Annotated in this window: 55 protein-coding genes and 3 riboswitches (1 of these 58 running past the window's edge); of the genes, 22 read left to right on the top strand and 33 right to left on the bottom strand. The window is 48.1% G+C overall.

Going from position 1 to position 57,671, the window contains the following annotated elements:
• Window positions 1-45 precede the first annotated feature (45 nt).
• On the top strand, window positions 46-456 hold the full coding sequence (locus tag HPY31_RS05740) for a 2Fe-2S iron-sulfur cluster-binding protein (RefSeq protein ID WP_172139265.1): 411 nt from the start codon (window positions 46-48) through the stop codon (window positions 454-456).
• A 34-nt stretch (window positions 457-490) separates the two neighbouring features.
• Window positions 491-1,132: a thiamine diphosphokinase gene (locus HPY31_RS05745; RefSeq protein ID WP_172139267.1), complete on the top strand. Its 642-nt coding sequence runs from the start codon at window positions 491-493 to the stop codon at window positions 1,130-1,132.
• 79 nt (window positions 1,133-1,211) lie between these two features.
• Here the strand turns inward: HPY31_RS05745 and HPY31_RS05750 are convergent, their stop codons facing one another.
• A complete protein-coding gene (locus HPY31_RS05750; RefSeq protein ID WP_172139269.1) occupies window positions 1,212-1,901 on the bottom strand; it encodes a uracil-DNA glycosylase in 690 nt (229 codons plus the stop codon).
• 223 nt (window positions 1,902-2,124) lie between these two features.
• On the opposite strand from HPY31_RS05750, the gene HPY31_RS05755 reads away from it, so the two are divergent.
• The 3 genes from HPY31_RS05755 to HPY31_RS05765 all read left to right on the top strand — a co-directional run bounded on the left by HPY31_RS05755 (window position 2,125) and on the right by HPY31_RS05765 (window position 4,137).
• Window positions 2,125-2,640 carry a stalk domain-containing protein gene (locus HPY31_RS05755; protein ID WP_015893706.1) on the top strand — a complete coding sequence of 172 codons (516 nt, stop codon included), beginning with the start codon at window positions 2,125-2,127 and terminating at the stop codon, window positions 2,638-2,640.
• Between the two features lie 203 nt (window positions 2,641-2,843).
• On the top strand, window positions 2,844-3,737 hold the full coding sequence (locus HPY31_RS05760; protein ID WP_172139271.1) for an arylamine N-acetyltransferase: 894 nt from the start codon (window positions 2,844-2,846) through the stop codon (window positions 3,735-3,737).
• 76 nt (window positions 3,738-3,813) lie between these two features.
• Window positions 3,814-4,137 carry an antibiotic biosynthesis monooxygenase family protein gene (locus HPY31_RS05765; RefSeq protein ID WP_015893708.1) on the top strand — a complete coding sequence of 108 codons (324 nt, stop codon included), beginning with the start codon at window positions 3,814-3,816 and terminating at the stop codon, window positions 4,135-4,137.
• A gap of 64 nt (window positions 4,138-4,201) precedes the next feature.
• Here HPY31_RS05765 and HPY31_RS05770 read toward each other — a convergent pair whose 3' ends face one another.
• The 4 genes from HPY31_RS05770 to HPY31_RS05785 all read right to left on the bottom strand — a co-directional run bounded on the left by HPY31_RS05770 (window position 4,202) and on the right by HPY31_RS05785 (window position 9,588).
• Window positions 4,202-5,656, bottom strand: coding sequence for a sigma-54 interaction domain-containing protein (locus HPY31_RS05770; RefSeq protein WP_172139273.1), 1,455 nt, complete (start codon window positions 5,654-5,656; stop codon window positions 4,202-4,204).
• 26 nt (window positions 5,657-5,682) lie between these two features.
• A complete protein-coding gene (locus HPY31_RS05775; protein ID WP_172139275.1) occupies window positions 5,683-6,891 on the bottom strand; it encodes a trans-sulfuration enzyme family protein in 1,209 nt (402 codons plus the stop codon).
• Window positions 6,892-7,111: 220 nt separating this feature from the next.
• A complete protein-coding gene (locus HPY31_RS05780; RefSeq protein WP_172139277.1) occupies window positions 7,112-8,833 on the bottom strand; it encodes a GMC family oxidoreductase in 1,722 nt (573 codons plus the stop codon).
• A 14-nt stretch (window positions 8,834-8,847) separates the two neighbouring features.
• Window positions 8,848-9,588, bottom strand: coding sequence for a gluconate 2-dehydrogenase subunit 3 family protein (locus HPY31_RS05785; protein WP_026134000.1), 741 nt, complete (start codon window positions 9,586-9,588; stop codon window positions 8,848-8,850).
• A gap of 155 nt (window positions 9,589-9,743) precedes the next feature.
• On the opposite strand from HPY31_RS05785, the gene HPY31_RS05790 reads away from it, so the two are divergent.
• The gene (locus HPY31_RS05790) at window positions 9,744-10,439 is read left to right on the top strand and encodes a hypothetical protein (protein WP_172139279.1); all 696 of its coding nucleotides are present in this window, start codon (window positions 9,744-9,746) and stop codon (window positions 10,437-10,439) included.
• A gap of 40 nt (window positions 10,440-10,479) precedes the next feature.
• Here HPY31_RS05790 and HPY31_RS05795 read toward each other — a convergent pair whose 3' ends face one another.
• A complete protein-coding gene (locus HPY31_RS05795; RefSeq protein WP_172139281.1) occupies window positions 10,480-11,328 on the bottom strand; it encodes an alpha/beta fold hydrolase in 849 nt (282 codons plus the stop codon).
• Between the two features lie 477 nt (window positions 11,329-11,805).
• Between HPY31_RS05795 and HPY31_RS05800 the strand changes: the two genes are divergently transcribed.
• Window positions 11,806-12,234, top strand: a complete 429-nt coding sequence (locus tag HPY31_RS05800; RefSeq protein ID WP_172139283.1) for a GNAT family N-acetyltransferase — start codon at window positions 11,806-11,808, stop codon at window positions 12,232-12,234.
• Window positions 12,235-12,303: 69 nt separating this feature from the next.
• On the opposite strand, the gene HPY31_RS05805 is transcribed toward HPY31_RS05800, so the two are convergent.
• The 3 genes from HPY31_RS05805 to HPY31_RS05815 form a co-directional block, all read right to left on the bottom strand.
• Entirely contained in the window at window positions 12,304-13,638 is a 1,335-nt protein-coding gene (locus tag HPY31_RS05805) for an APC family permease (protein ID WP_172139285.1), read from the bottom strand.
• A gap of 121 nt (window positions 13,639-13,759) precedes the next feature.
• Window positions 13,760-15,427: a glutamine--tRNA ligase/YqeY domain fusion protein gene (locus HPY31_RS05810; RefSeq protein ID WP_216675492.1), complete on the bottom strand. Its 1,668-nt coding sequence runs from the start codon at window positions 15,425-15,427 to the stop codon at window positions 13,760-13,762.
• A 79-nt stretch (window positions 15,428-15,506) separates the two neighbouring features.
• Window positions 15,507-16,124, bottom strand: a complete 618-nt coding sequence (locus HPY31_RS05815) for an SET domain-containing protein (RefSeq protein ID WP_172139289.1) — start codon at window positions 16,122-16,124, stop codon at window positions 15,507-15,509.
• Window positions 16,125-16,364: 240 nt separating this feature from the next.
• Window positions 16,365-16,453, top strand: a riboswitch (cyclic di-GMP riboswitch).
• A 182-nt stretch (window positions 16,454-16,635) separates the two neighbouring features.
• Between HPY31_RS05815 and ggt the strand changes: the two genes are divergently transcribed.
• Both ggt and HPY31_RS05825 read left to right on the top strand, forming a co-directional pair.
• Window positions 16,636-18,354 carry a gamma-glutamyltransferase gene (ggt, locus tag HPY31_RS05820; protein WP_172139291.1) on the top strand — a complete coding sequence of 573 codons (1,719 nt, stop codon included), beginning with the start codon at window positions 16,636-16,638 and terminating at the stop codon, window positions 18,352-18,354.
• An 80-nt stretch (window positions 18,355-18,434) separates the two neighbouring features.
• On the top strand, window positions 18,435-20,423 hold the full coding sequence (locus tag HPY31_RS05825; RefSeq protein WP_172139293.1) for a methyl-accepting chemotaxis protein: 1,989 nt from the start codon (window positions 18,435-18,437) through the stop codon (window positions 20,421-20,423).
• Between the two features lie 62 nt (window positions 20,424-20,485).
• On the opposite strand, the gene HPY31_RS05830 is transcribed toward HPY31_RS05825, so the two are convergent.
• The 10 genes from HPY31_RS05830 to HPY31_RS05875 form a co-directional block, all read right to left on the bottom strand.
• Window positions 20,486-21,205: a glycerophosphodiester phosphodiesterase gene (locus tag HPY31_RS05830; RefSeq protein WP_016741931.1), complete on the bottom strand. Its 720-nt coding sequence runs from the start codon at window positions 21,203-21,205 to the stop codon at window positions 20,486-20,488.
• Window positions 21,206-21,235: 30 nt separating this feature from the next.
• Window positions 21,236-22,564 (bottom strand): ABC transporter substrate-binding protein, encoded by a 1,329-nt coding sequence (locus HPY31_RS05835; RefSeq protein ID WP_172139295.1) that lies wholly within the window; start codon window positions 22,562-22,564, stop codon window positions 21,236-21,238.
• Window positions 22,565-22,596: 32 nt separating this feature from the next.
• Complete coding sequence (locus HPY31_RS05840; RefSeq protein WP_064200328.1) at window positions 22,597-23,424, bottom strand: carbohydrate ABC transporter permease; 828 nt, start codon at window positions 23,422-23,424, stop codon at window positions 22,597-22,599.
• Window positions 23,425-23,450: 26 nt separating this feature from the next.
• A complete protein-coding gene (locus HPY31_RS05845) occupies window positions 23,451-24,407 on the bottom strand; it encodes a carbohydrate ABC transporter permease (protein ID WP_172139297.1) in 957 nt (318 codons plus the stop codon).
• On the bottom strand, window positions 24,407-25,474 hold the full coding sequence (locus tag HPY31_RS05850; RefSeq protein ID WP_172139299.1) for an ABC transporter ATP-binding protein: 1,068 nt from the start codon (window positions 25,472-25,474) through the stop codon (window positions 24,407-24,409). Before HPY31_RS05850 ends, HPY31_RS05845 begins: the two co-directional genes overlap by 1 nt.
• A gap of 6 nt (window positions 25,475-25,480) precedes the next feature.
• The gene (locus tag HPY31_RS05855) at window positions 25,481-26,143 is read right to left on the bottom strand and encodes an HAD family hydrolase (protein WP_172139301.1); all 663 of its coding nucleotides are present in this window, start codon (window positions 26,141-26,143) and stop codon (window positions 25,481-25,483) included.
• Complete coding sequence (locus HPY31_RS05860; protein WP_015893728.1) at window positions 26,121-26,720, bottom strand: glycerol-3-phosphate responsive antiterminator; 600 nt, start codon at window positions 26,718-26,720, stop codon at window positions 26,121-26,123. Before HPY31_RS05860 ends, HPY31_RS05855 begins: the two co-directional genes overlap by 23 nt.
• A gap of 361 nt (window positions 26,721-27,081) precedes the next feature.
• Complete coding sequence (locus tag HPY31_RS05865; protein WP_172139303.1) at window positions 27,082-28,269, bottom strand: MFS transporter; 1,188 nt, start codon at window positions 28,267-28,269, stop codon at window positions 27,082-27,084.
• Between the two features lie 67 nt (window positions 28,270-28,336).
• Complete coding sequence (locus tag HPY31_RS05870) at window positions 28,337-29,389, bottom strand: Atu2307/SP_0267 family LLM class monooxygenase (RefSeq protein ID WP_253901697.1); 1,053 nt, start codon at window positions 29,387-29,389, stop codon at window positions 28,337-28,339.
• Window positions 29,390-29,449: 60 nt separating this feature from the next.
• Window positions 29,450-29,731, bottom strand: a complete 282-nt coding sequence (locus HPY31_RS05875; protein WP_172139305.1) for an ArsR/SmtB family transcription factor — start codon at window positions 29,729-29,731, stop codon at window positions 29,450-29,452.
• Window positions 29,732-29,899: 168 nt separating this feature from the next.
• On the opposite strand from HPY31_RS05875, the gene HPY31_RS05880 reads away from it, so the two are divergent.
• Window positions 29,900-30,253 (top strand): ASCH domain-containing protein, encoded by a 354-nt coding sequence (locus HPY31_RS05880; protein ID WP_172139307.1) that lies wholly within the window; start codon window positions 29,900-29,902, stop codon window positions 30,251-30,253.
• Between the two features lie 2 nt (window positions 30,254-30,255).
• Window positions 30,256-30,699 (top strand): DUF2269 family protein, encoded by a 444-nt coding sequence (locus HPY31_RS05885; protein ID WP_172139309.1) that lies wholly within the window; start codon window positions 30,256-30,258, stop codon window positions 30,697-30,699.
• 60 nt (window positions 30,700-30,759) lie between these two features.
• Here the strand turns inward: HPY31_RS05885 and HPY31_RS05890 are convergent, their stop codons facing one another.
• The 7 genes from HPY31_RS05890 to HPY31_RS05920 form a co-directional block, all read right to left on the bottom strand.
• On the bottom strand, window positions 30,760-31,482 hold the full coding sequence (locus HPY31_RS05890; RefSeq protein WP_172139311.1) for a nucleoside phosphorylase: 723 nt from the start codon (window positions 31,480-31,482) through the stop codon (window positions 30,760-30,762).
• 1 nt (window position 31,483) lies between these two features.
• Window positions 31,484-32,149, bottom strand: a complete 666-nt coding sequence (locus HPY31_RS05895) for a sulfite oxidase-like oxidoreductase (protein WP_172139313.1) — start codon at window positions 32,147-32,149, stop codon at window positions 31,484-31,486.
• A 41-nt stretch (window positions 32,150-32,190) separates the two neighbouring features.
• Window positions 32,191-33,105 (bottom strand): ABC transporter permease, encoded by a 915-nt coding sequence (locus HPY31_RS05900; RefSeq protein WP_015893736.1) that lies wholly within the window; start codon window positions 33,103-33,105, stop codon window positions 32,191-32,193.
• Window positions 33,092-34,162, bottom strand: coding sequence for an ABC transporter permease (locus HPY31_RS05905; RefSeq protein ID WP_172139315.1), 1,071 nt, complete (start codon window positions 34,160-34,162; stop codon window positions 33,092-33,094). The genes HPY31_RS05900 and HPY31_RS05905 overlap by 14 nt, the downstream gene beginning before the upstream one ends.
• Window positions 34,137-35,666, bottom strand: coding sequence for an ABC transporter ATP-binding protein (locus tag HPY31_RS05910; protein ID WP_172139317.1), 1,530 nt, complete (start codon window positions 35,664-35,666; stop codon window positions 34,137-34,139). The genes HPY31_RS05905 and HPY31_RS05910 overlap by 26 nt, the downstream gene beginning before the upstream one ends.
• A 106-nt stretch (window positions 35,667-35,772) precedes the next feature.
• On the bottom strand, window positions 35,773-36,801 hold the full coding sequence (locus tag HPY31_RS05915) for a BMP family lipoprotein (RefSeq protein WP_172139319.1): 1,029 nt from the start codon (window positions 36,799-36,801) through the stop codon (window positions 35,773-35,775).
• A gap of 200 nt (window positions 36,802-37,001) precedes the next feature.
• Window positions 37,002-37,124: riboswitch (SAM riboswitch) on the bottom strand.
• Window positions 37,125-37,275: 151 nt separating this feature from the next.
• A complete protein-coding gene (locus HPY31_RS05920) occupies window positions 37,276-38,751 on the bottom strand; it encodes a methyl-accepting chemotaxis protein (RefSeq protein ID WP_172139320.1) in 1,476 nt (491 codons plus the stop codon).
• A gap of 155 nt (window positions 38,752-38,906) precedes the next feature.
• On the opposite strand from HPY31_RS05920, the gene HPY31_RS05925 reads away from it, so the two are divergent.
• Both HPY31_RS05925 and HPY31_RS05930 read left to right on the top strand, forming a co-directional pair.
• The gene (locus HPY31_RS05925; protein WP_015893741.1) at window positions 38,907-39,524 is read left to right on the top strand and encodes a DUF3298 and DUF4163 domain-containing protein; all 618 of its coding nucleotides are present in this window, start codon (window positions 38,907-38,909) and stop codon (window positions 39,522-39,524) included.
• 205 nt (window positions 39,525-39,729) lie between these two features.
• Entirely contained in the window at window positions 39,730-40,143 is a 414-nt protein-coding gene (locus HPY31_RS05930) for a MarR family winged helix-turn-helix transcriptional regulator (protein ID WP_015893743.1), read from the top strand.
• A 50-nt stretch (window positions 40,144-40,193) separates the two neighbouring features.
• On the opposite strand, the gene HPY31_RS05935 is transcribed toward HPY31_RS05930, so the two are convergent.
• From HPY31_RS05935 to HPY31_RS05945, 3 genes are all read right to left on the bottom strand, one after another.
• The gene (locus tag HPY31_RS05935) at window positions 40,194-40,469 is read right to left on the bottom strand and encodes a hypothetical protein (RefSeq protein WP_016741946.1); all 276 of its coding nucleotides are present in this window, start codon (window positions 40,467-40,469) and stop codon (window positions 40,194-40,196) included.
• Window positions 40,444-40,788, bottom strand: coding sequence for a hypothetical protein (locus HPY31_RS05940; RefSeq protein WP_253901698.1), 345 nt, complete (start codon window positions 40,786-40,788; stop codon window positions 40,444-40,446). The genes HPY31_RS05935 and HPY31_RS05940 overlap by 26 nt, the downstream gene beginning before the upstream one ends.
• Before the next feature lie 170 nt (window positions 40,789-40,958).
• Window positions 40,959-42,392, bottom strand: a complete 1,434-nt coding sequence (locus HPY31_RS05945) for an NAD(P)/FAD-dependent oxidoreductase (protein WP_172139321.1) — start codon at window positions 42,390-42,392, stop codon at window positions 40,959-40,961.
• Between the two features lie 51 nt (window positions 42,393-42,443).
• A riboswitch (purine riboswitch) is annotated at window positions 42,444-42,543 on the bottom strand.
• A 300-nt stretch (window positions 42,544-42,843) separates the two neighbouring features.
• Here HPY31_RS05945 and HPY31_RS05950 point away from each other — a divergent pair.
• The 3 genes from HPY31_RS05950 (at window position 42,844) to HPY31_RS05960 (ending at window position 46,224) form a co-directional block, all read left to right on the top strand.
• Window positions 42,844-44,031, top strand: coding sequence for an amino acid deaminase/aldolase (locus HPY31_RS05950; RefSeq protein WP_172139322.1), 1,188 nt, complete (start codon window positions 42,844-42,846; stop codon window positions 44,029-44,031).
• Window positions 44,019-45,335, top strand: a complete 1,317-nt coding sequence (locus tag HPY31_RS05955) for a D-arabinono-1,4-lactone oxidase (protein WP_172139323.1) — start codon at window positions 44,019-44,021, stop codon at window positions 45,333-45,335. Before HPY31_RS05950 ends, HPY31_RS05955 begins: the two co-directional genes overlap by 13 nt.
• Window positions 45,336-45,759: 424 nt before the next feature.
• Entirely contained in the window at window positions 45,760-46,224 is a 465-nt protein-coding gene (locus HPY31_RS05960) for a hypothetical protein (protein WP_172139324.1), read from the top strand.
• A gap of 60 nt (window positions 46,225-46,284) precedes the next feature.
• Here HPY31_RS05960 and HPY31_RS28600 read toward each other — a convergent pair whose 3' ends face one another.
• On the bottom strand, window positions 46,285-46,437 hold the full coding sequence (locus tag HPY31_RS28600; protein WP_216675493.1) for a hypothetical protein: 153 nt from the start codon (window positions 46,435-46,437) through the stop codon (window positions 46,285-46,287).
• 424 nt (window positions 46,438-46,861) lie between these two features.
• On the opposite strand from HPY31_RS28600, the gene HPY31_RS05965 reads away from it, so the two are divergent.
• Complete coding sequence (locus tag HPY31_RS05965; protein WP_172139325.1) at window positions 46,862-47,329, top strand: DUF5301 domain-containing protein; 468 nt, start codon at window positions 46,862-46,864, stop codon at window positions 47,327-47,329.
• Window positions 47,330-48,106: 777 nt separating this feature from the next.
• Here the strand turns inward: HPY31_RS05965 and HPY31_RS05970 are convergent.
• Window positions 48,107-49,516: an amino acid permease gene (locus HPY31_RS05970; protein WP_172139326.1), complete on the bottom strand. Its 1,410-nt coding sequence runs from the start codon at window positions 49,514-49,516 to the stop codon at window positions 48,107-48,109.
• A 72-nt stretch (window positions 49,517-49,588) separates the two neighbouring features.
• Window positions 49,589-50,353: a dimethylarginine dimethylaminohydrolase family protein gene (locus HPY31_RS05975; RefSeq protein ID WP_172139327.1), complete on the bottom strand. Its 765-nt coding sequence runs from the start codon at window positions 50,351-50,353 to the stop codon at window positions 49,589-49,591.
• Between the two features lie 280 nt (window positions 50,354-50,633).
• Between HPY31_RS05975 and HPY31_RS05980 the strand changes: the two genes are divergently transcribed.
• The 5 genes from HPY31_RS05980 (at window position 50,634) to HPY31_RS06000 (ending at window position 56,233) form a co-directional block, all read left to right on the top strand.
• A complete protein-coding gene (locus HPY31_RS05980) occupies window positions 50,634-51,374 on the top strand; it encodes an IclR family transcriptional regulator (RefSeq protein WP_172139328.1) in 741 nt (246 codons plus the stop codon).
• 58 nt (window positions 51,375-51,432) lie between these two features.
• Entirely contained in the window at window positions 51,433-53,070 is a 1,638-nt protein-coding gene (locus tag HPY31_RS05985; protein ID WP_172139329.1) for a M20/M25/M40 family metallo-hydrolase, read from the top strand.
• 94 nt (window positions 53,071-53,164) lie between these two features.
• Window positions 53,165-53,548 (top strand): OsmC family protein, encoded by a 384-nt coding sequence (locus HPY31_RS05990; protein WP_016741956.1) that lies wholly within the window; start codon window positions 53,165-53,167, stop codon window positions 53,546-53,548.
• The gene (locus HPY31_RS05995) at window positions 53,545-55,191 is read left to right on the top strand and encodes an AraC family transcriptional regulator (protein WP_172139330.1); all 1,647 of its coding nucleotides are present in this window, start codon (window positions 53,545-53,547) and stop codon (window positions 55,189-55,191) included. Before HPY31_RS05990 ends, HPY31_RS05995 begins: the two co-directional genes overlap by 4 nt.
• A gap of 67 nt (window positions 55,192-55,258) precedes the next feature.
• The gene (locus HPY31_RS06000) at window positions 55,259-56,233 is read left to right on the top strand and encodes an ABC transporter substrate-binding protein (protein WP_172139331.1); all 975 of its coding nucleotides are present in this window, start codon (window positions 55,259-55,261) and stop codon (window positions 56,231-56,233) included.
• 376 nt (window positions 56,234-56,609) lie between these two features.
• Here HPY31_RS06000 and cls read toward each other — a convergent pair whose 3' ends face one another.
• Window positions 56,610-57,671, bottom strand: partial view of a cardiolipin synthase gene (gene cls, locus HPY31_RS06005; RefSeq protein WP_172139332.1) — the 3' portion only. Its footprint extends 387 nt past the window's final position; 1,062 of the gene's 1,449 nt are visible here — the last part of the coding sequence; its start codon lies beyond the right edge, outside the window — the gene reads right to left on this strand; it ends in the stop codon at window positions 56,610-56,612.

Consider the following 57,671-nt stretch of genomic DNA (forward strand, 5'->3'; position numbering starts at 1 on the left):
CCTGACATGGTAATATGAAAAAAATCACTTACTCGGGAGGTTCCTATGCGCAAACAGCTTACGGTCGGCTCGCTCATCCCTGGACGATCTGACGTACTGATGTCGAGTCCAGCTCCCGTTCCCGTGCAACCACAAACGTCGGTGAAAAAAACAGAAATAAGCCCGGCTCGCCCCCAATCAGAGCAGAAGCTCGTACAGGTGAAGCAACGCTCACAAACGATGCCAGTCCGGTACACTCCCTCTCAGACGTTATTACAAGCTGCGCTCACGCAAGCTCAACCCATCGCTTACAAATGCCAACAAGGGCATTGCGGCAAGTGCAGTGTACAGATCGTAGCTGGTGCATCCTTACTCGACACCCCAACCGAACAGGAGAAAGCAAAGCTGGGAGAAAAGCTCGCTACAGGCTATCGCCTCGCTTGTCAAAGCACATTTCGCTCTTCGATTCCTACATAGAGGATATTTTTAATAGAAAAAAGGTGGCCGTAGCATGAATCCTACACGCATCCTACTATTCGCTGGTGGCAATCTGGGCAACTGGGCGATCCAAGAGATACGCGAAAATGATTGGCTCGTCGGTGTTGACAGAGGTGCCTTGTTCCTCGTTCGCAACGGTCTCGTACCAAAATTGTCGATCGGTGACTTTGATTCTGTCAGCTCCGAGGAAATGACTGAAATTGAACGCCACAGTATGCACGTCTCCTCCTGCGATCCCGTTATGAAAGATTTGACCGATACAGAGATGGCCCTTACTTGGGCAATCGAGCAACAGCCCGAGGAAATTGTGCTGCTCGGTGTGCTCGGCTCTCGTTTTGATCATATGCTGGCAAACGTACACTTGCTGAACAAAGCTTTGCAGACGGGCTCCAACTGCCGCATCCTCGATGAGACCAATGAAATCCGGCTGATTGACCGCCAGAGTACGATAGAGCAGGATCATTTCGATCATATCTCTCTGCTGCCCTTTACACCAGAAGTCACAGGAATTACCTTAACCGGATTCCTCTATCCGTTGAAGGACGCAACCCTGCGGATCGGCGACACGCTTGGCATCAGCAATCTGTTAACGGAACAGACTGGAACAATCACGATTCAAACGGGCAAGCTGCTCGTTGTCAAAAGCAAAGACTAATCACTAGAAAAAGAAAGGATCTCCTTTGCATGGTGCAAAACAATGGAGATCCTTTTCCTTTTCCCTGCACAAATACAGGCTACTCTTCCTCAACCTGCATCGGCAACTGCCAATCAATCTCTTGAAGCCCGCGTGAACGCAAAAACTCATTCGTCCGCGAAAAAGGACGGCTGCCAAAAAAGCCGCGGTTCGCCGAAAATGGACTCGGATGCGGGGAGGCGATGACGAAATGCTTGTTTCGATCAATGAATGCCGCCTTCTCCTGCGCATGCTTTCCCCACAGGATGAAAACGAGAGGGGTCTCCCGCTCGTTCAACAAATGAATAATGCGATCTGTAAACGTCTCCCACCCAATGTCCTTGTGTGAATTCGGAGTACCGCGACGAACCGTCAGAACGGTGTTCAGCATCATGACGCCTTGCTTCGCCCAATGGTTCAGGTAACCATGCTGAGGGATCTCAAAGCCGACATCGCTTTTCAGCTCTTTATAGATGTTGACCAGAGACGGCGGCGGCTTGATTCCCGGCTTGACCGAAAAGCTCAATCCATGTGCTTGTCCTGGTCCGTGATACGGGTCCTGCCCCAAAATCACTACCTTTGCATTCTGATATTCTGTCAGGTGCAGCGCTGTGAATATATGAAACATATCTGGGTAGATCGTCTGCGTCTGATACTCTTCCTTCAACGTCTGACGAAGCTTTACATAATAGGGCTTCTCGAATTCATCGGCCAATACGGGGGCCCAGTCATTTTGCAATATGGTAGTCATGTTCCTCACCTTGTCCGCTGTTTTTTTCTACCTTACCACAATCCTCCCAATCACTGAACCACTGATTCGAGAACTAGGACTATTCTGATTTAGTCCTATCTTTCCCATGATTCCTAGTCTTTGTTTCCTAGTACCCTCGTTTGATAGCTTTTCTCCTATGATCTTTGACATAATGATTGCTGGGAAGATTTAGAGAAAAGAGAAAGGGAGAGGGTTTCACATCATGAAATGGGACATCAAGTCATTTTTGGGGGGCATTGTTGTAGGTTCGGTGCTCTTTTCCGGAATTGCCATTGCAGCACCCGCTTTTCCAGACGCGGAAGAAGGCATGAAAACACCGTTCACCTATTACTTTGACGGGTTGCCGAAATCACCAAACAGCGACGTACAAGGCATCATGTACAAAAACTCCGTCTATGTGCCAATCCGCTTCGTAGCTGAGAACCTGAACAAACCGGTCATTTACGACGCGAGAACCAAATCGATTTTCATCGGTAAAATTCCATCAGCAAAAATGTACTCCAAAATGGAAGCGATCGAGCTGGTGAAAAAGAAATTCGCTGGCAAACTCTCGCCGACACATGTAGTCGAGTACGCTCACGACGACGAAAAAGGTCACTATGTCATTCAAGTGTACCAAACGGTCGTAAACAACTTCCAATCTGGCGACAGCTACACCAGTACGTATGGCTGGTTCGTAGTGAACCCGAATACCGGGGAAATTAAGTCGTTATTATAATTTCTTCTGCACTTATCTATTCGTACGAAAAAGACAGCGGACTAGGGACCCGCAAGCACCGGAGGCTATCCTTCCGGTGCCTTTTTTGTTTCTTGGAAAAATTTAGATTGATTACCACTTGTCCCATGTGATACGATCTCTCCATCGACACTTAACATACATTTTTATTTACTATTTATTTTATATAAGGAGTGAACTTGTTTATGTCTACCTTCCCGAACTGGGCGAGTTTATACCTTCAACGTCTCCAGCTAGACCGCAAGCCCCCTAGCCTCTCTTATCTCAGTGAGCTCTGTCGCGCGCATCTGCAGACCTTCCCTTATGAAAATGTAAGCAAGCTGCTCTTCTTCCGTGACGGGAACCATGAGATACCGACCCCTGAGGAATATGTGCACAATGCGATCCACTATCATTTTGGCGGCACATGCTATACCAACAATCACAGCTTTCTCTCTCTGCTTCGAGCTCTCGGATTCTACGGTCAGCTCGTCTTGCCAGGCGGTGGGCATGCTGCCATCCTGATCGATGGCCCGAATACAGGAGAGACACCTGTCTATGTGGATGCGGGGGCTACCGCTCCTATCTTTGAACCAATTCATTTTCTCGAAGAGGGGAACCATGTAAGGCCTTTTGGCACTGCCTCGATGGATTTGACCAAAAGTCCCGATCATCCTGAACACTATCGCTTTACGCGGTATGAAAACGGAAAAGTGGCAATTCCTCCGTGGGATTTTCATCCGAATGAACGAAAAGAACTGCCTGACCTGTCGGAAGCCATCCGCTCCTCTTTTTTACCGGAGGCCTTCTTTTTGAATCGACTTCACATCCATCGTTTCCAGCTGGAGAGGGATCGCTTCGTACTCCTCAAAAACAACGCTCTCCACATCGGTTATTCAGATGGCACCAACCAGATAACACCTCTCCACACTATCGCTGATATAGAAGCTGCTGTAGCCGATGAAATGCAACTGCCACTTCTCCCTGTTCGCGAAGCGGTAGAAAGCCTGCTTAAGCGTGGTATTGATATTTTCACTGCTCCCAAAAAAGAAGAAGTCCCACTTGAAAACGAAGCTCTCGATCGCCCTACCATTTCCTAATATCTGGTTGACAATGATAATATTTCTCACTAATATGGAAAAGTAGGGAAATGGTATATAAGGAGTGTCGCACTTCATGATGATGGAGATAAAAACATACGTCGTCCAGGAAGGTCATTCTGACAAAATCGTACAAGGCTTTAGCGAGCCTGGTGCTGTTGAGAAGGCTCCTGGCTTTGTAGATTTGAGCGTGCTGGTACAGAAGCCACACAAAGGTGAAGAAGAAGTGGTCGTCATGATCCGTTGGGAATCAAAAGAGGCGTGGAAGCAGTGGGAGCTGAGTGATGTTCATCTGGCAGGTCACCGCCAAGCACGTGAAGAAGAAACTCCAGAGTGGTACATTAGCGGCAAAACTGGCCATTACGAGCTGAAAGCGAAAAAAGAACCGAACCCTTCGTAAATACAAACAAACCAGCCCGACCTCGGAATAACTCCGATCAAACCAGGCTGGTTTTTATTTTCCTCTATCCTTTTTCCAATCCGTACTTCTCCATCTTCCGGTACAAGGTCGACAAGCTGATCCGTAGCTCATTGGCAATCGCGGCTTTATCCTGTCCATACTTGCCTGCGTTCAAATAGCGCTGGAGAATGGAGCGTTCATATTCTGCCACCAGCTTTTCCAGCCCCAAATCGCTGCCCACTGTCGTCGGTTCATCCTCAAACAGCAGATACTCAGGAAGCTCTTCGTTGCCGATGACATGCCCCTCCGCCATGTTGACCATATACTCGACGGCATTTTCCAGCTGACGAATATTCCCCGGCCATTCGTATGCTTGTAGTCGTTGGACGAGTTGGGCTTCGAGCTCCAGTCTACCTTTTTGCAACAACGTCCCATACCGATACAGGAAGTGCTGCAAGTAAAGCGCGATATCCTCCGTACGTTCACGCAACGGCTTTAACCGCAGGGGGATGACGTTGAGTCGGTAATACAAATCCTCGCGAAACGTTCCTTCCCTGACCATGCTCTCCAAATCCCGATGTGTAGCAGCAATGACACGCACATCGACACCCAACGTTTTTACGCCGCCCACCCGATCTACTGTTTTCTCCTGAAGGACGCGCAACAGCTTGGGCTGGAGGGACAACGGAATATCGCCTACTTCATCCAGAAAAATTGTGCCTTTGTGGGCCAATTCAAATTTCCCCGGCTTCCCTTCACGTCTGGAGCCTGTGAATGCGCCACCTTCGTACCCGAACAATTCGCTTTCCAGCAAGGTCTCGGGAATCGCCGCGCAATTCACTGCTACAAATGGCTGTCTGCTGCGCCCACTCTCGCAATGGATGGCTTTGGCCAACAGCTCCTTGCCCGTTCCGCTCTCGCCCCGGATCAGAACCGTTGAAATGCTGTTCGTCACTTTTTTCGCTTTGGCAATCACATCTCGCAAACCTGTTTCTGCCCCAATCAGCTGGGCGAAATACACCGGATGAACCGTGGCCTGTGGCATTTCCTCTTGGATGTTGCAGCTCTTCTCCCGCTCCGCATCCAGCTCAAGCAGCTTGTGCGCTATCAAGGAACTGGTATGCTGCAAAAACGGCATCCATTTTTCCGAGTGGTGCAGCATTTTTTCCTTTTGTTCAGGGGAAAAGCCGATAATTCCGATGACTCCTACCGTCTTCTCCCGTTTGTGCACCGGAAATCCAATCGTCGCCAGCTCCCGGCATTGCTGCAAAAACTTGCAATTGCCACACTGCGACTCGTTCTTTTTCATGTCAAAAATCATTCCCGGCTGTCCGGTTTGCAGGATCATACGGAAAAACGATCCCTCCGGCGCAGGCAATCCAATCAGCTCCTGATAGTAGCCGGTTCCGCTTACACGTATCCCTTGTTCATCCAGGATGGTGACATCGAGTCCCAGTACCTTGGAAATATTGTCGGCGTACGATTGAATGAATTCCTCGATCCGGGAAAACTCTGTCATGCCCCATCCTCCAGTTTCACGTTCCTTTATCCCCTCGACGCTGCCGCCAATGGCAAGCTAGCTAGCGCCTGCTCCAAATCTGCGATGATATCCTCCACGTCCTCCAAACCAGTCGATAAGCGAATCAGACCGTCCGTAATGTTGAACTTGATCCGCTCGGAAGCAGGGATCGAGGAATGCGTCATCGAGGCAGGATGCTGTACCAGTGTCTCGGGATCTCCTAAACTAAACGATATCATAGCCAAGTGCAGAGCGTTAATGAAAGATTTCGCTGCCTCGTAACCGCCCTTTACTTCAAAAGAAACGATCCCGCCCATTCCCGCCATTTGCCGTTTAGCCAGCTCATGCTGTGGATGCGAAGGCAGACCAGGGTAGTAGACGTGCGAGATTGCAGGGTGCTTCGCCAAAAACTCTGCGACTGCCTGAGCGTTTTGTCCATGCTGTCTGACGCGCAAGCCGAGTGTCTTCAGCCCACGCAGGATTAAGAAAGCATCCCAGGCATTCAAATTTTGTCCCAAGTCACCCATGACGTTTTTGCGCATGAATTGGATATGCTCCTGCTTCCCAACGATGAAGCCCGCGATCACATCACCATGTCCGTTCAAATATTTGGTGGCGCTATGCACGACGACATCCGCCCCTAGCTCAAGCGGTCGCTGCAAATACGGCGTTAAGAAGGTGTTGTCGACGATTACCACAATGCCATGAGCGTGCGCCAAGCGGGACAGCGCCGAGATATCCAAAACAGTCAGGCACGGGTTCGAGGGTGTTTCGATGTACAGGACTTTTGTGTTCGGCAAAAAGGCACTCTCGACTGCCTGCAAATCGGTGCAATCGACGAAGTCCGTCACAATGCCATAACGCGGGGCCATAGTCGTAAGAAACTTGTAGCTGCCTCCGTACACATCCCGCGTACACACGACATGATCACCCTGTTTCAAAAAGGCGAGCAAAGCCCCCGAAATAGCAGCCATCCCACTGCTTACACCCAAGGCGGCTTCGCCATTTTCCAATGCGGCGATTTTTTGCTCTAAAGTGGCGATGGTAGGGTTGCCATACCTTCCGTAGTACGTTCCTTCTCGCTCGCCAGCCACGCACGCCGCTGCGGAATCTGCATCTGGAAAAGCATAGGCTACGGCAGGCACGACTGCGGATACCACTGCTCCTGTTTTTTGGCAAGGCGTTTGTGCGGTATGAATAATGGAGGTGTCCATCTTCCACTTATTTGTCGTCATTGATTGTCTCTCCCTTTGGTTTGTGCTGTTACCAAAGGGTATAGCAAGGTTCATGCCAAGGTGAGAAACCGCATCATACCAGGGCTTTGCACTTTTTTCTGCCATCGACATTCGCAATTATGCAAATCAATTTTCTCAGATGCACGCGGAAAAAGCCGTTAGTTGCCCCAACGACTTTTCGCATAGTTGCAATTTTGTTTTGCATGATTAGAAAAACAGCTTATACAAGCATACCGCCCCCGCTTTTCCTGTACTTCAAAATGCCCTCTGCTGCTCGATAGGAAAGAGCGCCCATCGTTCCTGTCGGATTGTAGCCGCTATTATGCGCAAAGGAGGAAGCTCCTACGACAAATACGTTTTCTGCATCCCACATCTGCAAATAGTTGTTGACGGCCGAAGTGTCTGGTGAAGCACCCATGATGACGCCACCTGTATTATGCGTCGATTGGTATGGCGTGATATCGTAGGGTCCGAGCTTGCGGTTGATTTCGAGCTTATCGTTCGCTCCCATTTCTTTGACAATTTCCGCGCATTTATCTGCACAAAATGCCGCTAGCTCCCTGTCCTGGTCGACGAAATCATACGTAATGCGGATCAACGGATCTCCAAAAGCGTCCTTGTACGTCGGGTCCAGATCAAGGAAATGCTGTTGAAATGGCATGGAAGCTCCTTGGGCACCTACGGATATGAATCGATTTGTGTATTTGATCGAAGCAGCCTTGAAATCCTTGCCCCAGCTAGGCGTTCCCGGCGGTACCTTGTTCGTGCCAATTGGTCGAAAGCCGGTTTGTGTGACAGAGATATTCGCACCATGGATAAATTTCAAATTGGAGTGATCGAAGTTATCACCGTTGTAGTCATCCAAACACATTCCCAGCGATCCTGCGCCTGCATAATTGTTAAACTCCTTGTCGTCGAAGAAGCCCACCGCGCCTCCTCTTAAGACTTGATAGGCGTAGTTTTTACCGATCACGCCTTTTCCGGTTGTTGGATCATACGGTTTTCCCAGCTTGGACATGAGCAGGATGCGCGTGTTGTTGAATACATAGCTGGTCATCACGACAATATCAGCGGGCTGTTCGAATTCCTCCCCTGTCGTGACGTCCGTATACAAGACGCCTGTCGCCTTGTTCCCTGTATGTAAAATTCTGCGGACATGGGAATGCGTGCGAATTTCAAACTTCCCTGTCTTCTTGGCCACCGGGATCACGGTCACCACTGGATCGGCTTTTGCTCCGTACTCACAGCCAAACCTTTCACAGAAGCCGCAGTACTGACATGCAGCCCGCGCCACCCCGTCTGGATTGGTATACGCTTGCGAGAGATTGGCTGATGGAAGGATGTATGGATGCAGGTTTTTCTTTTTCGCCGCATCCGCAAACATTTTCATACTCGGTGTAGTACGCATCGGAGGCGTCGGATAAGGACTGGAGCGTTTCCCCCCCAACGGATTCTCCTCGCCAGCGATTCCCGCCATCTTTTCAAACTTATCGAAGTACGGCTCCAGTTGATCGTAGGTAATGCCCCAATCCTGGATCGTCATTCCCTCTGGAATTTTCTTTGCGCCATACCGTTCAATCGTCTTAGAGCGGATTTCGAAATCATAAGGTAGGAAGCGGAAGGTCTGTCCGTTCCAGTGGACACCAGATCCCCCGAGTCCTGTCCCGAGCAAAAAGGAACCGTATGACCGCATGGGAAGCGCACGAACGTTCATTTTACTGCGGAAAGTGATCGTTTCCTTGGACAAATCTTGCATCAGCTCGTAACGGAGGGCATAACGCAATTCATCGTGTACCATGAAGTAGTCTTCGGTTTTGCGCTCCTTGCCTCGCTCTAGCCCCACTACTGTCAGACCTTGCTTGGTTAGCTCAGAAGCAATAATGCCTCCACCCCAGCCCACCCCCACGATCACGACGTCAACCTTAGGTAACTTTTTGGCCATATGTACAGTCCTCCCTAATGTTGATGATCCCGCAAGCTTAAGGGAGCCATCTTCACAAACTCAGGCTTATCGATCAGCTGTGTATACGCCATCTGATTACCTGGGAAATTCTTCATTTTCCAGCCGTCCATATTTTTATTGCCCCCGTATAGAGGATCTGCATAAACACCTTCGATCGTACTGGCCCGCAGCATATTGAAAAAAGTGCTCGCCGAGATGGTCGTCAATTTTACTTCATCGGATTCAAAAGCCTTTAAAACAGCGTCCTGCTGTTCTGGTGGGAGTTCGTAAAACCGCTTTCCGTGGGTACTGTTGCTATAGTTGTTCATCTCTTGTAGGCCGATATCGAATATTTCCCTGCGTTTTAACCTGCCTTGATAGCCCTGTGTAATCTCACCCGGATAAAAGGGCGCTTGCATGTATTCCCGAGCATTAAAGCCCCAATCCCCCGCTAGCTGGTGGTCAATGAAATAAGCTGCACCAAGTGCCTTCGCGCCCGGACCTAGCTCATCCTCAGGAAAAATGCGCTCGCAAGCGGCATCTGCCACCTTGAATTGCTCAGGTGTAAAAAACATCAGCGCCTGATTGTAATCGGCCGCAGGGGGCGGGGCTGCTGGCTGGGCTTGAGGTTCCGGTTTGCGAAGCAAGCTCCCTGCCACGCCACCCACGACCAAGCTCCCGAGCACCAAGCCAGAGTTTTTCAAGAAGTTCCTTCGGGATACTGGCTGCTCCTTCACGTTGTTTGAATCTGCCAAATCTACCACCTCCAGTGATTTCCTTCCTTTGGTTTGTGCATTTTTTCCTCAAGATAATCGTGGTCACAGAAATTTTTCCAACAAGCTCCACTCATAACTTCATGCAGCGAACAAAAGATAACTTTACATAGGTAGGATGACTTGGAGGGATCTTGATGAAGCACTTCCACAAATGGGTTGGAACCGCAGGTTTAGGGACTGTACTTCTACTGACAGCTTGTATGAATCAAGCCGCTCCGCCTACGAAGCCACATACGCCAGCACGCACACAGTCCACAACGCAAGTCCCAAAAGCCGCAACGGTTATTCCAAGCGTGGATCGCGATAAGAAATTCACGACAAACGCACACGGCCATACGCATAGCGGAATGGGCAATGCTCTCTACAGCTCCATGGGCAGCTCACACCTGCACACAGGTGGTCCTTCCACAAAGCTTGAAGCCCAACTGAAGGCAGCGGGCGTACACGGCGTCCAGGCGTTGATTGTGAACGACGCCATCTACTTGGCTCCTTCTACTGCCAATACACAATCGATCAATCAAATGGACCCGATGCAGTCCCATCTCATCAGTAATTACTCCGGAAGCTCCAGTCGCGGGCATGATGCTGCCCGTACAAAATCAGGGAGCGGAACCCCAGGGACATTGGGTACGAGCGATCATCAGAGCACATTTGCACAAGCACGCGCCCAAATCGAGCGTATCTATGGGACAGATACACCCGTGAAGGTCGTGAGCTCAAAAAAAGGCATCAAAGCGCTAGAAACGGTGAAAAAACAAATGAAGGATCAGAAGAATCAACAAGCCATGGCTGAACAGTTGAACGTGCTTATTCGTGAAGCGAAGCGGTAACCATAGAAAAAGGGACAAGCCTACTCGCTTGTCCCTTCCCTTATTTCGATAAAAAATCATGGATTTCGTTCACGGTCTCTTGCGGATGCGTCACCATCAGCAAATGTTGTGCCTCCAGTATCATTTTCACCTCGGCCTGCTTCACTATTCCTTGATAGGTGGCAACTGCCTGTCGATGAAACTGCTGCTCTTCTTTTGACAATAAGCTGTCGTCAGCCAGCAGTAATAGCACGGGGCATGTTAGCTGTTGGAACAATTCCGGTTGGCTATGGACGCTGTACTCCTGGAAGTAAGCGGAAAACGCCTCCCTCGGCAAACGGTATCCGTAGCTTCCGTCTTCGTTTTTCACAAGCTCCTCTCGCATCCACCCCTCTGGCATCACGCTCTTACCATACCGCTCAGAGAACTGCCTTTCTGCCTCCTCTACGGAAGAAAAACGCGTGGTAGCCAGCCGCTCGACAACCTTCTCCCGATTGAATCCAGGGACTTCTCCCAAGGAATAATAGCCTCCATCCAGCAAAACGAGCGCAGCTACGCGCTTGAGCTCGCGAATCGCAAGCATCTGGGCAGGCACAGCTGAAAAGGAAGCTGCGACAATCGTTACTTGTTCGAGCTGTTCTTTCTCCAAAAGTTGAATCAAATCCGTTACGATCCGCTCAAATGAAAAGGAGCCATGGCTCACAGAATTCCCGTGACCTCGGATATCTACCGCGATCACCCGATATCGCTCTGCCAATGCTGGCAAGATGGGCGCAAACAGTAGCTTGGTGTTGCGAATGCCATGCAAAAGCAGCAGGGCAGGTGCACCTGGCTTTCCTGTTACACCGTACTCCAGTGTGCCCCCTTCTACCTGCAAACGATTGACTTGCGCGAACAATGCTGCGTTCATTTTGCCTGCCTCCTTACTAAATACGTTTGGGGATCAGCACGCCAATATGAGCATGCGAAAGCCTTTGCCAAGTTTACTCTCTCTTTACTTAATCGTCTAGAAGAGGGTTGGTAAATACCTCTTTGTTCAGGCTGTCGTGGTGAGGAGGAAACAGGGCTCAGATTCTAGGGCCACCCCCTGGGGGATTGACTGCACGACTCCATGCAAAAAGCGAAACCGCGTCCAAAGTGGTCCCCTCATGATGTGTTTCAGAGGTGGACGCTTAAAAGCTTGTTTCGCTTTTTGCACTCCGTCTCGGTCGGTGTCCCTAAGATCTTCGCTTATTTCTCCTGTTTCCTCTGCGAGCTGCTTGTTTTTCTCCTACCAAAACCGCGTGATACGGTGTCTTCCATACACCCGTGATATACTAGTAGTCAAACGCTGAACTGGGAGTTTCGTTTAATCAAATATTCAAGATAACGAAATAAAGGAGTTATCATGGGACAATATTTAATCAGAGAAAGCACGAAAGATGACGCGGGTTTTATTGAGCAAAGAATCGTTGAATACAATGAATCGAATGTTCCGTTTGAACTGACTGTTCCTTTTTCAAAAATCAATAAACACGTTCGTGATGAAGATGGCAATATCATTGCAGGAATAAACTGTGTGTACTATTCTTGGAGATGTTTGTACATTGATGCTTTATGGGTCAGAGATGATTTGAGAAAGAACGGATTGGGAAGCAAGCTTCTTCTTGAAATTGAAAACACAGCTAGAGAGTATGGAATTCATTTGATTCATTTAGATACTTTTGATTTTCAAGCAAAGGACTTTTATGTAAAACATGGGTACGAGATACATGGTGTACTCGATGATTGCCCTCTTTCCCATCAAAGATTTTACCTACAAAAGAGAATTGATTAGCAGTCTAATCTTCCGCAAAAAGGTAGCCCTACATCCAATAATGGCGTAGGGCTCTTTGTGTTTCACATGTTACTCCTCAAATTTCACCATTTCCAAATTGGTTTTCTTGACCTTCACCAAATACAACAAGTAGATCAGGCCGACAGAGCTCCATAGCAAGCCCAGCATCATGGACGTTGCTTCTAGGTTGACCCACAAAAAGGCGATGAACGTTGTCCCGATGAGTGGAGACAACACGAAGCCCCACCAATCCTTGATAGACTTGTTCTTTTGTTTGCGGAAATAGTACGCCATTACGCTGATGTTTACAAAGCTAAAGGCGATCAGTGCGCCGAAGTTAATAAAGGACGTGGCGGTTAGCAAATCCATGTACAAAGCAAACAGCATCAACGCTCCTACCAACAAAACGTTAAGCACGGGCGTTCTCAGCTTCGGATGTACATAACCGAACCAGCGCTTCGGCAAAAATCCGTCTCTGCCCATTGCGTACAACAAACGCGTGACACTCGTGACGGATACAAGCCCGGAAGCGAGCGTTGAGGACAAGGCGGCGGCCAAAAACACCAATTGAAAAATGGTTCCGCCGATAAACAACGCAATCTCCGCTGAAGCAGCTTCTGGATCAGATAATACCGAAACATCAGGAAATAATGATTGCATGAAATAAGAAGCCGTAATAAATAGCGCTCCTCCCGCGAGTGCTACGAGCATAATCCCGCGAGGAATCGTCTTTTTCGCATCGACGGTTTCCTCCGTGAGCGTTGTCACGGCATCAAAGCCAAGGAAGGAAAAACAAAGAATCGATGCACCGGAAAGCAGTGCAAGGACAGACATATCCGGTGACAAAAATGGACGCAGGTTGAATACTTGCCCAAGCCCGTCACCTTGCATAAGACCACGGATTGCCAATCCCGCAAACAGCACGACGACGACGACTTGAAACAGCACCAAAATCGAGTTGACGGATGCGGTTACTGTTACGCGAAATACGTTTAACCCCGTCACCAGTACAATGAATCCTATAATCCACCATACAGTCGATACATCAGGAAATACGGATGATAGGTAAACCCCTGTCAACAAAGCGTTAATCATCGGTAAAAACAAATAATCCAGCAAGGACGCCCAGCCTACCAGAAATCCGGCATACGGATGGATCGTTTGCTGCGTATACGTATATGCGGTCCCTGCTGATGGGAATAGCCGTACCATCTTTCCGTAGCTTGCTGCCGTAAACAGGATTGCAAGAAGTGTGACTGCATAAGCAGCAGGAACGTGCCCCCCCGTTTCTCCAGAAACAATGCCAAAGGTGTCAAAAACGGCCATCGGGGCCATGTAGCCCAGTCCAATTACGACAATATGCCGCAACTTCAAACTACGTGTTAGTTCTGCTCTCCCGTTCACTGCCTGTCCCCCTTTTTGTAACAGAATAATTATACACGTCAATTTATAATCACGAAAGAAAAAAGCGCCACTGCACACGGGTTCTCCATGCACAGCAGCGCTTGATTTATATGAGTATTTCCTATGCTTTTGGCAGTTCAAAGGAACTCTTCAATGATACAATCCGGTTGAATACGAGCTTATCATCTGTCGTATGCTTCGGATCGACATTGAAATAGCCATGACGGAAAAATTGATACTTGTCTTGAGGCTTGGTTTCTTTCATATTTGGCTCCACATAGCCTTGCAGCACTTCCAACGAATTCGGGTTAACATTGTCGAGGAATGTGCCCTCTGCATCTTCATCATCCATAATCAGTGGCTCGTACAAACGGAATTCTGCAGGAACTGCTTGAGTCGCATCCACCCAGTGAATCGTACCTTTTACCTTGCGACCTGTAAAACCGCTGCCGCTCTTCGTCTCAGCGTCATACGTGCAATGGATCTCGATCACGTTGCCTTCTGCATCCTTCACAACGTCATTGCATTTTATGAAATACGCGTGCTTCAGACGTACTTCATTTCCTGGGAACAGGCGGAAATACTTGCTCGGCGGGTTTTCCATGAAGTCGTCCTGCTCAATGTAGATTTCGCGGGAGAACGGAATTTCACGATTGCCCATCTCTGGGTTCTCTGGATTGATCTCCGCTTCGAGCATCTCGACCTGTCCTTCCGGATAGTTCGTGATGACGACCTTCAACGGATTCAAAACAGCCATCGTACGTGGTGCCTTTAGCTTCAGGTCCTCACGGATGAAATACTCCAGCATTTTCTCGTCAACAGTGCTGTTCGCGCGCGCTACCCCTACTTCACGAGCGAATGTACGAATCGCTTCCGGTGTATAGCCGCGACGACGGAAGCCTGCGATGGTTGGCATGCGCGGGTCATCCCAGCCGTCTACTACATTCTCATCGACAAGCTGTTTCAGCTTGCGTTTACTCATAACGGTGTTTGTCAGGTTCAAGCGAGCAAATTCGTACTGGTGTGGTACCTTCTCCATCTCGCACTCGCGGACTACCCAGTCGTACAACGGGCGATGATCTTCGAATTCCAGCGAGCACAGGGAGTGTGTCACGCCCTCAATAGCATCCTCCAACGGATGAGCGAAGTCGTACATCGGATAAATACACCATTTGTCGCCCGTGTTGTGATGCGTTGCATGGGAGATTCGATACAGAACCGGATCACGCATGTTGAAGTTCTGCGAAGCCATGTCGATTTTCGCACGCAGCACCTTTTCCCCGTCCTTGAATTCCCCTTGGCGCATACGTGCAAACAGGTCCAGATTTTCCTCCACAGACCGGCTGCGGAACGGACTATCTGTGCCTGGCTCTGTCCATGTTCCACGCATTTTACGCATGTCTTCTGGAGACAGATCGTCTACGTAAGCCAGACCTTTTTTAATCAACAGTACCGCTCGGTTGTACATCTCTTCAAAGTAATCAGATGCAAAAAACAACCCGTCCCATTCGAAGCCAAGCCATTGAACGTCTCTTTTGATAGCCTCTACGTATTCGATATCTTCCTTCACCGGGTTAGTATCGTCAAAACGCAGGTTGGCCTTGCCGGAAAATTCTCGTGCCAACTCAAAGTTGAGGCAGATCGCTTTTGCATGTCCAATATGAAGATACCCGTTCGGTTCTGGGGGAAAGCGGGTAATGATTTCCTTTACTTTGCCCTCTTGCAAGTCATCAATCATGATATTGCGGATAAAATTGGATGCCGCTACCTTGTTTTCCAATGAAATCAACCTTTCACTTCACCTTTACATTCCATAATACTGATTCTCAACCCAGAGTTCAACAAAATCGGGTCGTTGACCGACCCGCTCACGTCTCCCATTGCTGCCCCGTTTGCCATTGTGACCTGCAATACAGGTGAATAACAGAATCAATGGCTAAGCGCTGCTCCGTGATCCCACGAATCGTTTCGAGATGCTTCGGGGGGATCAGATGCAGCAAAGGCTGTTCAACATGATTGAACCGTTGGAATGCTTCCGCTGCAATCCGATCCCACTGCGGGTAATACCGAAGCAAATCATCGGGCATTACACGGGAGCGGTCCGTGTCGGACTCGGGCAAACACTCAAAAGGTTCATCCAAATTTAACGTTCCATAATCATCAGTCAGCTCTTCGCCCGGAAAAACATCCCTTGCAGCCAATTCCATATCATACATGGTCGGCACACAATTCGCATGAAAGCTGTGGTTCACGTACCTTGCCTTATCCCAACAAAGAATGTACTTTCCGAACTGGTTCTTAAACGAATATTTTTGTACGTCCTGTTTTCGTAATGAGTCAAGTCTTTCCACAAATGCAGGGTCCAATACTTGGTCCAAATCATCCTGTGCCCATACAATCGTTCCTTTTGGGATAAACCTTGTCGCAAACACACCGTACCCGATCTCATCGTTGATATAGCGCAATTCTGTATCGGGATGCATCATGGTCTTTGTTTCACTCCTTGGCAAATGTGCCTTTTTATCATCATAAGCAGCTTTGCCCCAGGAGGTGTGTGAATATCTTTCGAAAAATACATAGCATTCCTAACTATTTTTCCGGATTAAAATATTTTTCTTATTTACCACAAATGGTAAATAGTCTATATTATTGGCAAACGGAGTTTTAGGAACATTTTCCCACAACGATTGCATCAGTATATGTGTCATTTTATGCTTCACCCATTGATATCGAAACGGCATACCCGGGGAAATCCGGCGACGCAAAGCTACAGGGGCTACCTCCGCAACAGCGGACACGCTTGCCAGCTACCGAAGTATTGATGTAGGACGCGACCAATGATCCTATATCATTGGTCTTTTTTTGCGCTCATAATGTCTATTTTTGTCTACTTTTGTATGTTTGTGTATTTTTAACTTTTAAAGGAGGTGAGGCAACAGCGGATAGCCGGTTTAATGAATCATTATTCTTTTTCATCATGAAGGAGGTTTCATAGGAATGTCATTCTGGAAGAAACTCTCGACCGTCGCGCTGACTGCTGTCATCGGGGTATCAACATTCTCTGGAGCACAAGCTGCTAACCGTCCAACATCGATGTCACCGAACGCAATGGTGACGACTCCTCACTACCTGGCTACGGCTGCGGCCCTGAAAACCTTGGAAGACGGTGGAAATGCAGTAGATGCTGCTATTACAGCCGCTTCCACCTTAGCTGTTGTCTATCCTCATTACACAACCATTGGCGGAGATAACTTCTGGCTCATTTACAATGCCAAAACAAAAGAGCTGAAAGCGCTGAACGGCAGTGGTCGCGCAGGCGAAAAGGCAACCATCGACTATTACAAAGGCAAAGGCTACGAAAAAATCCCGTCCCGCGGTTATGAGTCCGCAAACACTGTCCCTGGTGTCGTCTCCGGCTGGTGGGAGGCGTACAACTACGCTCATAAAAGCATGGGCAACAGTAAGCTTCAATGGAACAGACTGCTGGAGCCTGCCATTGGATACGCCGAGAACGGATATCCCGTCTCCCCCAACCAAGTATATTGGACAAAATACGCGACAGATCCAACTGACAATGACTTGAAGAATCTTCAACGTTTTGATGGATTCCGCAAAACATTCCTGAAGCCCAACGGCGATCCTTATGCAGCAGGCGAAATTCTCAAACAAAAGGATCTCGCCAATACTTTGCGAATCATTGCGAAAAAAGGCGCTGACGGTTTTTATAAAGGTGAGGTTGCTAAAAAAATCGTTGCAGACATGAAAGCCAACGGCGGATTGCTCACGTTGAAAGATTTTGAAAAGCATACCTCCACTTGGGCAGATCCCATTACGGTAGACTACCGCGGTTACAAAGCGTATAACGTTCCGCCTAACTCCCAAGGGATGGCATCGCTCTCTATTCTTAATGTTTTAAACAACTTTGACCTCAAGAGCATGGGTGAAGGAACACCCGATTACTACCACACGATTGTGGAAGCTACCAAACAAGCTTTTGCTGACCGCGACAAATGGCTGACTGACCCTGCCTTTGCGGATATCCCTGTGGATGAGCTGTTGTCCAAGCAGCACGGAAAAGATTTAGCTGCGCGCATTGATATGAAGCAAGCCGCCAAATCCGTAGAACCGCTTGATCCAAAAGGCGATACAACCTGGTTCGGGATCGTCGACAAAGATGGAAATGCCGTGTCCATCATTCAGAGTCACTACTTTGACTGGGGTTCCGGCATCGTAGCGAAAGATACGGGTGTCCTTTTGCAAAACCGCGGAAGCTATTTCTCTTTGGATTCCAAACACATCAATCACTTGGAACCAGGAAAACGTACCTTCCACACCATTAACCCAGCTATGCTCTTTAAAGGGGACAAGCCTTATCTTCTTTACGGAACACAAGGGGGAGAAGGACAGCCGCAAACGCAAGCCGCTCTCGTCACACGCATCGTCGACTTTGGTTTCAGCGTGCAAGACGCAATCGAAGCGCCAAGATGGCTGCATGGACGCAACTGGGGATCTGCTTCCAACAATCTCAAGGTGGAAAGCCGCATCCCTCAAGAAGTCCTGGACGAGTTAATAAAACGTGGACATCCAGTTGAAAAGCTGGAAGCAGCCTATACCGACGCGATGGGACAGTCCGGCGCAATCCTGATTGACCCGCAAACCAATGTAAAATTTGGCGGTGCTGACCCTCGCGGTGAAGGCGCAGCAATGGGCTATTAATATTTTGTCAGACTGCTGAGTTCATCTCAGCAGTCTGCCTGTTTCTATTTCGCAATCACGGATTAGGAGTGGAAAAACCTATGTTTTTGTTCAACAAGCTCAGGAACAAAATGATCCTTTGGTTTCTCATTGTGGCTGTCATTCCACTTACTGCCGTTTCTTTGTTTATCACGAACAGCTTTTCATCCATTCTGATTGATAAACAAAAATCATCCTATGTTGACCTTACTTCCAGTACAGCCATAGCGATGGATCAATATCTGGACCGGCGTATGACAGAAATACAAGTTTTAGCCCGCACCTCGGATATTCAATCCGATGATGCAGCGGCAAAAAATGAATTTATCCGCAAGTTTACCGAGGAAATGAAACTGTATGACGGAAATACGTTTATCGCAAGCGATGGAAAAGTAACGGCTGATACGTTCCCCAAAAGCGTTGGTATCAATTTAGGCGAGCGCCAATTCTTCAAAGACGGTATGCAGGACAAGCCCAGCTTCTCCGATGTTCTTGTTGCGAAGACAACCGGCAATCGCTCTATTATCGTCGCTTCCCCTGTAAAAGGGAAAAACAACGAGAAGCTTGGTGTCTTGACCGGGCTCGTCAATGTAGATGACTTCACAGCTACCTTTCTCAAAGATTTGAAAGTAGGCAACGATGGTTATCCGATTCTCGTTGATAACAAGAACCAAATTCAGTACCATCCTACCCAGGATCTGATCGGAAAACCGCTTGCGGAATCCGCTCTGCCGCAACCATTGATGGAAATCCTTCAATCAGGAAAAACGGAAAAGGGCTCATACAGCTACTCGGACAATGGCAAGGAATACGTTGTCACCTACTCTCCCATTCCCAAGACCAACTTTGGTTTATATCTGCATATCCCTGTCGAATCCATAACGTCTGCGGTTTCATCCGTTACCACCATGGTTAGGATCATTGTCATCGTTGTAGTTGCTGTCGTGACTGCAATCGCCTACGCTGTTTCCCGGCAAATCTCACGCCCTATTGCGGCAGTTGCCTCTGTGGCTAACCGCATTTCCGAGGGTGAACTGACTGTACAACCCTTGCAAATTCGAACCAAGGATGAGGTTGGACAGTTATCCCAATCAGTAAACACAATGGTACTTAACCTGCGAACGATTATTCAACAAGTAAATGATACAGCTTCAGATCTTGCTTCTTCCGCAGAGGAATTGTCGGTCAACGCTGACCATACGAGCAAGGCTACCGAGCAAATCGCCATAACGATTCAGGAAGTAGCTTACGGTGCGGAAAAGCAAGTGAAGAGTGTAGAGGAAAGTGTCACCGCAATTCAAGGCGTATCGACAGGGGCTCAGCAGGTCGCCACGAATGCACAGCAAGCTGCCGAATCAGCTTTGGGTGCTTCCCAAATTGCAGTGGAAGGCAACCAGGCCCTTCAAGTCGTTATCAGCCAGATGCAATCGATTGAGAACACTGTTGGCAACATTGCTGATATCGTCAAACGATTAGGAAACAGCTCGCAGGAAATCGGACAAATCGTACAAGTCATCACCGCCATAGCTGAACAAACAAATCTGTTAGCGCTTAATGCAGCGATTGAAGCGGCGAGAGCTGGTGAACAAGGGCGCGGATTCGCCGTTGTAGCAGACGAAGTGCGCAAATTGGCTGAGCAGTCCGCGGAATCCGCGCAACAGATTAAACTGTTGATTACGACGATTCAGCTCGAGTCAAACCAGGCCGTTCTATCGATGGAACAGGGTACCAAAGAGGTCGCTACTGGACTTACGGTCGTTAACAATGCAGGCAAGTCCTTCGAACAGATCCAAGATGCTGTCACGCAGGTGGCAAGCCAAATTCAAGAAGTAAAGGCTTATTCTGAGCAAATGTCGTTTGGCACCAAACAGGTGGTAGAATTGGTTAGTGTCATTGAAGAAGTAGCGGAGAATTCTGCTGACGGAACACAAAGCGTATCAGCCGCCACAGAAGAACAGCTCGCAGCTATGGAAGAAGTCAGTTCATCATCTACTTCCCTAGCAAGAATAGCCGAAGAACTGCAATCTCATGTAAGCAAATTCAAAATTTAGTCCAACAACCCAAAAAGGAAAGCCGCCTTGCAAATTGCCCGGCGGCTCTTTCCTGCTTGTGCTTACACAAACTCCCACATCCGGTCAGGATGGTTCGTGCAAATTTGAACCTGAGGATGCCACGAAATGACTTCGCGGATATGTTTCGGATCATCCAGCGTCCACGCGATGACTTTGAAGCCTTTTTCAATCGCAGCTACTGTTAGCTCACGATTCAGAAACGGATATCCCATGGAGAGGATCGTAGCACCTGCTGCCTCCATCTGTTCCAGCATGAGTACAGGGCGACCATATACAATCAGGCCCGTCTGTACTTCTTGATCGAGCGTGCGAACGTGACGGATCAAATCGTGGTCAAAAGAAGTCAGGTGCACCTCTTGCTTCATTCCATGCTTTTCTACAAGCGCGAGCACCTTTTCAGCGATATCCGGGTACATATCACTTGTTGCTTTCAACTCGATATTTAGCGTGCAGCGACCTTTTACTGCGATTAGCACTTCCTCTAGTGTAGGGATTCGCTCGCCCGCAAACTTGTCGCCAAACCAGCTCCCTGCATCCAGCTCACGCAGCTCTGCCAAGGTATGATCCATGACCAGACCGCGACCATTGGTCGTGCGTTCTAGCGTAAAGTCATGAATCAGCACCGGAACACCGTCACGCGTCAGCTGTACATCAATTTCCATTGCTTTGATAGCTGGCTCTGCCAAAGCCAGTCGAATCGCTGTCATTGTATTCTCCGGGGCTTTGCCTGACCACCCGCGATGTGCCATACAAATGTTCATTTCGCCAGCTCCTCTATCATTTCGTTTCTGTTATTTTTTCAAAAGCTTGCTGCCTTTTTCCGTTGCCGTCTGCATCGCTTCATCTACTGTCGCTTGGCCAAGCATCGCACGCTGCAGTTCTTTTTGAATCACATCCTGCAATTCTTTGTAGCCTGGAGCCATTGGACGAGGATAGCCGTATTGCAGCTGATCTACCGCGACCTTGAAGTTTGGATCTTTTTCATAGAATGCCTTCATTTCAGCCGAATCAATTGCTTCTGTCGTAACAGGCATATAACCGGAAGCGATTGACCACGGAACCGTTTGCTCGGTATCGGTCATCCACTTCATGAATTCCCACGCCGCTTTTTTCTCTGCATCAGTCGACTTCGCCAGCATCACGAGATTCGCGCCGCCCGTTGGCGTACCAAAGTTTTTATTGGCCGGAAGGAAGGCTGCACCCATGTCAAATTTGGCATTTTTCTTCAATTCCGTCAAGGAGCCTGTCGATGTAAAAATCATGCCTACCTTTTGATTCAAGAAGTCTTGCTCCGCTACATCCCACGCATTGTAGTTTTCTCCTGGAGGGTTTTTCATGATGCCTTCCTTCACCATTTTGGACCAGAGCTCAAGTGGTGCTTTTCCTGCTTCGTTGTTGATCGTCAGCTCTTTGCCGTTCTCACTCAGGATGTTGCCCCCGCCTTGGAAAACAAGCGCTTCGTAGAACCAGATATCAACTGGTGTAGAGAAGCCGTACCGGGTAATTTTGTCTCCTTCTTTTTTGCTCAGCTTTTGCGAGAAGCTGACCAGTTCATCCCATGTTTTCGGACCGTTCGAATCAAGCCCTGCTTCTTTTAACATATCGCGGTTGATGTACAGCAGTGGAGTGGAGCGGTTAAATGGTACTGCGTACAGTTTGTCATTCCAATAAGAGTTTTTCATGAGACCTGGAATGTACTTCTTTTCATCCCCTTGGGAGTAAGGTGTCAAATCTTCCAAAACCTTTGCATCCGCAAATGCCGCGATCGAAGCGATCTCGACCATCGTGACATCTGGATTGTTACCCGCTGCTACCGATGCCAATACTTTGGAGTGGTTCTCTTGATACGCCCCTTGGTAGGCTGGTTTGACGATAATATCTTTATGTGTTTCATTGAATTTTTTGACCATTTCCTCGATGGTTTTCCCACGAACGCCACCCAACGCATACCAGAAATCAATTTGGACAGGGCCACTGGATGCTGTAGACGCTGCAGGCTGAGAAGTGCTACCTGTACTAGCAGACTGTTCTTTACTAGATGATCCGCATCCAGCCAATACTCCTGACAAGCCGATAGTCAATGCACACAGAATCGTTCCAGTTCTTTTCAATGAAAACATGGTTTGATTTCCTCCCTAAGTGCTCTCTTTTATTATTTGGATTGATAGATGAACGCTTTGATAATATGCCGTTGTGCCACGAAGAAAATCACGAGAATCGGCAGAATGAGGATCATGTTGCCCGCCATCATAACGTTCCACAAGGTTCCACCGTCGGACATGTGCAAGCTCGATATTCCGATCGGCAAGGTGCGTACCTCGTCGCTGTTCGTCATAATCAGCGGCCAGAAATAGTCGTTCCAGTGATAAATAAAGCTAAATAGTCCAAAAGTGACCAGCACCGGTTTCGCCATCGGGACCATGATCGTCCACATGATCTTCCATTCGGACGCGTTATCTAGACGTGCTGCCTCGATCACTTCATCGGGCACCTGCATGAATGCTTGCCTGAGTAGGAAGATTCCGAAAGCACTGGCTGCGTACGGCAGGATGAGCGACCACAGCGTGTTGACGAGTCCCCAACCGCTCAATTGCACGTAGATCGGCAAGAAGATGACTTGTCCGGGAATCATCAAGACAATCAAGACCAGACCAAACAACAGATTGCGACCGGGAAACTTGTAGCGTGCAAAAGCGTAAGCCGCAGGTACCGCTGTTAAAAATTGCAGGATCAATATCCCTACCGCAACCAGAATGCTGTTCCACGTATACATAAGGAACGGACCAGATTCCCAGGCTTGGGCGAAGTTGCTCCACTCCCACGTCTCAGGCAAAAGCGTCGGGGGAAATTGCAGGACCTCTGGCATCGTTTTGAAAGCCGTCGATGCCATCCACAGAAACGGGAACACAAACAGGAACGCCACGAGCAAAAGTCCAATCCATTCTACGGTCTTGCGTGAAGCCAAAACCACTCGATACATGCTGCTCCTCCTTTCTCACGAGTTCATCAGCGATAATGCACGCGCTTGGACATCACCAGGAAATGTATAGCTGTTAAAATCCCTACCAGTATCAGCAAAATGACAGAGGCAGCCGAAGCAATCCCGCCATTGTAGAAGTCCATGCCCTGCTGATAAATGTAATAGACAAGCATGTTCGTACTATTGATTGGACCACCCTGTGTCATAATGGCGATCGTGTCAAACGCTTGGAAGGATGAGATCGTATTAATAATGAGCAAAAAGAAAATAGTCGGCGACAGCATCGGTATCGTAATCCGTCTCAGCGTCCGCCACCACGGCGATTGATCGAGCGCTGCTGCTTCGTATATATCGCCCGGAATGCTTTGCAATCCTGCGATGAAAATGAGCGTGTTATAGCCGACACCTTTCCAAATGCTGACGATAATCAGTGACAGCAAGGAGCTTTTCGGATCAGTCAGCCACGTATACGCAGGCAATCCGACCGCTTCCAGTCCTGCGTTCAACAGGCCAAACTGCGGGTCCATCAGCCACATCCATAGCATCGAGACAGATACCAGCGAGATGATGTGAGGACTGAAAACAGTCGCCTGAATAATGCCGTACACCTTTGCTTTTTTGTTCAGCCACAGGGCGAGCAAGAAGGATAGCGTCAGGCCGATCCCCACTGTCGCAATGGTAAAGACCGCGGTATTTCCCAATACTTGATGAAAATCCCCGTCTACCATCAAGTCCTGATAGTTTTGCAAGCCTACCCATTCCATTTGCTCCAAATTGATCAATGACCAGTCCTGAAAGCTCAAATAAATGATCGAGCCAATCGGATAAAAGAAGAACAGGACAAAGCAAATCAATGCGGGTGCCAGATACAAGTACGGACGCAGCCGGGATGCGAGGTCAGACCATGCAAATGCCGGCGAGTCCACTTCTTTTCTTGACTGGCTTACACCCGGCAACTCCTGTACAGTTGCCGCTTTTCGCATCAGTTATCCCCTCCTGCGCGTGTCGATACAGGCACTCGTCCACTCATGCGACCCACTCGTTTTCCGCTCCCTTTTTCGAACACATAGATGTACTCCCACGGTACAGTGACCGTGACCGAGGAGCCGACCTGCATCGCGACTTCCGAGTCCGCTTTGACGATGACCCTGCCTTTTTCCGTCTCCACGTGAAGGAGCGTGTCTGAGCCGAGAATTTCCCTGGATACGACCTGACCCCGTGCGTTCCACACCTCTTCGCTCGTGATGGCAGAGACAGCAGCGGGCAACAACACTGCTTTTTCCGGGCGGAATCCCCATACGTGCTCACTCTTGCCCTCCGCAGAAACAATGTTCATCGGCGGAGAACCGATAAATTGGGCAACAAACAGATTTTCCGGCTCCTGATACAAATCCATCGGGGTCGCTACTTGCATAATGTGTCCGTCATTCATGACGACGATCTGATCGCCCATGGTCATCGCCTCAACCTGATCATGCGTCACGTAGATGAAGGTGCTGCCGAGCTGCTTGTGCAGGCTCGTCAATTCCACACGCATCTGATTTCGCAGCTTCGCATCGAGATTGGAGAGCGGTTCGTCCATCAGGAAGACCTTTGGCTTTTTCACCATGGCCCGCGCGAGTGCAACACGTTGCCTTTGACCACCGGAGAGCTGAGAAGGCTTGCGCTTGAGATAATCGGTTAGCCCGACGATTTCCGCGATCTCCTCGACCAGCACCTGACATTCCTTTTTCGACGTTCCGCGGTTTCTCAAGCCATAGGCGATATTGTCGTACACGTTCATTGTTGGGTAGAGAGCGTAATTTTGAAAAACCATCGCAATATCACGCTTGCCAGGTGGCAATTGGTTCACCGTTTGATCACCGATTATGATTTTGCCGTCTGTCACTGTTTCCAAGCCAGCAATCATCCTGAGTGTGGTTGATTTCCCACAGCCGGACGGACCTACCAGAACCGTAAAGGAGCCGTCTGGAATGACCAAATCTAATCCTTTGACCACACTTTGATTCTGAAAGGCTTTCGTTACCTTCTCCAACACCACACGTGCCATCTGCTTTTATTTCCCTCCTTGTGCCTTTGCGGCCAGCATCTCCGTAACAAATGTCTCGAAATCGGCGTAGCGGTAATCCGGAGAAGCGTAGGGCCATTTCTCTTGTCCGTACCACTCCAGCACGACAGATTGCACACCCGCTCCTACCGCAGCCAGTACATCATAGCGACTGTCACCGATCATCATGGCTTGCTCGGGACGTTTGCCTATCGCTCCCAGTGCTTTTTGTACAGGCTCAGCCGACGGCTTGCCTCGTGATACATCATCGACCGTGACGATTGCCTCAAACAGATGCTCAATTCCCGCCATCTCCAGACCAGCCAATGTAAACTCCCGTTGCTTGTTCGTAACGATCGCCATCGTAAAGCCCGCCGCCTTTAGCTTTTCCAACCCTTCACGAACAAATGGAAACAGTTTAACGTGTTCTTCATGATGCTCCCGTACATAGGCGAAGTATCTCTGCAGCACTTCCTTTTTGTCAGGAACGCCTGCTGCTGTAGCAACTGCCGCCAAAAAATCATCAAACGATTCTCCAAAACGGGCGAGAAGCTCATCCCTGCTAAAATGTCCCGGTGCGTACTGCTCAGCAGTAAAAGCAACGGCATCCACGACCGCATCCCGACTGTCCAGCAAGGTCCCGTCCAAATCAAATAACAACGCTTGAATCAAGGTTCTTACACTCCTTCCACAGCAGGGGGCTTCCGACTGAAACAGCTGTCGCTCCATGCTTTAATACTTCCTCCATCTGTTCCCGCTTGCGAATTAGCCCGCCAGAAATGATCGGGGTATCGATCACACTTCGAAATTCTTCGATAAACTCCGGCAGCAAACCAGGCATCAGCTCAACCGCATCAGGCTGTGTATCTTGCAGGGAGGTTAGGCCTGATTTAATCGAGTCGCTATCAACCAAAAACAAACGCTGAATCGTCAGCAGGCCTTGCTTTTTCGCCAGCTTGACCAGTGTGTTGCGCGTAGTGACGATCCCGTCTGGCTTGACGTAGTGCCCCAGAAATGCAATGCCTTCCCGGTCATGACTGATTCCGCCAATCCGCTCCAAATGAAGAAATACAGGAATATTTTTCGCCTTAAAATAATCCACGTAGCCTTTAATCACACCAATGTTGCCAATCGAGAGTACCGCAGCACTCAAATTTGCCTCTGCCGCTTTTTCCAGGTGCTTCGCTTCTTTTACAGAAGCGATTAGCTTGTACTGTGCCAGTCTTGCACGAAACTGTTCCCGGTTCACTCGTTACGCCTCCTTATGCCCAAGACAAAAAACCCTGCGACATGACAATGCCAAAGAACTCTCGATGAAAGTGCTTGGAAAGGCTGTCGGGGGTTTCTCCATGGCTCCAACCGAAGGGATGTGTTCACTTGTTACTTTGAATGGTACTGTACGAGCGTTAAGGAAGCTTAAAGGGAATGTTAATTATCAGAAAAGATGTGGTTTACAATTGTTGATCGGACTTTAGTGGAGGAGAGGAAGCTGCCTTTAAACCTGGTATTCTGCAATTGATAATTCTCTTTTATTTAAAGTTATAGACCGGAACCCCTTACAGTACAAGGAGTCCCGGTCTTCTAAATCACCATGTCATTGAAAATTAGTTTTAGTCTATAGTCTCAGACAGTTCTTGTCCTCTAATATCAGATTGGCTCCGCATGGATAAAGATACCACTGCTGGCAGGAGCGCAATCGCTACACCGATTGCACCAATCCAACCGACGGCTTGAAGTGATATGTTTTCTACAACCATGCCCCCAATTACGGCTCCAACGGCCATGCCCAATTGTACGATGGAAGTGTTCAAGCTCAGAATGATTCCCGAGGCTTTAGGTGCCATGCCAATCAGATATACTTGTTGGACCGGACCAGTCGACCAAGCAAAAAAAGACCACAACATCAGTAAAGGCAGCACGAATACGGAAGAATGGGAGAATGCTGTTATTAGTAGCAAGATCCCGGAGTGGAGAAGCAAGCCACCAATCATAGTACGGGGAATCCCCCATTTATCTGCGCCATAGCCGCCAACCTGAGAGCCAAGAAGACTGGCTATACCGAATACAAATAGCCCGATACTGACCATCCGGTCGCTCATCCCAGTAATGGTCAGGAGGAACGGAGAAATATAAGTGTAAATGATCGTATAACCCAGAATCCAGAAAAAGCTAATGGACAAGGCAATAGAGATTCGAGGCGTTTTAAGCAGGGAAAGCTGCTCCCGTATGGGAACTGGAATCTCGCCCTTAGACTTGGGAATGGTCAGCAGAAGGACAAACATAGCGATCAGGCTGAGCACTCCGATACCCATAAAGATGATCTTCCAATCATAGAAGCCAGCAATAACTCTCCCCAGAGGAACACCTAGAATAAGCGCGAGATTAAAGCCTAAGAGAACCGTTGCAATCGCACCGCCTTGCTTGCCCGGCTGAGCAATCTTAGAGGCAACGGTTAGGGCGACCACCATAAATACACCGGTTCCAATCGCCAAAATAATTCTAGCTCCGAACAACATGGCGAAGCCAGTCGTTGTAATCGTGACTAGATTTCCTAAAAGAAATAGCACCAAAGCAGCCAACATGAGCTTTCTTCGGTCCATTTTTGCGGTGATTGCAATCAAAATTGGAGTACCGATCGCGTATGCAAGCGAGTAGACAGTGATGAGCTGCCCGGCTGCTGCTAGCGTCACGCCGACATCACTTGCGACCCTATCTAATATTCCAGCGATAACAAATTCAGATGTCCCTACCAAAAAACTGACGATGGCCAGTATGTAAATTTTCCATGAGTTTAGCATATCGATCCCTCTCATTCTATTTTCGCAATTCTAGAAACGTGCGAATAATACCCAGATAAAAATCCTCTTATTGTTTGGCAAGCTCCTTACGAACAATAGGTGCAACCTTAGTACCGAAAAGCTCGATCGTCCGTAGCAATTCGCGATGCGGCAGTGAGCTGAAATCGACGTACATAAGGAAACGGGTCAAGCTTAAATTCTGCTGTGCAAGCAGAATCTTCTCCGCCACATATTCTGGATCTCCAACATATAAGGCACCACGAAGGTCGCAAGCTTCTTCGAACGAGTTACGAGTGTAATGTAGCCACCCTCGTTCCCGTCCAATCTGGTTCATCTGCTCGGCCATAACGGGAAAGTATCGTTCCGCCGCAGCTTCAAACGAATCCGAAATGAAACCATGGGAATGCGTTGCAATCTGCAAATTGCCGGAATCGTGCCCTGCCTTCTCGGCGGCTTCCTTATATAGTTTCACCAAAGAGGCAAACCGTTCCGGCATCCCACCGATAATCGAGAAGATAACAGGAAGTCCCAGCGTGCCGGCTCGAACTGCTGATTCCGGGCTGCCGCCTGTGCCAATCCATACGGGCAGCTGGACCTGCTGTGCACGGGGGTATACGCCCATATTGTTAATTGCCGGGCGATGCCCTCCACCCCAAGTCACCTTCTCCGTAGTCCGTATTTTTAATAAAAGCTCAAGCTTCTCTTCGAACAACTCCTCGTAATCGTTTAGGTTATATCCGAACAGCGGAAACGACTCAACGAAAGAGCCGCGTCCGGCCATGATCTCGGCCCGCCCTTTTGATAGGCAGTCCAGCGTTGCGAAGTCCTGATATACACGGACCGGATCATCCGAAGAGAGCACCGTTACGGCGCTAGATAGCCGAATTCGCTTGGTTATGCATGCTGCAGCTGCAAGAATGATAGCAGGAGACGAGCTTGTATAGTCGCTCCGATGATGCTCACCAATAGCATACACGTCAAGCCCAACTTGATCAGCCAATTGAATCTCCTCGATCGCTTGACGCAGCCTCTCTGCCGGCGACACACCTCCATGATCAGGCCTTGTGTGGAGAAAAGTGGAGATTCCTAACTCCATGCTCTTTGATTTTTCTTCCAACATAGTTTCCTCCCTTAAACAATTCATCATTTCTAGAAATATAGAAATGTGTTTTAAAAAAATTTACGCCAGCAAATAAGGCGCAAATTTCTCTGCAACTTCTTGATTAACACTATAGTGAATAAACGATCCATTTTTACGCGAATTGATTAAGCCAGAGTCGGTTAATTGCTTCAGATGATGCGACAACGTTGAGCCAGCCACGGTTTCGAGTCTTTCACCAATAGCAGTAAAGCATTGATTACTCTCCTTTGCTAGCATCAAAGCGATTTTTAAACGCGTGGGTTCACCTAAAGCTTTGTATACTTTAACCGCCTGCCCCATTTCTTCTACGTTTTCAGCCATGATGATCTCCTTCCTAAGAGTTACTCTACATTTCTATAAGTGTAGAAATGATATTAGCACTACATTGTTGAAATGTAAAGTTCGGTCCAACTATACAGTCGTGTGCTTGTGCATTCATGGCTCGACTTATGATAAAGTGGTTTTGAAGAAAAAAGGAGGATGGCATGTATGCAAAATCAAATGGGTTCTGACGCTTTGCCGCCAAAAACCTGTACAATCGAGCGTTTAATTACCGTGAAGCCGGATATCGAGAAAGTATTGTCGGGACAAAAAACCGCGACCCGGCGCAATGGACGCTACGCAGATGTTGGTGAAATCATGACCCTCGAAGGCCACGAATTTGTAATCGACAAGGTTTATTCACAGTCGCTCGGGGAATTAACCGATGAAAATGCCAAGCAAGAGGGATATTCGAATGTAGAGGAATATAAGCAATCCATTCTATCCTCTCATCCTGGGATGCCTTGGCTGCCGCATATGCGAGTGTGGGTTCATGAATTTAGCCCGGGCAAGAAAAAATAACGGTGAGCATTTTATTATATAAGACGATTCTTTATCTACATATTCTCAGTGCCATGATGTCCATCGGACCGTTTTTTGTTCTGCTACCCATGATGAAAAGATTGCGAGAGGCTGACCTCACCAAACAACAGGCCTATCTGGATACTTTCAGGTCTACCACACGTTTGGCGAAGCATGCCGGTCATGTTTTGGTCATATCCGGGGTATTGCTAGTCATGGGTGGGAATTGGTCATGGAAGACGTCCTGGATCGTGATGACCGTATTGATCCTGGTAAGCTCCTTGTATTTCCTGGCACGCGCATTTTCGCCGAAGATACGGAAGTTTAATGAAACTGACCAGGACAAGGATAAATTAGTGCAGTCGCTTACTCGCTCGATCTGGATCTATTTGTTTCTTTTGCTGACCATGTTATGGTTCATGGTGGTCAAGCCTGAGGTATGGTAGAGATGATAAAAATAAAACACCCAGAACTACAATCAGTTCCGGGTGTTCCTTTACATGAATTTACGAAACCGCAACAACCGCATCCAGTGCGATCAACGCTTCTGCTTCAATGGCTTTTGCCATCACATCGGTGTGCGGATTATACGATTCGATCAAGTCTGCATCTGCATACCCGTCGATCGCCAAAATTGAGCCTGCCTTCATTCCGCGAAGCGCCGCAATCACGAACAGGGCGGTGTTTTCCATTTCGACTGCCAAAACGCCTGCTTTTTGGTACAGCTTGTGCGGGAATTCCAACACCCCACTGTAAAAGACATCGAGTGTCAGCGTGATTCCTTCGAATACCTTCAAGTCTGATGCATTTGCTCCCGAAGCTTGTACAAGCGCGTCCACGACATGGCGATTGGCAACAGCCGGGAAGCCCGCCGGAACTAACTGACTGGTCAAACCGTCTTGGCGAACCGCCGCGGAGCTGATGACGAGGCTACCTGTCTCGATTTCCTTTTGGTATGACCCGGCAGTTCCTACACGAATGATGACCTGAACGCCGCCCTTCGCCAGCTCCTCGAAGCATACGGCTGCTCCCGGTGCACCTACCCCATGGCTCACTACCGCTACCTCTACGCCTTTCCACGTACCCGCATAGCTGTGATACTCGCGGTTTTCCCCGATTTGACGCTGATCGTCGAGTTTCGATGCAATCAAGGCTGCACGTTTTGGATCACCGCACACGATGACGCGCTTGGGCAGTTGTTCTGGATCCACCTTTAGATTCGTCAACATCTCAATCGAACTCCTTTTTCTCCCACTCATCCTCTGGTATCGGCAACGCTTCACCGGAGAACCGCTCTTCGCGGAACGGGTCTGCGATCAAGTGAAAACCATTTTGCTCCCAGAAGCCGGGCTTGTTTTCCGTCATAAATTCAATTCCTCTGATCCACTTCACACTTTTCCAGAAATACAGATGAGGAACAACCAGGCGAAGCGGCCAGCCGTGCTTGTCCGTCAGTCGCTCTCCGTCAAAGGAGTGAGCCAATAGCACATCATCACGCTCCAGATCAACGAGCGGCACATTGGCGGTATAGTCGTGATCACCGTGCAGCATGACGAAGTTAGCCTGCGGGGTCACGCCAATCGCCTGTAGAAAATCACGAAAACGCACGCCTGTAAATGCATTGTCAAAACGGGACCAACGCGTCACGCAGTGAATGTCGCTTGTCACTGTCACCTGCGGCATCGCCATAATCTCTTCGTAGGAGAGCGTCACTTCCCGATCTACCTCCCCGAAAACACGCAGCGTCCATTCGTTCATGTCATACACCGGCACGTCTCCCTCATGCAAAATGGGAAAACGCTCTGTCAGGATTTGTCCCGGCGGAAGTCGTCTGGCGAGTCCCGGTTCCACTGGGGCGGGTACTTTCATTCTTTTGATCCGATCTGCCTTGTTCATATCGCATTTCCCCCTGTCTCCGCTGTCTATATGGTCTATGGTTAACGGGTGCTCTGCTGATTGTCGCTGCCAATCTGACTCTTGTTCTTTAAAAAGAACATCGCCGCAATCGTCAGCACGTATGGCAGCATAGCCGTAAATTGCGTCGGAAGCGAAAAGCCCTGCAAACGAATACTAAGGGCATCCATCAATCCGAACAAAAGGCTCGAAGCTATAATACCGAGTGGATGCGACTGCCCCATCATCATCGCTACCAATGCGATAAAGCCCCGACCAGCTGTCATCCCTTCTGTAAACATCGTGACTTGCCCCAGTGAAAGCTGTGCCCCTGCAATCCCGCACAAGGCGCCACTCATCACAATCGCCAGCACCTGAAGCCCGGTCACTTTCAGACCGAGGCTGCGCGCCGCAACAGGATTCAGACCAACTGCAAGGACGCGGAAGCCCGTAACCGTCCGATAAAAGAACACATACAGCAGAATGGCAGCCAAAAACGCAAAATATACGAGTGGCGAATGGCCAGAGACAATACCTCCAATGACTGGAATATCGTGAATGAAAGGAATCTCGACGGTTGGCAAGCCAGTCATATCCTTATCATAAAACGCCCCTTTGACACCGAAGATCGCCCGCAGTGCAAATGTCGTCAACCCCAGCGCGAGAAAGTTAATCGCCACACCGACGACGATTTCATTCGCCCTAAGCTTGATCGTCATGTACGCGAATAAGAGCGAAAAGACGATGCTGACCAGCGCTGCTATCAAAACGGCCAGAAAGAGATTCCCGGTAAAATGATTGCCGACAATCGCGGAAAAGGCACCGACCAGTACCAATCCCTCCAAGCCCACATTAAAAATTCCGACACGTGCGCAGAGCGCTCCACCCAAAGCTGCCAACAAGATCGGCGTAACCATCCGAATGGTAGAACTGAGGAGGGACCAATCAAAGAGCTCCATGCGATTCCCCTCCTTTTGCCTTCCGCTTTTTCCACCAGTCGTAGCTGAACTTGGCGGAGATGAACAATATCAATACGGCTTGTATAACACTTGCCAGCTCCAGCGGCACATCCGTATTGCGCTCGACACCCATGGCTCCTGTCTGAAAAGCAGCAAGCAGGATCGAAGTCACAATGATGCCAAGTGGGTGCGAGTTCGCAAGCAGAGCTGCCATCAGGCCCGTCCAGGCGAAGCCCGGTACAGTCAGGGCCCCGTCCACAAAGCGATAGTGCGCCCCCATTACCTCGACGGTTCCCGCCAAGCCAGCCAAGCCACCACTGGCAAACATCCCGGTCAGCATCACCCGAATCCGATTAATTCCTCCGTATTGAGCAAAAAGCGAGTTTTGACCCAGCATCTTCACTTCATAGCCAAAAGGCGTAAAACGAAGGACCCAGAACAACAAGAGCGCTGCAACGATCGCAAACAAAAACCCTGCATGCACGCTCATTCCCGCAAACAGCTTCGGAAGCCAAGCGCTTTTCTCCAGCATGACGGTCTGTGCCAGTGCCGCAGAACCCGAGCGATCCCGGAATGGCTCTGTCACGAGATAGCTCGCAAACAATACCGCAATATAGTTAAAGAGCAACGTAGAGATGAGCAACGGAATGCGAAACCGTGCTTCCATAAAGCCCGGCAACAACGCCCAGAACCCGCCGACCGCCATTCCTGCGAAAATACCCGCCACAATTTTGATCATTCCCGGCGCTGGCAAATAGATCGCGACTAACGCAGCACTGACTGCACCCAGCACCATTTGCCCTTCCGCCCCCAGGTTGAATACCCCTGCCCGAAATGCGAGGGAAAGACCCAAGGCAATCAGCATGATAGGTGTGGCTCTCGCTAAAGTAGACGTTACGAAATAAAAACTGCCAAAGGCCCCTTTCCACATTTCCTGGTAGGTTCCCAAGATCGATTCGCCAACGGCAGCAATAACTAGTGCCCCGGTCAACAAACCGATGACGACAGCCAAGAACGGCTGAACCAATGACTTAGATAGCTCTTTGATTGCTGCCATGAATGCTTCCTCCCGCCATGATCACGCTGATTTTTTCTTCGGTTGCCTCCAGGCGTGACAGCTCTCCAGCGATTCGCCCTTTATACATGACCAAAATTCTGTCAGACAAGGCGAGAATTTCGGACAACTCGGAGGAGACGAGCAGGATTCCGTCTCCCTGATTGCGCTTTTCGATCAGTACCTGATGGATGTACTCCATGGCACCGATATCCACCCCTCGCGTAGGCTCAGCCGCAATCAAAAACGGGGTTTCATGTCCCAGCTCCCTTGCTACGATCAGCTTTTGCAAATTTCCACCTGACAGATTCCCTGCCAGCTCCTGCAATTGTCGGGAGCCTGTTTTGATGGCAAACTGATCAACCCAGCCTTTTATGACTTGGCGGAATTTCTCCCGCAAAACGACGCCACGGCGGTTGTAAGCAGGCTTTCGCTGATAGCCCATCAACGCATTTTCCTCGACGCTTGAGAGTTTGGCCGTTCCCCACAGGTAGCGATCCTCCGGAATATGCGCCAAGCCGGCATCCCGAATGGTGGCTACTGATTTGTTCGTCACGTCCTTGCCACCTAACCGCACCGTACCCTCCTGTGCCGCTCGCAAACCACTGATCGCTTGTAGCAGCTCGGATTGTCCATTCCCGGAAACACCTGCGATTCCTACGATTTCCCCGTGGTGTACGGTAAAGCTGACTTGATCGAGCAGGGTCTGCTTTTCTCGAACCGCAAGATTCTCCACCTGCAACAAGGGGCCTTTATCCAGAGGAAGTCGCTCAGCTAGCTCCTGCAATTCACGTCCAACCATCAGTCTGGCTAAATCGTTCGCATTTGTCTCATTCCGCGAAACCGTTCCCGTCACTTTTCCCCCGCGCAGTACCGTAATACGATCGGCTACCTCCATGACTTCCTGCAACTTATGTGTAATCAAAATGACGCTCTTGCCGCTCTTTGCCAAGTTTCGAATCGTTTGCAGCAGGTCGCGTACCTCCAGCGGAGTAAGGACAGCAGTCGGCTCGTCCAACACGATAATATCCGCTCCCTGATACAGGACCTTCAGAATTTCGACCCGTTGCTGTTCCCCGATCGAGCAATTCGCTACCATAGCCTGCGGATGAATCGGAATGCGATACTGCTCACTCAGCGCTCGCACCTTGTCCTCTGCGTCTCTTCTTTTGAAAAAGCCTGCTTGCTTCGGCTCATATCCAATCACGATATTTTCAGTCACACTGAATTCTCCGAAGAGCATAAAGTGCTGGTGAACCATCCCGATTCCATTTCGAATCGCGTCCTCTGGTCCGCGAAAAACAACTGGCTTGCCGTTTAACACGATCTCTCCCGACGTCGGCTGCTCCATCCCGTACAGCATCCGCATCAGTGTCGTTTTGCCCGCTCCATTTTCCCCGACAATCGCATGGACCTCTCCTGCTGCCAGTGAGAACGACACCTTGTCGTTGGCGGTAAAATCTCCGTACTTCTTGGTCATGCCCCTCATTTCCAAGCGATCGGTCATTCCCACTCCCTCATTTCTGTACGTCCTTTTATGAAAATGGAAGACCGACTACACAGCCGTAGTCGGTCACATCCATCACTGTGCACAAACAATTTGACGTGCGTGTTTAGAATTTATCTGGTACTTGGCGAGTGCCCGCTACAATCTCATCGCTGATCGCTTTCACTTTATCCACCACTTCTTGTCCGATAAAAGCGTTCAGCGGCGTCTTGCTTTCGTGCGTGACATAGGTTACACCAACACCTTTTTCCTTCAAGCCGTATGCCACAACACCTGGTTTGAACGTTCCTTCTACAAAGGTCTTCACGGTTTCATAAGCTGCCGCGTCAGTTCCTTTCAATTGGGACAGAACGATATGCTCTGGATCAATCGTCGTACGGTCAACGTCCTGACCTGCTGTGAAGAAGCCTTTTTCCTTCGCTGCTTCGAAAACGCCGAGGTCGCCTACTGCTGCTGCACCGTTAATGAAATCAGCGCCTTTGGAAGCTTGGAGCAAAGCCAATTCCTTCGCTTTTGCCGGGTCAGTGAAGCTTCCTACATAGTTGACCAGCAGCTCTGCTTTTGGATTTGTCGCTTTCAAGCCCTCTCCGAAGCCAACCGTCCATTTTTTTAACTGCGGAATATCAAGAGCCACAACCATACCCACTTTGTTCGTTTTCGTTGCCAAGCCTGCTGCTGCTCCCACCAAGTAAGCCGCTTCCTGCTCACGGAAGGTAACACTGCGAACGTTTGGCAAATCCACTACCGTATCAATAATCGCAAAATTACGGTCAGGATTTTCAGTAGCTACTTTTTTCAATGCATCCTCTGATGTAAAGGAAGAAGTGATGATCAAATCATAATTTTCTGCAACAGCCACACGCAGATTTTCTTCAATCGCTCCATGGTCTGTAGATTCGATCGTTTTTACTTCTGCGCCCAGCTCTTGTGCGGCTTTCTTTGCACCCTCGTCCATTTGTTGGAAGAATGGATTCACACCGATTTTCTCAGGCAAAATCAAGGCAATTCGCTTTTTGGCCGCGCCCTCTTGTCCTGCTGCTTGTCCTCCTGGCTGATCTGCCGGTGCGCTTGTGCCAGTCGAGCATCCTGTTGCCAATACTGCGAATGTCGTTAATGCCAGCAATAACTTCTTCATGATGTATCTCTCCCTATCCGAACTTTACGTTTTTCTTTATCCTATTAGGTAATGTACGGCTTTTCATCCATTTTTTCAATACTATTTACGAATATTCTCTTATAGAATTAATTTATCGTTCGTTTATTCCTCCTCTTCTTTTACAAATACAACAAAAAAACTCTCCCCGGAGGAAGAGTTTGCGTACGAAGCCGTTCTCTTCCTCATCTGTCAAAACCATGGTACAGGTTTTGCAGGAATTGGCACCTTTCTGTTCATGCATAGACATGATCAGTGGTTGCCGGGCATCATCGGGCCAGTCCCTCCGCCGCTCTTGATAAGGTAGGTGAATATATTTAGTTACAATGGAATTCATTCTAGCAGAACGGTTCGAAAATGCAATTCTTTTTTCTCAATTCCAAACACTTCTACAAGTAAATAAAAGTTTAAAAAGTCGTCTTTTCAGCACCGAGAAATTGGCGAGAAGCGCAACCTCTACTTTACGTGAAAGGTTTGCTGGAGGCGATGCGACAACGTATTTAGCTCGCCCAGCTCTTCCGTAATCTCACGCACTTTTTGATGCTGGTTTTCTGCTGTCGCAAACAGCTCTTCTAAGTTGGCTACCGATTCCTCGGTTACGGCTGTAATGGTCGACATCTCGATGGCAACTTCGCCGGAACGCACTTTTACCCGGTCCATGCTGGAGCTTACCTGATCAGCTGCTTCTAGGAAGGCCATCATCCCTGCACGCACTGCTTCAATGGAAGCCACTGTTTTTACGGCCAGCTCTTGGCCTTTTGCAACAGACACTTCCCCACTGCTCATATGTTGCACCGCATTCTCACTTTCCTGATGGAGTGACTTGAGAATGTCGGTAATTTCCTGTGTGGCTGTCGCGCTTTGTTCTGCCAGCTTGCGTACCTCATCCGCTACCACAGCAAATCCCCGTCCATGCTCACCTGCACGAGCCGATTCAATCGCGGCATTCAGTGCCAACAGATTCGTTTGTGTCGCGATCTGATTAATAGCGCCGACAATTTCCTCTACGCGATTCGCCTGGCGATTGAGCTGGTGAATCGTAGAGGCTGCTACATTGACTGCCTGCACAATTTGCTCCATCTGCGAGGACAGCTCGTTCATCATCTGAACGCTTTCTGTCAGACGACGGTTGTTTTGTTGCGATTCAGTTTTCATTGCGTTGGTCTGCGATGTGACTGCCTCGATTTCCTGATCGATGGATTGAACCTCTTCTTCGATCTTCACCGTAGAATTCGCCTGTGATTCCATACCGACGGCGACTTCCTTGAAGGCTACCATCATTTCATCTGTATTGCGCTTCGTACCTTCCGCATGCTCATGTACATGATCGCTTGTACGATCCAGCTGCTCCGTCATTTCCTGGATGTTCAAAAGCATTTCTCCCAGACGGCGCTCTTTCTCTTCCGCTTCCTGCCTTGCATCGTGCGCTTTTTGCAGGGAGGCTTGTCCGGCGAGACACAGATACGTTACGGCTCCCATCATCATGAGAATCGTGACAATACGCATAAGCAAATTGATCTCCGAAAAATCACCATCGAAGATCTGGTAGGTTCCTGTGTAGAACCCGATAACCGTGACAATGATTTGGGTAATTCCCGCTGTTACGACCAGCTTCCAATCCAAATAGGCTGCCAAAAAGCCCATGACGATAAAAGCGAGGAAGGTGATCTCCTGGTAATCGGTAAAGTGATCGAATGAAATCGCATAGAACATGAGTCCAATTGCTACCAGATAACGAATCACAAGACTATCTTTGCGAATGAAATAATACGGCGAAACAATTAAAGTGACCAGCAATCCCAAGGACGTCACTTTCCAGAAGTTCACATCCACTTGGTAGGCAATGAGTCCCGCCATCCACAAATGATTCCATAGGATAAAAATCATAAAGCCTTCTTTGTCAGTCAAGGTATTGCGAATCAATTGAATCATAATTGCCCCCCTTTTCCTTATTACTTATGTATCGGATTCTTTCCCCATTATATAGCCAAACCTTTGCCAAATTTGTGAAAAAAGTGAGAACAGCCAAAAACAATTTCGAATAGGCTATTACACAACTCACACGTACAGGAGGCAAACGGAAAAAAGTGGAACTCAATCAATTGCCAGCTACTGTGCTGACACGTACGATCAGCCGTCCGAACACCACGATTTACTATCCCCAATTGGCGGGATTAGCCAACCAGCAAGCGGAAAAAGATATCAACCGGGCGATTTATCAAACGGTTCAAGGCTTAATTCACGAGCAACAACGGGTCCAGGTACCGGGAAATACAGAAATGCAAGGAAGCTACGAAATCAAGACAAACGAACGCGGCATTTTCAGCGTCGTGTTGAGCAACTACGCCTATACACCGCAAATGGCTCACGGCATGACCTTCCTCGGTTCGATCACCGCTGATATCCAAACAGGCAAGCTGTATACGCTGCGGGAATTATTCAAGCCAGGAAGCGATTACGTCAAGGTGATTTCCGAAAACATCAAGCGTCAAATCAAAGAAAGAAACATCCCCACCCTCAATGGCTTTACTTCGATTAAGCCCGATCAAGATTATTACATCGCCGACAAAGCACTGGTCATCTACTTCCAGTTGTACGAAATTACGCCCTACTACGTCGGTTTCCCCATGTTCCCCATTTCGGTCTATGAACTAGAGCCAATCATCAATGAAAAAGGTCCACTGAGCATCTTGTCCGCAGATTAGTGCACTGTATCACTGTATTTTTCACCTAGGTGAGTGTCTTCTTCCACGACACTCACCTGATTCTATTTGTGTCAGAAAATCCATAATTTCGCCATCGAATAAACGTTTACTTATATGTCTAGAACTGCTAGTATGTTATTGTACATATTTACTTAAGCAATAAGTGTACGATATATCGGACCAGCTTTCCTGGAGGTATATATTCATGCAATATTATGGTCATCGAATTAGCCAAACAGCAAGAATATTCAGCAAATCACTAAATGGGACTATGGCTCCCATGGGATTATACAGCTCGCAATGGGGTATTATTCTTTGCTTGCATTATCGTGAATCGCTTACTCAGGTTCAATTGAGCAACTACCTGAATGTTGAAGCGCCGACGATTACCCGGACACTCACCCGTTTGGAAGAGATGGGCTGGATCATTCGCTCAGAGGGTGATGACAAGCGTGAGCGCTATGTGTCCTTGTCTCCACAAGCAATCGAACGGTTCCCGGAATGGCTGGAGGCTGCAAAAGTGCAAGAAGAGCTGGCACTCCGCGGCGTTGACGAAGCAGAGCTCGCTATCTTTAACCGCGTTTTGAAGAAAATGAACGATAATTTACAGCCGTTGTAACAAGTAAAAAATGACTTCGCCCAAATGCAGTTTGGTGAAGTCATTTTTTGTTAGCCATTTTTCCTTGTGCTATGGATGAGAGTGTTGAGCTCTTGTTCCAATTGAATCAGTTCAATCTGTATCTGTTGCTTTTGCAATTGTTTTTTCTGTTGCAGCACTTGTTTTTTCAAATCATTTGCTTCTTTGTCATTTGCTTGGTTGTCTGTAGACGCAGGCTGCTCCGGTTCCACCTGTCCAGTCGAACCTATGGCAGCTATGAAAGTGCCAATCACTGCGATCCACCCCCCTACCGCTACCAACTCATTCGCCAGATTTTTTTCGATCATCCTTCTTCCCTCCGTTTTTGGGTTGATTCTCCTGTAAATTCTTCTTTATATCTTGAACACTATCTCGCAATTGAGCAATTTGCTGTTCAATTCGTTTGAACTGCATATCGTCATCATTGTCATTGCCATTTTTGTTTTTCCCATTGATTTGCTTGTTTAATTGGATGAAAGGCTGTATCAACTTGTCGTTGTTGCAGGCAGGCTTTTGACTTAATTTGGTTGTTTTATCAATGGCGAGGATGACAAAGCCAAGCGAAATAATCCAAAGTGCTATTACAGCGGTATCATCATCATCACAAAAAAACATAGATACCTCCATGCCAATAAAGGTCGTGGTTTGATTATTGGCCCTTCTATACAATACGCTCCTGCCTAATTCCTCGTGACATCGGGACCACCACTTCCTTGATGTTGTTCTGTCATGAAAAAAGGCTCCCCACCAAGCACAAGCGTGCCCAGCAAGAAGCCTATCGGTTATGATCGTATCCGTTAGTGCATACGTTTCGTAATATTGCGAGCCATCCAAACTCCAGCAGCTCCGGCCTGTGCCAGACCACGCGTAATTCCGGCACCATCCCCGCCACAGAACAATCCCTTGATTTCTGTTTCGAATTCCTCAGTCAGTTTCGGACGAGCCGAGTAAAATTTGGCTTCCACTCCATAGAACAACGTGTGCTCAGAAGCGATTCCCGGTGTTACCTTGTCCAGTGCTTCCACCATCTCGATCAAGCTTTTCATCGTATTGTAAGGCAACACGAGTCCCAAGTCACCCGGTACTGCTTCCTTCAGAGTAGGCTCCAGGAAGCCTTCCTTAATACGCGACTCTGTGGAACGGCGACCGCGCAAAATATCGCCGTACTTTTGCACGATGACCCCACCGTTTGACAGATCATTTGCCCGCTTGCAAATTTCTCTCGCATACTCATTCGGCTTGTCAAACGGCTCTGTAAACGTATGAGATACCAAGAGCGCAAAGTTCGTATTCATCGAGCCCAGCGCTGGGTCTTTGTAAGAGTGCCCGTTTGCCGCCATAACACCACTGTGGTTTTCCACGACCACGTGACCGGATGGATTGCTGCAGAACGTCCGTACACGAGTTCCGACAGATGTGTTGAAAATGAATTTTCCTTCATACAAGTGCTCATTGATTTCGCGCATGACGACATCGGATGTCTCCACACGTACGCCTACGTCGACTTGATTGTTGTACATTTTCAGGCGGCGCTTCTTCAGGATATCCGTCAACCATGCGGAGCCGTCGCGTCCTGGTCCGATTACCACGTAATCAGCTTCATACTCTTGTCCGTTTTTCAAAATTACACCCTTTACCTGATGTCCGTCTGCTTCTTTCACTGTGATGATGTCCTCAACCTCTGTCTTGAACATCATGTCGATATGCTTCTTCAAATGCTCGAAGATCGACTGGAGAATCTCCAGGTTTTGCTCCGTTCCCAAGTGACGCACCTGTGCTCGCAACAGCTTGAGGCCTGCTGCATAGCCGCGCTGCTCGATGCTCTTGATCGTCTCTGTGGTCGGGTCCGTAATCGATTGGGTAGCCCCATGCTCCAAATTGATTTCATCTACGTATTTAATCAGCCCAAGTACAGCGGAAGGGCTGAGATAGTCCGTCATCCAACCGCCAAATTCGGTGGTGATGTTAAATTTTCCATCGCTATAAGCACCTGCTCCACCAAAACCACTGGTAATCGAACAGGCCGGCAAACAGCCTGCGAACTCTTTTTTTCCTGCTGGCGGCGGGCAGAGCTTGATCTTTTCTTCCAAGATCGGACAGCGTCTGCTATAGATGTCATGCCCTTTATCAATCAACAGCACCTTGGCATTCGGTGCTTTTCGCATTATCTCGTAGCACGTAAAAATTCCTGCTGGTCCTGCTCCTACAACGATCACATCATACTTATTCATGTCGTTCCCTCCCCGAAAAAATGAAAAAATTCCCGGCCGACGAATAGGGTATACCAAAACTGCCCTATTCGTAGCCGGGAATTTACGGTTCCCTGTAGAGACCCTCAAACCATATTTCTGAGGATATACGAATACAAATTACTATTTCATTCGTCAAGCCTGTGTTGTTCTTCACAACAATATGTATAGTAGCTTATAAGGTGAATCAAGTCAACCGAAAACAGCCCATTCATTCGTCTTTTAAAGTTAATTTTATTGTAAAAATGCCTTTACAATCCATAAACACACCAAAACACGAACATTAAAAAACGAACATTCGTCATTTCTGTTCATGCCCCTCATTTGTCAGGAAGGAATCAAATATAAACGAATAGAATAGATAGAATTTTAAGAAATATTTACGATTCATTATTTCATTCAAATCGCGTGCAAAAAAGGATGGGGCCTGTACATGCGGGATTATCGCTATTATCAGTCTGCCTTTGCTGGTGTTCCCAAGCCGTTCGCTTTCGTCGACCTAGATCTGCTGGAGGAAAATGCGGAGCAAATCAGTTTGCAAAGCAATGGAAAACCCGTACGAATCGCGAGCAAGTCGATCCGAAGCGTTGCCATTCTCAAACGTGTATTGCAGATGAACGATTGCTTTCGTGGTCTCATGTGCTATTCCGCTCCTGAGGTGCTTCACCTGTGCGAGGCAGGCTTCGATGACCTGCTACTTGGCTATCCGCTCTGGGAAAAAAGCTGGCTTTTGTCAATCGCCTCCGAGATTAAGAACGGACGCTCCATTACTTTGATGATCGACTCTCTCCCTCATGTCGAACAGCTCGAACAAATCGCCCGGGAAACCGGAACCAGGCTGCCTGTCTGTCTCGATATCGACATGTCATCTGATGTGTTGGGGCTGAATTTCGGCGTCTGGCGCTCGCCACTCCGCTCTCTCGAGGCGTCCCTCTCCCTAGTCAAACGCGTTGCTTCCTCCGATCATCTCTACCTAGATGGTGTCATGGGGTACGAAGCTCAAATTGCTGGCGTAGGTGATCGATACCCTCGTCAATTCCTGAAAAACAGCATCATTCGTCTCCTCAAGCAATATTCCGTGAAAGAAGTGGCTACTCGACGTGCCACACTGGTGCATGCCATTCGCGAGCTAGGCCTCTCTCTCCGCTTCGTAAACGGTGGAGGAACGGGCAGCTTGCACTTGACCGGGAAGGAAGACGCCGTTACAGAGGTTACAGCAGGCTCCGGATTTTTTTCGCCTGGGCTTTTTGACTACTTTCAGGATTTTCGGTTTCATCCTGCCGCAGGATTTGCTTTGGAAATTATCCGCAAGCCCACAGCGCACATCTACACTTGTGCGGGCGGGGGCTACATCGCATCTGGTTCTGCTGGGCGTGACAGACTCCCCAAGCCTTACTTGCCAGTGGGAGCAAAGCTGTTCCCCAACGAAGGAGCAGGTGAAGTACAGACACCTATCCACTATCAAGGCATGGAAACGTTGGAGTTCGGAGACCCGATCTTTTTTCGCCATGCCAAAGCAGGAGAGCTCTGCGAACGTTTTACCCGGCTGTATTGCATCTCTGGCGGGAAAATCATCGAGGAAGTGACCACCTATCGGGGGGATGGATTATGCTCACTGTAAAGAAGCACGCGAATCACTGGACCAATTGGACAGGAAATGTACAAAGCCAGCCGAAGCAAATCGCGATGCCAAAGTCCGTAGATGAGGTCGTGCAGCTTGTCCTTGCTTGCAAGAAGGCAGGTACACGGATTCGAGTCGTCGGCTCCGGTCATTCCTTCACTCGTCTCGTCCAGACAGAAGACTGCTTGCTATCCTTGGATCATCTCCAAGGAATCGTCAGTGTAGACCCTGCCTCTGATACCGTTGAAGTCTGGGCAGGCACCAAGCTCAAGACACTCGGACAACTCCTGCATCAAGCGGGCTACGCTCAAGAAAACCTCGGAGACATTAACGCCCAGTCCATTGCAGGGGCTGTCAGCACCGGAACACATGGCACTGGCATTCATTTTGGCAGCATCTCCACGCAAGTCGTCGGGCTGACAGTCGTGACTGCATCCGGGGAGGTTTTGGAGGTATCCGAACAGGTCCAGCCGGAGCTGTTCAAAGCCATGCAAGTCTCGCTTGGTCTTTTGGGCATCATCGTACGTGTCAAGCTGCGTGTCCTCCCAGCCTATCGCCTGCTCTACCAAAGCCGTCGCATGCAGGTGGAGGCGTGCTTGTCTTCTTTGGAAACGTTTAAAATCGAGCATCGACATTTCGAATTTTTTATCTTCCCGTATTCGGACACCGTTCAGGTGAAATTCATGAACGAGACCAGTGATCCCCCCAGCGGCAATCAACGGTGGAGCTATTTTAAAAAAATGGTGGTGGAAAACGGGCTGTTTTGGCTCTTGTCGGAGAGCTGCCGATTGCGCCCTTCTCTCACCAAAAGCGTCAGCAGGCTGTCTGCTCAAAGCGTTCCCTCTGTCCATGAGAGCGGCTACAGCCATCAGCTTTTCGCCACCCCTCGGCTTGTTCGTTTTTATGAAATGGAATACTGCTTTCCTGCCGAGCATATGGGCGAAGCCATACGGGAGCTGCGTAAGGCGATTGAGCAGGAACGCTTTGCTGTTCATTTTCCGCTCGAATGCCGGTACGTCAAAAAGGACGACATCTGGCTCAGTCCCGCCTATGAACGGGATAGTGCCTTCATTGCCGTCCACATGTACAAAGGAATGCCGTACGAAGCGTACTTTGCCCGGATGGAAGAGATTTTCGCCCGATATGGCGGACGTCCACACTGGGGGAAAATGCACAGTATGACCACCGAGAGGCTTCATCAGGTCTATCCTCGCTTACCCGATTTCCTCGCCATTCGCTCTGAGCTCGACCCTGACGGCTTGTTTGTGAATTCGTATTTAGCCGAGTTGTTCGGGATCTCCTGAAACACTATCTACACATAAAAAATGCCCCGATCACATTACCGGGCTGTTTACAAAATCTTTACTCATAGGTTTTCCAAGGAACCATGTAGAACTTAAGTTCTACCCGGAGAGCGTTGCTTTTCTCGGTTGTTTTGAGAAACTACCGGAATCCACTTTAGGGGAACGTATTATTTACTGCGCTTTTAGAAATAAGTGAGCGTACTCGGCCCTTTTCTCATTTTAAAAGGGCTTTTTTCATTTAATTAACCGAAGACCGATCTCCTTTAAGGAGGACAAACTGCCTTTAGGGAAAAAGTGGTATTTATAATATAACTGTAAAATGATACCATTAAGTAACACTACTATTAATCTCGTTTAATTTTCCCACAGAAGTCTGCATTTACTGTCTTAGTAAGGAGATGCTCTTATAAAGGAGATGTAAGCCGTGAAAAAAGTTTATATCCTTATTTTCTCTCTCATAGGAATTTTCGCGCTGAGTAGCCTTATTTACTTTCCCGGATTAAAGGTAAAGTCATTTGACGAGCTTGGTTGGTTCAATAAAGAGAAAATCACTTATCTGAGTATTAATAAAAATAATGATAATGAATACGTAGAACTAACTGCCGGAGATATCCAAAAGGTACTAAATGATTTCTCTAAAATGGAACTTCAAAAAATAGCAAGAGAATCTGATGCTTTTGATTCTGATTCAAAAAAAACAAATGAAGAATCTCCTAAATACGTTATTGATCTGAAAGAAAATAATCAGGACATTGGTACAATTTATCTTAATGACACCAATTATATAAAGTTCTATCAGAATTCTAAGGAAGAAGTCGACATATACAAAATTGTAAATAACCCTGACCTAGAAATTCATTCTGTTTTCGCATCTGCAAAAAATAAATGACCTGTCTCCCACCTACAAAAGGGGTTGTTCGGTTTATCTTCCGAACAACCCCTTTTTAAATTACATCTCTACCCAGCCGTCCTTACCATACACGCGAGTAACTAATCCCTTACCAGTAATGAGGCCAATGTCGTCATAGTCCATAAACAGAAATTCGATCTCAATCTTTTTGTATTGCGGATTATCTCTCATGATACGACGCGTTTTATGCAAGTCTTTAACAGCGATCTCGATATTATTTTCAAGATCTCACCGTCCATGGTTTCAGCCAGATCATCAAGATGTATTAGATGTGTTAGTTGCTTATTTAGGTAGCTTTGAGAATTTACCTGGGTCGACTTTTGGGAAACATATTAAAAAGGCGCGTTGGTTTCATGGGTACACTAAAAAAAAATGTACAAAGCAATTAGGAGGGCCCTTTTCTCAATTTTAAAAGAGCTTTTCTATTTAATTAACCGAAAACCTATCTCCTTAAAGCAGGACTTGTACTTTTATTGTTTTTAGGAAGAAAGTGGTATTTGCAAAATTACTGTAAAATGATACCATTAAGTGTTGTTTCAATTAATGCATTAATTTCCCATTGAAGCTATGCATTTCCTTCTTGTTCGGGAATGTGCTTATAAAGGAGATGTGAAAGGTGAAAATAGTTAGAATCCTTATTTTCTCCCTCATCGGAATTTTTGCACTCAGTAACCTTATTTATTTTCCTGGTTTTAAAGTTTGGGCATTTAGTGAGCTTAAGCTGATTGATAGCGAGAAAGTAACTTCACTTACGATTAATAGAAGAGAAGAAAAAGTAGAGGTAAAAATAACTGATAAAAAAGAAATTCAAAAGGTCCTCAACGATTTTTCCAAAATGGAACTTCGCAAAATAAAAAGAGAGTCTGATGCAAATGACTCTGATACGAAAGCTGCAAAAGAAAATAATTATACTTATAACATCTATGTTTATGAAAACACCCAGGATGTAGGGACAATTTATCTCTCTGGTACTAGTTACATGGTGTTTTATAGTAAATTTTCAGATGAAATCCCTATTTATAAAATCAAAAATAATCCAGACTTAGAAATCCACGAAGTGTTCAATTCAGCAAAAAACAAATAGCTTGTCACCATACAACTTATTACTCCCTGCAATATTTAAATCACGCACAAAGAACAAAAGGAGATATTCGACTAACTAGCCGAATATCTCCTTCCTCATTAATTACAGGGTTTCCCAACCGTTTTTACCAAGTACGCGAAGAGCTTCTCCCTTACCTGTGATCAGTCGAATGTCATCATAATCCATGAATGGGAATCCAATCTTAACCTTTTTGTATCCATTTCGGTTCAGTTACAGTCGCCGTAAGTGAAGTCATCCAAACAGCCCATCTTTCCAACTTAATATTCCTGTAGTGTAAACCTTTATAAGTATATGTAATTTTGGATACTCATGCTTTACAATCGAAAAAATCATCTCAAAAATCAAAAATCCCCTCACCCAATTGGGGCTGTTGACAAAGCCTTAACTCATAGAGTATCAAAGGTACCGTGTAGAATTAAGTTCTATGCGGTTTTCTTTTTGGAGAGATATAACATGATGGGAGTAGATGGAGACAAGAAACCCTAACTTCACTTTTTCCATTTAGAAGATTATGTACCGAAAGACCATTTGCCTCAGATCGTACAAACAAGAGGGGATTCGAAATATACTCGAATACTGCCTCTTTCAGCGTTGGTCCAAAATATAAAACGAATGATGAAAGTCCTGCCAGCATAAGATACCAGCGAGTTCACATACGCTAAGAATACAAAATGGGTTAGAGACAAAAATCCCTAACCCATTTTGTCTACAGCCACATTACCATGGCAGGGGCATTTTTCTATCAAGCAGAACCACTTAGCCTTGCGTTGGGAAATTCGGTTTATGCGCCTTTTTGCGTCCATAGCGCACATAATAGAAGGTATAGAACAGCACCAACGCACCAATTCCGTAGAAGAGTCCAATTCGCTGTGTCGGGTCAAACGCCGGGAAGATAAGAATGAATGTACAAAGAGCCAGACACAGGAGCGGCATCACCGGGTAAAACGGTGCTACGAACTGCAAATCTTCTATTTTTCCACCCTCACGCAGGTATTGACGGCGGAAATTGAATTGAGAGAGAGCAATCCCCATCCACGTGAAGGTGACCGCAATACCGGATACAGACATGAGCAGCACGTATACCGTATCCGCTGCAACCACGCTGGTTAATAGGGACAGAAGTGAAAACGCCAGCGTCGCCAAGAGTGCGTTCAAAGGCACTTTACGCTTGGTCAGCTTTCCAAAAGCAGGATGAGCCATATTGCTATGGGAAAGGGACCACAACAAACGAGTGGCTGCGTACAAGCATGAGTTGCCGACAGACAGCAGAGCCGTCAAGATGACGAAGTTCATGATATCCGCTGCAAAAGGAATCCCCACTGCATCAAATACCGTCACAAACGGACTTTCCAAGAGCCCCAGCTCGCTTGAGGGAAAGAGGGCGGACAAGATCGTGACTGACGCCACATAGAACACGAGAATGCGAAACACAACGTTGCGGATCGCCCTCGGAATAGTCTTTTGCGGGTCTTCTGCTTCCCCGGCTGCAATTCCGATCAATTCAGAGCCTTGATAAGAGAATACGACGTTCATCATCGTCACAAAGACGATTGCAATGCCAAACGGAAATAGTCCCCCATCTGCCGAGAAGTTGGAGAGAAACGGAGCGGGTCTTCCTTCCATACTGATAATACCGAATATAGCACCTAGTCCGACAATGATAAACATAAGTACAGCCAATACTTTAATTCCGGCAAACCAGTACTCCGTTTCCGCAAACCCCTTTGTCGTCAGCGCATTGAAGGCAAAGAGCAAAACGATAAAGAGCGCGCACCAAATCCAGATCGGTGTATCCGGGAACCACCGTTGCATGACCATGCCCGCGGCAGTAAACTCTACCCCGGCCGTTGTAGCTGACCCTAGCCAATACATCCATCCCAGTGTAAACCCGCTCGCCGGACCAATATACTGGCTGGCGTAGGCTTGGAAAGAGCCTGTTACTGGCATTTTTACAGAAAGCTCACCCAGGCACGTCATGACCAGATACAGCAAAATCCCGCCGACGATATAGGCGACAAGCGCTCCGCCAGGTCCAGCCTGATTAATCGTGAAGCCAGCGTTGAGGAAGAGCCCTGTCCCGATGACACCACCTAGCGACAGCATAAACAAGTGGCGACTTTTCATCGAGCGTTGTAGCTGTGTGTCTCTTTCATTCCCAGTGTTCATATGATTCCTCTCTTTCACCTGCTTTTTAAGAGGTCTATCAGGAGTCTATAAACGAAGAGAGAACTGCCTGCGCTAGAAACGCAGGGACAGGCAGCTCAATCCTCCGTCTTGTTTCTGGAATTCAGACATATCCAGCTCAATCACATGGTAGCCAGCGTCAGTGATTTGCTTTTTCGTGCTCTCAAAGCCTTTTGGAATAATCACGTAGTCGTTGATATGGATGCAGTTCGCCGAGTACTCGACTTCTTTTTCCACAATCAGATGCTTGTATTGGCTAAATACTTCAGAATCAATGAACTCCCCAGCCAGAACCAGCAAGTCATTGCCAAGGTAAGCGATTCCTGTTTTCAGGTGGAAAAACTCTTTCAACGGTACAATGGTGACTTCATATCCGTATTTGGAGAGAATCTCGCGGAACTGGATGGCTCCTTCTTCATTGGTGCGTGTAGACAGACCGACATAGAAATGGTTGTCTACCTGCATGACGTCTCCACCATCGAGGAAGCCTGGGGCTTGAATATACTCAATCGTGTCATAAAAACGAGGAAGCACCAATTTCATATCCTCAATTTCACCATTGCGGCTTTCTGCACCGGGATTGGTGATGACGGCGCACTTTTCCGTGAGAACAGCTGTATCTTCCACAAACGTAGAATCTGGGAAACGCTCGTCCGCTTCCAGAACGGTTACATCCAGACCTGTCTGTTTCAGCGCTTCTACATAAGCCGCATGCTGTTTAAGAGCAAGTTCAAAATCAGGTGTACCCAAATCAGAAGTCGTCAAACCATTTACATAACTCTTTCCCGGTTTTCTTACAATCGCACGTGAAAATTTCATGATGATAGATCTCCCTTCTGTTTTTGAATCTTGCTTTTGTCTAACCGTATTCATTCTCCTCTGAGCAATCACCCAGAAATATTCCGCATTGTGGAATCACTTCTGCAATACAAAATTACACTCTTAATGTAAAATAGTTTCAAATTTTTTGTCAACGGATTTTTATCTAGTTTAAATCATATTGATTCGGTTGAAAAATTCTGATAGATTGAGGTCATATTAAGCTGGCGTGACTTTCAATGATTGGTCACTATGCAACAAAGCCAGGAGGTAACCCACGTTGGTACAATCGATAGACCGGGCGATGAGCATCATCTCCGTCCTAGTATCAGATCCAAACAAGCAGCATTGGACCATCTCGGAAATTGCTGAACAAACGGACCTGCCGCTGAGTACGGTACACCGCTTAATCAGCAGCCTCATCAAGCATGGACTCGTTCTCCAGCTTCCTGAGAGTAAGCAGTACAAGGTCGGCTATACGTGGATGGAAATCGGGCTGCGCATCTTGGACAAGATGGATATGCGCGCTGTCGCCCGAACTGTCATGGAGCGATTGGCAGCAGATGTACGAGAAACAGTCTATCTGAACATTCCACAGGGCTCTCATGCCATCGTACTCGAACGAGTGGAAGGTCCTATGTCTGTCAGAAGCATGGATAATCTGGGCGAGCGTATTCCGCTACACATCGGTGCGGCAAACAAAACGATTCTCGCCAGTATGAATCCGAACGAAGCAGAGCAAATCGTAACCGGTTTAATCCCGGATGCACAAAAACGTCGCGAGCTGTTAGAACGACTGCCTGAAATCAGACAAAACGGCTATGCAGTCAGCTACGGTGAGAAAACCGAGGGCACCGCATCCATTGCCGCTCCTATCTTCGGTGTCAACCAAAAGGTCATGGGCGCTTTGAGTATTGGCGTGCCGAGCTACCGGATCAACGAGCAGCTCTTGTCCTCACTCATTGAACAAGCCCAACAAAGCGCCAAAGAAATTTCCCACAAAATCGGTGCCTTACCTTAATTTTTTTGCCCACTAACCGGAAACAGTTTTCACTATACGGAAAACGGAGGCGTTTTTTATGCAAAAATGGCAAACAAAAGAGCAGCTCGTTGATCTCTTGTGCAATTTGGTAAGCATCCCAAGCATTACAGGCTCAGCTGCCGAGAAGGACTTGCCTGGCTATGTCGTCGATCAGCTGCGTACCCTGCCTTATTATCAAGCCAATCCCGATCATGTACGTGCGAATCCGACTGAAGATGGGCGCCATTTTGTCACTGCTTTGGTCAAAAAAGAAGGCGTACAGGACACCGTCATTCTCGTCAGCCATTTTGATGTCGTCGACGTCGAGGATTACGGTGCCTGGATGAAGCATGCTTTTGATCCGAAGACCCTCACTCCTCTGTTCCAGCAAAACCAAGCGGATATGCCAGCAGACGTTCAACAGGATATTCGCACCGGAAACTGGCTGTTTGGCCGTGGCACCATGGATATGAAGTGCGGACTGACACTACACATGTCGATGATTGAGCAAGCGATTGCTGGGGAGTTCGACGGCAACATTTTGCTTCTGACAGTTCCTGACGAAGAGGTGAATTCTGTCGGGATGCGGGCAGCAGTCCCAGCGCTTTTGAAAATCGCCGAAGAGTTCGACCTGAGCTACACCACCGTGCTCAACTCCGAGCCGATGTTTACCCGCTATCCAGGGGATACGAATACGTACTTGTACACAGGCTCCATCGGAAAAGTGCTGCCAGGCTTCCTCTGCTACGGCAAAGAAACACATGTTGGCGAGCCTTTTGCTGGGTTAAACGGCAATTACATGGCCTCTCAACTGACATGTGAGCTCGAGCTAAACACATCCTTTTGCGAGGTTGTTGAAGGGGAAGCATCTCCTCCGCCTACGAACCTGATTCAAAAGGATCTGAAAAAAGAGTACTCCGTGCAAATTCCGCACCGTGCTGTGACGCTGTTCAACCTGTTCCTGCTGGAAAAGCAGATGGAGGATGTCGTAGAGCCGCTGCTGGAAGCGGCAAGAAATGTCGCAGAGCGCATGAAGCAAAACTACCTTGTGCACGCGAGCCAGTTTGCCAACTTTGCGCCGTTTAGCCCGCGTGATCTGTCCATTTCCGTCATGACTTACGAAGAACTGTATGCCTACGCGAAGAAAACGTACGGGGAAGAAAAGCTACGCCAGTTGGAAGTAGATGTGATCGCCAACCGCGGCGACAAGGACGACCGCGACACCACGATTGAGCTGGTGGATCAATTAGCGATTCTGTGCAAAGAACTGTCGCCGATGATGATTTTGTTCTTCGCTCCACCGTTTTACCCGGCAGTCAGCTCGCGCAACCATCCTCTGATCCAACAAACGATGGAAGAGATGAAAGCATACGCGAGAGATCAGCACCAGGTCAATTTGGTGAAACAAAACTACTTTGGCGGTATCTCTGACTTAAGCTACGTCGGACTCCAATATCCGGCAGCATCCATGAAGCCATTGGTAGCGAACATGCCTTTGTGGGACAACGGCTACTCCATTCCGCTTCAGGAGCTCGAAGCTTTTGATGTACCTGTCATGAACCTCGGTCCAGTCGGACGTGACGCCCATCAATGGACAGAGCGTCTGGACATCGACTATGCATTCGATACGTTAAAAGACATGCTTCCTCGTTGCATCCAGTCTCTCTTGCAAAATGGGAAAGCAGTAAAGGGCTAGCAAAAGAGAAAAGGTTCCCGTACCGATAGAATGCTGTCGTACGGGTGCCTTTTTCCTTATAATGAAGAAAAACTATTTCAAGGGAGGGTTACCCATGGAATTTCAAGCGAAAGAAAATGGCTTTGTCACTCAACTGTCCTACGGTGAGCTGCACGTATCGGGCGATGAACAGTATGGATTTCGCCCCTACCAGCTCTTGGTCTCTTCCATCGCTGTTTGCAGTGGCGGTGTTCTGCGAAAAGTGTTGGACAAGATGAGAATGCCGTGCACGGATATGAAAGTAACAGCAGATGTTCAGCGGAATGAGGCAGAGGCAAATCGGGTTGAAAAAATTCACCTCCACTTCATCATCTCGGGTGAAAATATGAAAGAAGAAAAAGTGCAAAAAGCCATTGAAGCCGCGAGCAAAAACTGCCCGATGGTCCAATCTGTCAAGGGAAGCATCGTCGTAACCGAGTCCTTCGAATTGGTATCATGATAGAAAAAAACGTGCTACCACCTACTCCTTTGTTTCTACTTCAAGACATACAGCAGGTCACCTTGTCATCGACAGAAGCATGGACGTTTTCCGGCGAATCAACCCATGCTGTGCTCATCGTGACAAAAGGATCGGGTCAGATGCTACACGAGTCGGATCAAACCTCTTTACTTGATGGAAGCGCGCTGGTTCTTTCGCGAGAATCTGTGAGACAAATAAGCGCTGTTACGGATGACCCTCTCCGTTTCCTCGTATTTTATTTTGATGCTCTGCAACAGCAAGATCAGGTCACCAACGCCTTCAGCCCGAGTCTTTCCTGGCATTTTGACCGCAGCTCGTGTGCATTTCACCAGGTCGATCACGGTACGGAGCTTGCCCTCACGCTGTATGCCCATCGACAAGCCAGTGATCCGTTGGAAGCTTTTCAAAATCAAATTCGCTTTCAACAATTGCTGCACCTGATTTGGAGCCATGCAGAACGGCAGGCTACCGTAGAAACGGCAAGCGTTGTCGATCAGACGATTTCTTACATGCATACGAATTATGCGGAGCCAATCACCTTAGATGATTTGGCAAATCGAGCTGGCCTTACCCCGCGGTATTACACCGAGGTCTTCAAGAAAAAGGTTGGAAAAAGCCCGATCGAATATTTGACGAGCTGTCGGATGGAGCATGCAAAGACACTTCTGCGAGAATCGAATAAGCGATTGCGCGAGGTAGCACGTTTGGTTGGGTATGCCGATGAGTTTTACTTTAGCAGACGCTTTAAGCAGCAGGTCGGCGTGTCCCCTACTGTCTTTGTCCGCATGAATCAGAAGCAAATGGCACCCGTCACCTTCCACTATGCCGAGTATTTATTGGCACTCGGAATCAGACCGATTGGCGCTCCGGAAGAGCAGGTCACTTATTTACGCGAGCAATTACGGATGAAAGAGGCAGATGAGATTGTCAGCCTGCCCGAAAACACACCAGACTTAATCAAATCATTGCAACCGACTTTTATTTTGACCGAATCGACGGGAGATAGCGCTGCCTTCTCCAAGGTTGCACCTACTCTTGCCCTTCCCTGGCTGGATCATGATGTATTTGGTCATTTGAACATACTAGCCGACGTACTTGGCTTGAAAGACCAGGCACACATGTGGCTCAAGCAGCATGAGCAGAAGGTTTTGAAGGCGAAGCGATCCATCGATGCTCATATTCAGAAGAAAGAAACATTCTTGATCCTCAATGTGCGTCCACAGAGCCTATTGGCATACGGTGCCAGAAATATCGGACATGTACTGTACAAATCCTTGAAGCTGACGCCACCCAAAATGATTCAAGAAGAGTTAACACGCAACCCCAATTTCTGGGCGACCCCCATCAACGAGGATCAATTAAGCCAGTACGCAGCAGATTGGCTGTTCGTTCATATTTTTGATGATGACCGCTCACGGGCACACTTCCTGGAGTTGATGAAACAGGATGTCTGGAAACGAATTCCTGCTGTACAAAAAGGGCAAGTGGTCATGCTCAGCCCGATTTGGTTCTCGTATGATCCCCTCTCGCTCGACATCCAGCTGGAAGAGGCCGTCCAAATTTTGACCCATGCAAACACCGCCACATTGTCCAAAGAAAAACGGAACATTCTCCATGGATGAAAAGAGTGCGTTCAAGGTAAGATGAACCTTGTCAATGAGAATCATTTTCATTCATGGAGGATATACGATGAGACGATTACACATACGAGCTTGGTTGCCCGGATTGATGATTCTTTCCTTGTTCTTGCTCACGGCATGCGGCCAGACAGCCAGCCCCAATTCATCGGCACCTGCACAAGAAAATAAAAGCAGCGAGACTCGTGTCCTGAAGCACGCAAAGGGCGAAGCCACCATTCCTGTGAAAGCTCAGCGCGTCGTAGCCTTGCAATATTTGGGCCCCATGCTTGCCCTTGGGGTGAAGCCAATCGGTGCAGTGAAGGGACATATGGAAGGTCCAGACATGGAGCCACTGGTCAGTGGAATCGAAGTCGTGGGAGATTATGATGCCTATAATCTGGAGAAAATCCTCGAGTTGCAGCCTGACTTGATCCTCACCGGAACCGAAGTCGAGCAACAGGTATATGAAAACCTGACAAAAATTGCGCCTGTCGTAGCGATCGCCTTCGATCAATATGATGTCTACGGGCATGTACAAAAGGTAGCGGAAGCGTTAGGTCGCGAGGAAGAAGGAAAGGCTTGGGAGCAGAAGTACAAAGCAAAGGTGGAAGAAGCGCGTAAGCTGGTCCATGCTAAGGTCGGGAAGGACGAGACCGTTGCAGCATTAAACGTCCGTGCGAAAACGATCAAAATGTACGGTGCTCGCAACATGGGCCATGTTTTGTACAACGATCTTCAGTTAACTCCACCGCCACTCATTAAGAGCGAGATCGATAAAGACCCACTGTTCTGGTCAAAAGACGTGTCCATGGAGCTTCTACCGGAATATGCAGCCGACCATATTTTCCTGATGCTGTTCCCAGGAGAAGATGCCGCTCAGTATCTGAAAGAAATCGAGCAAAGCAGTCTGTGGAAGAACCTTCCTGCTGTCAAAAAGAATCAGGTTTATGTAGTCAATGTGGACAGATGGCTTGGCTACGACCCCATTCTGATTGAAAAGCAGTTGGATGAGGCTGTGCAGGATTTGACTGGAGCCAAGAAATAATACGATAGGTCATTTGGTTTGAGTCAACATCGGGGTGGAGAAGAAAAAGCACAGTTCTCTTCGACTCTGACACGCCCGCAAGGGGGATTGACTGTCCGTCTCCACTTCAAAAAGGGGACCGTCGAGTCAAAGCCACCCTACGGGCGGAAGTTTCTCATGGAAGAAGTGTTCGACAAGCGGGTCCCCTTTTTGAAGTTCCGACTGGGTAGGCGTTGTCAAGGTCTACGAGCTCTGTGCTTTTTCTTCTCACCAGCTTTTTTGGTTCATCGATACCTTTTAAAGCTTAGGATGATCATAGCGTGAATAGAAAAGGACCTGCCAGCCCGTGTTTGTTCACATAGGCTGACAGGTCCTCTTTTGCTTTCCAGTCCAGCTATTATAAGAGCGGAGACAACAGCCTCGCCAACGATTCCAGCAAGCGCAAACGCAGTGGTCGGTTCACATACTCTCCCAATGTCATTTCCCGGCAATCAGCCAGATCGGAGACGAACAGTTCCTCCAGCTCCTTTGCCATCTGCGAATCGTACATAAACGCATTCGTCTCGAAATTCAGCTTGAAGCTGCGAATATCGACATTGGCCGTTCCCACAGACGACAACTGGGTATCGACCACGATGGCTTTGGCGTGCATGAAGCCTTTTTCGTAGAGGAAGCAGCGCACACCGCTCTTTAACAAATCGCCGAGATAAGAGTGAGTCGCCCAGAATACCAACAAATGATCTGGCCTTCCCGGGACCATCACCCGCACATCCACCCCGGACATTGCCGCCATTTTCAGTGCGGTCAGCATACTTTCATCGGGAACGAAATAAGGAGTCTGCAAGTAAATCTTCTTCCGTGCCTTGTAAATCATCTTCAAAAAGGCATGCTTGATTTGCTCTTTTTCCGAGTTTGGCCCGCTCGATACGATCTGAACGCCAATCGTGCCCTCGGCTTCATGAAGCTCTGGAAAATACGCGAGTGACTCATGCATTCTTTTCGGTGCAGACAAATTCCAGTCCAGGAAAAAGCGTGCTTGCAGCATGTACACCGCTCTTCCCTCAATCAACAAATGGGTGTCACGCCAATACCCCAGCTTCTTATCCTTGCCCAAGTATTCATCCCCGATGTTGAAGCCTCCAATGTAGCCGATCTTGCCATCAATAATCGTCAGCTTGCGATGATTCCTGAAGTTGACCCGAAAGTTCAGGAATGGAATCTTCGCCGGGAAAAAGGAGGCGACTTCTCCCCCTGCTTCTACCAATGGGCGCAAAAATCGGGATGAGACACCAGAGGAACCTACCGCATCGTAGAGCAATCGAACCTCGACACCCTCCTGTGCCTTCTTCGTCAACAATTGAATGAGCTGTTTCCCTAAATCATCGTCATTCAAAATGTAGTAGAGCAAATGTATATGCTCCCGTGCTTCCTCCATCTGTTTGAACATGAGCTCGAACAG

Origin of the sequence: Brevibacillus sp. HB1.3 (assembly GCF_013186635.1) — a bacterium.
Classification (GTDB): Bacteria; Bacillota; Bacilli; order Brevibacillales; family Brevibacillaceae; genus Brevibacillus; species Brevibacillus brevis_D.

What these genes read in the sequence shown, in the direction of transcription:
- HPY31_RS05740 (WP_172139265.1), top strand. Translation starts at nt 46, where the DNA reads ATGCGCAAACAGCTTACGGTCGGCTCGCTCATCCCTGGACGATCTGAC.
- HPY31_RS06000 (WP_172139331.1), top strand. Translation starts at nt 55,259, where the DNA reads ATGAGACGATTACACATACGAGCTTGGTTGCCCGGATTGATGATTCTT.
- HPY31_RS05770 (WP_172139273.1), bottom strand. Translation starts at nt 5,656, where the DNA reads ATGACAGAGTTTTCCCGGATCGAGGAATTCATTCAATCGTACGCCGAC.
- HPY31_RS05750 (WP_172139269.1), bottom strand. Translation starts at nt 1,901, where the DNA reads ATGACTACCATATTGCAAAATGACTGGGCCCCCGTATTGGCCGATGAA.
- HPY31_RS05850 (WP_172139299.1), bottom strand. Translation starts at nt 25,474, where the DNA reads ATGGCACGTGTGGTGTTGGAGAAGGTAACGAAAGCCTTTCAGAATCAA.
- HPY31_RS05905 (WP_172139315.1), bottom strand. Translation starts at nt 34,162, where the DNA reads ATGGCAGCAATCAAAGAGCTATCTAAGTCATTGGTTCAGCCGTTCTTG.
- HPY31_RS05935 (WP_016741946.1), bottom strand. Translation starts at nt 40,469, where the DNA reads ATGATCGAAAAAAATCTGGCGAATGAGTTGGTAGCGGTAGGGGGGTGG.
- ggt (WP_172139291.1), top strand. Translation starts at nt 16,636, where the DNA reads ATGTCATTCTGGAAGAAACTCTCGACCGTCGCGCTGACTGCTGTCATC.
- HPY31_RS05955 (WP_172139323.1), top strand. Translation starts at nt 44,019, where the DNA reads ATGCTCACTGTAAAGAAGCACGCGAATCACTGGACCAATTGGACAGGA.
- HPY31_RS05835 (WP_172139295.1), bottom strand. Translation starts at nt 22,564, where the DNA reads ATGTTTTCATTGAAAAGAACTGGAACGATTCTGTGTGCATTGACTATC.
- HPY31_RS05815 (WP_172139289.1), bottom strand. Translation starts at nt 16,124, where the DNA reads ATGATGCATCCCGATACAGAATTGCGCTATATCAACGATGAGATCGGG.
- HPY31_RS05775 (WP_172139275.1), bottom strand. Translation starts at nt 6,891, where the DNA reads ATGACGACAAATAAGTGGAAGATGGACACCTCCATTATTCATACCGCA.
- HPY31_RS05920 (WP_172139320.1), bottom strand. Translation starts at nt 38,751, where the DNA reads ATGATTCAATTGATTCGCAATACCTTGACTGACAAAGAAGGCTTTATG.
- HPY31_RS05975 (WP_172139327.1), bottom strand. Translation starts at nt 50,353, where the DNA reads ATGAAATTTTCACGTGCGATTGTAAGAAAACCGGGAAAGAGTTATGTA.
- HPY31_RS05900 (WP_015893736.1), bottom strand. Translation starts at nt 33,105, where the DNA reads ATGGAGCTCTTTGATTGGTCCCTCCTCAGTTCTACCATTCGGATGGTT.
- HPY31_RS05755 (WP_015893706.1), top strand. Translation starts at nt 2,125, where the DNA reads ATGAAATGGGACATCAAGTCATTTTTGGGGGGCATTGTTGTAGGTTCG.
- HPY31_RS05780 (WP_172139277.1), bottom strand. Translation starts at nt 8,833, where the DNA reads ATGGCCAAAAAGTTACCTAAGGTTGACGTCGTGATCGTGGGGGTGGGC.
- HPY31_RS05945 (WP_172139321.1), bottom strand. Translation starts at nt 42,392, where the DNA reads ATGAATAAGTATGATGTGATCGTTGTAGGAGCAGGACCAGCAGGAATT.
- HPY31_RS05915 (WP_172139319.1), bottom strand. Translation starts at nt 36,801, where the DNA reads ATGAAGAAGTTATTGCTGGCATTAACGACATTCGCAGTATTGGCAACA.
- HPY31_RS05875 (WP_172139305.1), bottom strand. Translation starts at nt 29,731, where the DNA reads ATGGCTGAAAACGTAGAAGAAATGGGGCAGGCGGTTAAAGTATACAAA.
- HPY31_RS05800 (WP_172139283.1), top strand. Translation starts at nt 11,806, where the DNA reads ATGGGACAATATTTAATCAGAGAAAGCACGAAAGATGACGCGGGTTTT.
- HPY31_RS05795 (WP_172139281.1), bottom strand. Translation starts at nt 11,328, where the DNA reads ATGAACGCAGCATTGTTCGCGCAAGTCAATCGTTTGCAGGTAGAAGGG.
- HPY31_RS05840 (WP_064200328.1), bottom strand. Translation starts at nt 23,424, where the DNA reads ATGTATCGAGTGGTTTTGGCTTCACGCAAGACCGTAGAATGGATTGGA.
- HPY31_RS05880 (WP_172139307.1), top strand. Translation starts at nt 29,900, where the DNA reads ATGCAAAATCAAATGGGTTCTGACGCTTTGCCGCCAAAAACCTGTACA.
- HPY31_RS05995 (WP_172139330.1), top strand. Translation starts at nt 53,545, where the DNA reads ATGATAGAAAAAAACGTGCTACCACCTACTCCTTTGTTTCTACTTCAA.
- HPY31_RS05830 (WP_016741931.1), bottom strand. Translation starts at nt 21,205, where the DNA reads ATGAACATTTGTATGGCACATCGCGGGTGGTCAGGCAAAGCCCCGGAG.
- HPY31_RS05895 (WP_172139313.1), bottom strand. Translation starts at nt 32,149, where the DNA reads ATGAACAAGGCAGATCGGATCAAAAGAATGAAAGTACCCGCCCCAGTG.
- HPY31_RS05790 (WP_172139279.1), top strand. Translation starts at nt 9,744, where the DNA reads ATGAAGCACTTCCACAAATGGGTTGGAACCGCAGGTTTAGGGACTGTA.
- HPY31_RS05950 (WP_172139322.1), top strand. Translation starts at nt 42,844, where the DNA reads ATGCGGGATTATCGCTATTATCAGTCTGCCTTTGCTGGTGTTCCCAAG.
- HPY31_RS05760 (WP_172139271.1), top strand. Translation starts at nt 2,844, where the DNA reads ATGTCTACCTTCCCGAACTGGGCGAGTTTATACCTTCAACGTCTCCAG.
- HPY31_RS05745 (WP_172139267.1), top strand. Translation starts at nt 491, where the DNA reads ATGAATCCTACACGCATCCTACTATTCGCTGGTGGCAATCTGGGCAAC.
- HPY31_RS05865 (WP_172139303.1), bottom strand. Translation starts at nt 28,269, where the DNA reads ATGCTAAACTCATGGAAAATTTACATACTGGCCATCGTCAGTTTTTTG.
- HPY31_RS05890 (WP_172139311.1), bottom strand. Translation starts at nt 31,482, where the DNA reads ATGTTGACGAATCTAAAGGTGGATCCAGAACAACTGCCCAAGCGCGTC.
- HPY31_RS05985 (WP_172139329.1), top strand. Translation starts at nt 51,433, where the DNA reads ATGCAAAAATGGCAAACAAAAGAGCAGCTCGTTGATCTCTTGTGCAAT.
- HPY31_RS05940 (WP_253901698.1), bottom strand. Translation starts at nt 40,788, where the DNA reads ATGGAGGTATCTATGTTTTTTTGTGATGATGATGATACCGCTGTAATA.
- HPY31_RS05765 (WP_015893708.1), top strand. Translation starts at nt 3,814, where the DNA reads ATGATGATGGAGATAAAAACATACGTCGTCCAGGAAGGTCATTCTGAC.
- HPY31_RS05990 (WP_016741956.1), top strand. Translation starts at nt 53,165, where the DNA reads ATGGAATTTCAAGCGAAAGAAAATGGCTTTGTCACTCAACTGTCCTAC.
- HPY31_RS05870 (WP_253901697.1), bottom strand. Translation starts at nt 29,389, where the DNA reads ATGTTGGAAGAAAAATCAAAGAGCATGGAGTTAGGAATCTCCACTTTT.
- HPY31_RS05970 (WP_172139326.1), bottom strand. Translation starts at nt 49,516, where the DNA reads ATGAACACTGGGAATGAAAGAGACACACAGCTACAACGCTCGATGAAA.
- HPY31_RS05930 (WP_015893743.1), top strand. Translation starts at nt 39,730, where the DNA reads ATGCAATATTATGGTCATCGAATTAGCCAAACAGCAAGAATATTCAGC.
- HPY31_RS05910 (WP_172139317.1), bottom strand. Translation starts at nt 35,666, where the DNA reads ATGACCGATCGCTTGGAAATGAGGGGCATGACCAAGAAGTACGGAGAT.
- HPY31_RS05845 (WP_172139297.1), bottom strand. Translation starts at nt 24,407, where the DNA reads ATGCGAAAAGCGGCAACTGTACAGGAGTTGCCGGGTGTAAGCCAGTCA.
- HPY31_RS05825 (WP_172139293.1), top strand. Translation starts at nt 18,435, where the DNA reads ATGTTTTTGTTCAACAAGCTCAGGAACAAAATGATCCTTTGGTTTCTC.